This is a genomic window from Leminorella grimontii (assembly GCF_039789245.1).
GTDB classification, from domain to species: Bacteria; Pseudomonadota; Gammaproteobacteria; order Enterobacterales; family Enterobacteriaceae; genus Leminorella; species Leminorella grimontii.
Window position 1 is genome coordinate 3,952,672 of record NZ_CP146357.1, and the last position, 57,671, is coordinate 4,010,342.

Here is a 57,671-nt window from a genome sequence, read left to right on the forward strand (position 1 = left end):
ATTATGCTTCCTTCTCTGGATAAAGGCCCTTCCGACGGGTGCTTATCTTCATCAGCGTTATAGGCGGAAATATAGTCATCTATTAGTCTATCATTAATATCTTTATTGTTTTCAATAGCATTCATTGCCACATAGCTTTTACTATCATTTTTAGAAGGACTATTCTTATGATCCTGATAAAAAGAGTATCCAAACTTTCCTATCATATATAACCCCGCCACCAAAAATAGCACCTTTATTCCATTTGACGGTTGATTTTTATTCCCTGATGAATGCTCTGACATAATAAATCCCTTAAATCCTATAGAGTAATTTTCTTTAGGAGTATAGACAACTATCAAAACATGGAAAAGAAATAGAATTATTATTTTCATCATCCAATTTTCTTCTATTTTAAATAACAAATTACATTTTTTATTATATTTTTATTCTTAAAAAAACGCATTATTGAGAATAATAGCCCTACCAATCAGAATCACTCACCCCTATACGCCATATATCTGGAAGCCGCTTGACAGATGTCACTACATATGTAATGTTATAACATTCCATAACAAAGAGGTCATCATGCAGGTTCTCAGCTCGCTGCGCTCGGCCAAGCTGCGCCATCCGGACTGTAAGATAGTCCGCCGTCACGGAAGAATTTTCGTTATCTGTAAGTCAAATCCCCGCTTTAAGGCGGTTCAAGGGAGGAAAAAGTAGACCAGTAAACTCATTGCGTTATCCACTCCTGTGAGTGCTTACTCACATTTCGTTTTCCCGATCGTATTTATCCCAAGGCGATATTTATCCTCCTGTCCATAAAATATCGCCTTTTAATCAACAAACTGCTTATCGTTTACTCTTTCTTTTTATACGCAAGTTAGTATCTACTAACATACTTCGCTCACGATCCCTCTCTATCGCTGAATTAAACACGTTTCGTGTTTAATTGCTCCACGGTTGGCCGTCTTGTTAATCCCATTACCCCTTCTAGAATGAGGGGTAATCGCTTAATCCAAACTGTGGGAGAAACCTCACCATGCTGGCGACACTCGAAAAACAAAAACGGCACGTGAATCAGGTAGACATCTGCTTTCGCACCGTCGGCCAAGGGCCGGCGCTGCTGATGCTCCACGGCCATCCGCAAAACCACATGATGTGGCATAGGGTTGTACCGGAACTGTCCAAACGCTTTACGCTGGTCATTGCTGACCTGCGCGGCTACGGCGACAGCGATAAGCCCCGTTCGCCGGAAGGCCAAAGCGCCTATTCCAAGCGCATCATGGCGCAGGACATGTATGAGCTGATGGCGCAACTGGGCCACCCTACGTTTTCTATACTGGCGCACGACCGCGGCGCACGCGTGGCCCACCGGCTGGCGCTGGACTACGCCGACGCGGTGCAAAGCATGACGCTGCTCGACATCGCGCCAACGCTCGCCATGTACCGGCAAACCAACGAGGCCTTTGCCCGAGCCTACTGGCACTGGTTCATGCTGATAAGGCCCACGCCGTTCCCGGAAATTCTTATCGAACACGATCCCGCGCTCTATCTGCGCAGCGTTATGGGTGCGCGCAGCGCGGGAATGGCGCCGTTTACCAAGGAAGCCTTAGCGGAATACCAGCGCTGCCTGAGCCTGCCCAATGCGGCCTACGGCATCTGCGAAGACTACCGCGCCAGCGCCGGCATCGACCTTGAGCACGACGAGCAGGACATCCGGCTCGGCAACCACGTCAGCTGCCCGCTGATGGTGCTGTGGGGCAAAAACGGCGCTATTGAACAGTGTTTTGACCCGATCGGCGAGTGGAAGAAAGTAGCTACTCACCTACAGGGTGAAGCGCTGCCTTGCGGCCACTACATCGCGGAAGAAGCCCCGGAGCTGCTGCTTGGCAAGGTTGTCCCCTTCTTTTCATCGGCCTGCGTCTAGGCTTTTCGGAGAACTTTCACCATGACGTTAGCAAAAACCCTTTACCGCAAGCTGATTGACTCCCACACCGTCCGCGAGCTGGACGCTCAGGGCAACGTGCTGCTGTACATCGATCGAACGGTCCTCAACGAATACACCAGCCCGCAGGCCTTCAGCGGCCTGAGGGAAAAAGGGCGCAGGGCCTGGCGGTCGGAAAGCGTGCTGCTCAACGTAGATCACGTCAACCCCACCCGCCCGGTGCGCGATGACAAAATGACCGATCCCGGCGGCCAGCTTCAGGTGGACTACTTCAGGGAGAACAGCCGCGACTTTGACATCGAGCTGTTTGACGTGCTGGACGAACGTCAGGGCATCGAGCACGTGGTCGCCCCGGAGCAGGGCTTCATTCTGCCCGGCATGGTCATCGCCGCCGGCGACAGCCACACCACTACCTACGGGGCGCTGGGCGCTTTTGGCTTCGGCATCGGCACCTCGGAAATCGAACACCTTCTCGCCACGCAGACGCTGGCGTACAAGCGCCTACAAACCATGCGCGTCACGGTTAGCGGTCAACTTGGTCCTTGGGTCACGGCAAAAGACGTCATTATGTCGCTGATTGCCCGCATCGGCGCCGATGGCGCAACCGGCTACGCCATCGAATTTACCGGCCCGGCTATCGACGCCCTGAGCGTGGAAGGACGCATGACCATCTGCAATATGGCGGTTGAGGCGGGCGCGCGCGGCGCGTTCATGGCGCCAGACGAAAAAGTGTTTGAATATCTAAAGGATAAGCCCCGCGCCCCGAAAGGCGCGCTGTGGGAGCAGGCCGTAGCCTACTGGCGCACGCTGAAAACCGATCCCGGCGCGCAGTTTGACCAAGAGATTGCACTCGACTGTTCTCGCCTTGAGCCGATGGTCACCTGGGGCATCAGCCCCGATCAGGCCGGCGGCATCGGCGGCGAGGTGCCCGATCCGATGAACGAACCCAATCAACAGAAGCGGATCGCCGACGAAAAGGCACTGGCCTATATGGACCTGCATCCCGGCACTCGCCTGTGCGAGGTGCGCATTTCCCACGCCTTTATCGGTTCTTGCACCAACGGCCGCATCGAAGACCTTCGTCAAGCGGCGAACGTATTGAAAGGGAAGAAGATCGCCGCCCACGTGCGGGGCATGATTATTCCCGGCTCCACGCTGGTTCGCCAGCAGGCCGAGCGGGAGGGGCTGGCGCAAATCTTTATCGACGCGGGCTTTGAGTGGCGGCAGTCCGGCTGCTCCATGTGCCTGGCGATGAACGAAGACGTGCTGCAGCCCGGCGACCGCTGCGCCTCCAGCACTAACCGCAACTTTGCCGGGCGCCAGGGCGCCGGTTCAAGAACTCACCTGATGAGCCCGGCCATGGTGGCCGCTGCCGCCGTCGCGGGTCATCTGGTCGACGTCCGTTCAGTCAGCGGCCAAGGAGAATAACCATGCAAACCTTTACACAAGTGACCGGAAAAGTCGCGCCGATGCTGGACCCAAACGTCGATACCGACGTCATCATGCCCAAGCAGTTTCTTAAGGGGATCGATCGTAAAAATCTGGATCGCGGCCTGTTCTTCGACCTGCGTCTGAACGCCGACGGCACGCCCAACCCGGACTTCATCCTCAACCGCCCGCAGTGGAAAGGCAGCGCCTTTATGGTGGTCGGCCCTAACTTCGGCTGCGGCTCCAGCCGCGAGCACGCCGTCTGGGGCCTACAGCAGACCGGCATACGCGCGCTTATCGGCACCTCGTTCGCCGGCATTTTTGGCGATAACTGCCAGCGTAACGGCATCCTGCTTATCCGCCTGACGCCTGCGGCGCTCGCCCAAGTGGCCGATGCGGCGCAGGATCCAAAAAGAAATGAAATCACCGTCGACCTACCGGGCAAGGCCATCGTGCTTAAGGGCGGAGAGGTTATTCCCTTTGAGATAGACAGCCGCAATCAGGAAGCGCTGATCAAAGGGCTGGACGCCATCGGCGTGACGCTGGAATACCAGCAGGAAATTCGCGACTTTGAAACAGGCTACCGTCAGCGCTGCCCGTGGGTGGTGATATCGCGTTAAGCTAACGTGAGGAACTAAGAAAGCGCCCTCGCCCTGCCCGCCGTCCCCGACGCGAGCGGGGCTTTTTTCAGGCCAGAGAGGAAAAATAGTTCTCAAGAAACTCGACGCACACCTTCAGCTTGGCCGAGTCGGACAGCCGCTGCGGGTAGACGGCCCAAATGTCCGCCGGCTGAGAATATTCCGGCAGCACCTGCACCAGCCGCCCTTCGTCCAGATAGGGCTTTACGTCCCACAGCGAACGCAAAAAGATGCCGTGCCCGTCCAACCCCCAGCGCAGCACCATCGCACCGCTGTTGGATGAGAGCCGCCCGTCGATGCGGGCGACGTACTCACGCTCGTCCCCCTGCCTATTCAGCCGCCAGCTGCCAAAGGGCGTATCGCGCTCGCGCAGCGCCAGGCAGTCGTGAGAAGCCAGGTCCTCGAGAGTTTGCGGCGCGCCGCGAACGGCAAGATATTCCTTCGACGCACACAGCACGCGCGCGTTGCCCATCAGCTTTCTGGCCAGATACTGGTTGGGCAGGTCGCTGCCGACGCGAATTTCCAAGTCAAACCCTTCCGCAATCAGGTCGGTAGCGCGATCGGAGGTCACGACCTGGATCGCCAGATTAGGATACCGCTTGCCAAGCTGGGATACCGCAGGCGCAACGTGGTTGCGCCCGAAGCCGAAGGAGCAGACAATGCGCAGCGTCCCCTGCGGCTCCCGCCGCGCTTCGGTGACGTCGCTGAGAAAGTCGTCCAGATCGTTTAGGATCCGCTGCGCCCACAGGCGGGCCTTCTCGCCCTCTTCCGTCAGCACGATGCTGCGGGTCGTACGGTGAAACAGCCTGACGTTAAGCGAACTCTCCAGAATGCTCATCCGCTTGCTAACGTAGGCGGGGGAAACGCCAAGTTCGGCCGCGGCGCGAGCGAAGTTCTGCCTGCGGACCACCGTTAAAAAGACGCGAAGATCCTCATTTAGCGGCAGCGAAGGTCGGACTATATTCATTGAGGTCATTCCTGCTTCCGGCGCTCTTACCCTCGCCGGCGACAAAAGGCGAGACACAACGCATTGTAAAAAGAGAAGAATTCCAATCTGGTTTTATTTTTTATTTAAAAACTGCGGACAACGTAACAATAAAACTGGCTAAAAGCGCAGATCTCCCGATAACTCACTATATTTCGCTTCCCGCACCGATGCGGCAGGCGAAACGATTCAATCCGTGATAGATTTCACGCTAACGAATGATAAATTCAGTCAATTCCATGACCTGACAAGCATACCTTCAATGTATTACTCGTGAAGCGATTCAACTCACAGGCTTCACTACCGACAGAAAAACAGCACTATATTTCAGGATCGTTCCATAATGACATTTTATTGGGCTGCCCAAATCGTAGGCGGCATTGCCTTTCTTGTAGGCATTACCATGTTCTTCAACCGCAACGAGCGCGGCTTTAAGTTTCAACTCGCCGGTTACTCAACCATCATGTGCGTTCACTTCTTTATGCTGGGCGCTAACGCGGCGGGCATGAGCGTACTGCTTAGCGCCATTCGCACCATCGTTTCCATCTGGTGGCGCAACGTCTGGATCATGGTGATATTCATCATTCTGCCGCTGATTTTCGCTACCATGAGGATCAAGCACCCGGTCGAAATCCTGCCGATTGCGGGCGCTATCGTCAGCACCTGGGCGATGTTTCGCACCAGTGGCCTGAAGATGCGCAGCCTGATGTGGTGCTCCACCGCCTGCTGGGTTATCCACAACGTTTGGGCCCACTCCATCGGCGGCACGCTCATCGAGTCGAGCTTTTTAGTGATGAACGGCTTTAACATCATTCGCTTCTACCGCATGCAGAAGCGCGGGATTGACCCGTTTGCGGTGGAAAGCAGGGTTGTTAAAGAGAAAGAGCAGAGTGAAGAGGCTGATACAGTGGAATTGAAAAAACCAGAGCGTGCGGAATAGGGTAAAAAATGAAACAGAGGCCGCAGTCGCGGCCTCTCAGACTGCTGACAAACCGACCTAATAAGCTTCAGAGGATATTCCGGCCGAAAATACAACCTACTTATATCACCACTGTGCTCGGCCGGAAGAGCGCCTGTATTAGCTTTGGGAGCGCGGCGGGCCTAGCCCTCCTACGGGCCGTTATGAAGCCTTTCGGCTTCACCCTGGCGGGCCAGCGTAAACGCTGTTCAAACCAGCTTGCGCTGGTTTGTCGTTGGCTTACGCCAAGTCGCCCCCAACGGAGGCCTCTCCCGCCGTTTGATCCCGTAGGTTTTTCCAAAACCTTTGTCAACAATCTCAGAGGTCGCAATCGCGGCCTCTTTCTTTATGGCTTCAGTCCGAAAACAGCCCCTTGTCCCGCAGAATATGGTCGTTTCCCCTACGGCGGGTAAAGCCGCTGCGGTCAAAGAACTCCAGTACCTGAATCGCCAGCTTGCGCCCGACGCCCAAGCGATCGCGGAAGTCGGCGGCGCTGGTGCTACCCTGAACGTCGTGCATCTCGCGAATGAGGTCGGCAAACTGACGCACGCGTTGGCTCAGGTAGTAGCGGTCGCGCACGATGGCGGTCACAAAGCCGAGCTGTGCCGCCTTACGCAACACCGCGCGCGTTTCTTGTTCATCCAGCCCAAGCGCGTTGGCCAAGTCTCTGACCCAGCAGGGGTCATCGCCAAACTGTTCCTCAAGCCGCTGCCACACGGCCTGCTCTTGCGGCGTGAAAGCCAGACGAAACTCCGGCAGGTGAAGCCAACCGCGGTTGTTGCTAATCTTCCCCGCTGACAGCAGATCGTCAATTAAAGAGAACGCCAGCGCCTCGGGTTCGGCGGGCAATGCCATGCGCTTGAGCCGCGCGCGCCCGACGCCTATCTGATCAAGATGCTGTTCGTGAAATACCTTCATCGTTTCCATCAGCCGCAGCTGGAAGCGTTCGACGTTCTCCTGCGACAGCGCCGCGTCGCCGACCGTTTTACAGCCAACGCGGGCCAGCAGCGCGCTCATGCCCTCCTGCGTCAGTTGGCGCGCCCAGGCGAACTCGCTGACGGACAGGCTGCCTTCCTGAAGGCGCAGGCGGAGAATCGCTTCGTCATCGGCTGCCTGGCTCAAGGCCTCAAGCGCAGCCAAATACGCTGGTTGGCGCTTGCCGCGCCGGGGCGGGTTCAGCAGCAGCACGCGAGCGCCCGCCAGCGTCTCTCTGGCGCTGACGTCGCGCACGATCAGGCGATCGTTTTCGGCAAGCAAAAGAGGCTCATCCAGCACCAGCTCCACCAGCCGTTCGCTGCCTACTGTCGCCGGTTCATCCTGCAGCAGGGAAACCCGGCCGGTAATGTGGCTGACCGCATGATGCAGGTGCACCGGCTGCCAGTGGCGAACGGGCTTGTCGCTGTAAAGCAGCGCCAGCACGCGGTCAGACGACGCGGGCGGCGCCTGTTCAAGCAGCCAGTCTCCACGGCTGACGTCCTGCTTGCCCAGATCGCCGGTAATGTTCAGGGCGATGCGCTCGCCGGACCGCGCGCATTCAACGGCGCGATTTTGCGCGTGCATGCTTCTAACGCGCACCGGCTTATCCGTGCCGGTCAGCCAAAGCGTATCGCCTACGCTCACCCGGCCGCTGAACGCGGTACCGGTCACTACCAGGCCGCTGCCCTTAAGGGTAAAGACGCGATCGATAGCCAGACGGAACCGATGAGAATTCAGCGACGCCTCTTCCCCTTCGGCCAGATACAGCGCCAGCAGGTGCTCGCGCAGCGAATCGACGCCAACGCCCTGTTGGACGGAGGTAACAAATATCGGGCTATCTTGCCACTCCTGTGCGCTCAGCTCGTCATCAACCTGAACCTTAACCTCTTCCACCCGTTCGGGAGCCACCCTGTCAGCCTTGGTTAAGGCAACGGTAATCGAAGGGATCGCCAGCAGGCGCAGGATCGCCAGATGTTCGCGGGTTTGCGCCATGATGCCGTCGTCACAGGCCACCACCAGCAGCGCGTGCTGCACGCCGGCGACCCCCGCCAGCATGTTGGATAAAAACTTTTCGTGCCCCGGTACGTCGATAAAACCCAGCACTCGCTCTTCCGACAGCGGCAGGTAGGCATAGCCCAGGTCGATGGTCATTCCCCGACGCTTCTCTTCCGGCAGACGGTCGGTGCTGCCCGCGCCGGTCAGCGCCTGTAGCAACGTAGACTTGCCGTGGTCGACGTGCCCGGCGGTCGCAATAATCATAGCGCCAGCACCTCCAGCAGAGCTTCTTCATCCTCTAGGCAGCGAAGATCCAGCCACAGCTTGCCCTCCTGCAGGCGGCCGATAACCGGCACCGGCAGCGCGCGCCAGCCTTCGGCCAGCGCTTCCAGCGTTCTTCCTCGCCCATCTTTTGGCGCAAACGTCAGGGCGTAGCTCGGCAGCCGGTCGACGGGCAGAGAGCCGCTGCCGATTTGCGACAGGCAGGGTTCGGCGCTGACGAAAAAACGCTCGCCGTAGTATTGACGCAGCGGCGTCAGCAGTTGGGCCGCCATCGACCTCATTTCATCCGCGTCGCGGGTCAACAGACGTAGGGTCGGCAGCGAATAGGCCAGGCGATCGGGCTGTTGATACAGGCGAAGCGTCGCCTCTAGCGCCGCCAACGTTAGCTTACCGGCCCGCAGCGCGCGTTTGAGCGGGTGCCGCTGGATTTTCTCAATCCACGCTTTGGAGCCGAGAATAATGCCCGCCTGCGGGCCGCCCAACAGCTTATCGCCGGAGAAGGTCACCAGATCCACCCCGGCGGCAATCAGGTCCTGCGGCATCGGCTCCGCCGGCAGGCCGTACTGCTGTAAATCAATCAGGGAACCGCTGCCGAGGTCCGTCGCGACCGGCAGACCAAGCTCACGCCCCAGCGCGACCAGGTCCTCTTCGTCGACCGAGGCGGTAAAGCCCTCAATGTGGTAGTTGCTGGTGTGCACTTTCATCAACAGGCCGGTGTGCTCGTTGGCCGCTTCGCGGTAGTCGCGCAGGTGGGTGCGGTTGGTGGTACCCACTTCCACCAGCCGACAGCCGGCCTGGCGCATCACGTCCGGCACGCGAAACGCGCCGCCGATCTCCACCAGCTCGCCGCGAGAAACGACAACGTCGCGGTCGGCCGCCACGGTCGCCAGCATCAGCATTACCGCCGCCGCATTGTTGTTGACGATGCAGGCAGCCTCTGCGCCGGTCAGCTCGCTTAACAAGTCGGAAATAACGCTGTCGCGATGGCCGCGCCCCGCGCCGTCCAGATCGTATTCCAGCGTCACAGCCTGACGCATGACGTTCGCCACCTCGTCGATGGCCTCTTCCGCCAGCAGCGCACGGCCAAGGTTGGTGTGCAGCACGGTGCCGCTTAGGTTAAACACCGGCTGAAGGCCCGGCTTTTGCTTTTGCGTTAAATAGGCACGCGCTTCGTCGGCCCACGCCCAGTCCTGAACCCAGCCCGGCAGCCTGTCGCGATGGCGAATTTCGTCGCGCGCCTGTTCCTGAAGGTAGCGCAGCGTTTCAACGACCAGGTGCTGGCCGTACTCGCTAATCAGCCGCTCCATTTCAGGCTCGTTAAGCAGGCGATCGACAGAGGGCAGTTGGCTGAACAAGGACGGGTTTTGGCTATTCATGGCGGCAGTCCGTTAGGTATTGATGGCGTTACTATATCGGCTGACGGGGGGAAGGTGAAGCATAGAGCGCGTGTACTTTAATTGGCGCGTATTTGTTACTGGTTCATCAGAACCCGTCCAGCAAAAAATCAGAGCCTGTACATCAAATAGACAGGAGTATGCCTTGCTGTTGCAGTTGTTGCGAGAAACCCGATATTGTATTTAAAACGTCCTGTCACCGTCGGATAACAGACCCTGTTCGTCAGTGATGCGATTGAGTTCCTGCAAAGCCGCTTGATTTTCCCGCTCCAATTTTTCAGTTTCTGAGGTATGGGTTTCATGCTCCAGAGCTTTTGCCAACACGACTGAAACCTTACGAATAACCTCTTCCAATTCATCATATTCAAACTGTTCAGAGAAGACTCTCGTCGGATAAGTTGCTAAATCAAGGAGAGCGCCATTATTTTCTCTGAACCGCCACAGAATAACCCCTTTAGTGTCCGTTAACCGATATGAATAGACGTCGAAATAGTCAGTCCACGTCCCCAGATTGACGGCATAATGACGAGCTAAATCATATCGTTCGTTATCCGTGGCGAGGTCTTTCTCTAACAGTTCGAATAGGGTCGTTTCATCGCTAGTTAAATAGCGTTCGTCTAACCTGTTTTTATTCAGAATCTCTGTAAGCCCGCCGATTAAGTAGCCGTCGATATATATCGTATCGTAGAGGCTTCCCAAGAAATGGCCGTTAATCCAAAGGCGCACACAACCAATAGCGTTACATGAATTTTGTATAGCGTATTCAACGGCAAAGGACGATTTATTTCCCAGCGTTTGCATCTTAAAACCCCAATTCTCTGTTCCCTTGCAGTTGGCTACCTTTTGACTAAAACGTCTGTGATATGGAAAATTCACGCTACATCTGAGGGTCGATAATATCGACCAGCTTCATCACAACGTCATCAATAAGGTAGGATTCTGCCTTGGTATAAAATTGGGCCTTTCTTTCTTTTAAATCCAACGCCCTAACCTGATGGCATAAAACAACGCCTTGAACTTCACCATTTTCCGTGCCGTCCGCCGTGACCGCCACCGTTACGCCCGCAGAGCGGGCGCCAGCGGCAACCGTCGATATCGGGCAGCAAAGGCTTACGCCCATAGCGGCGTTGAGCGCAGCTTCCGTCACGATGAGGAAATAATGAGGACCTCTTAATTCACGGCCGCTTGTCGGATCCGGATTAATTAACCAGATTTCGCCTTTCGCTGGAACTGAACGCTTTGCCATCAATAGACTTCCTTACCTACGGCGGTCAGGTTATTAATATCGTCCACAGAGCGATTTAACTGCTCCAGTTCAGCGGCGTCGATTTCGGCAAGAAGCTGACTTACCGATTTGCGCCCGCGAGGAATTCTCTTGGTCGGAACCACACTAATGCCCTCTTTTTCTATCGTAACGTTGACTTCGGTCCCCACTGACCAGCCCGTTTTAGCAATCACGTCGCTTGGAATAGTCAGTATGACGGCACCACCCTGCTGGCGAAGGCGAGTTATAGCCATTCTTTCTTCCCCTTGTTTAACCCTATAGGCAGAGCTTCTATCACAAACTCTACGTTCATCATCTCTCACACTATAGAACAAAGTAGCACCTCATCATCATAATGTCACACATTATCACACATGGTCGTGATAGGTTACTTATGCAAGGATAGAGCCCAAGAAAAATTAACCTAATCCATCTCGCCAGCCAAATGATGATATCCCTCTTTTCCTCCTTGTCTTCACGCTGTTTCCCCTCAATTAACGCTTTTGCCAAAGACGCCCACGTTTTATGAGTAACGCTGCAACGCCGCACGCTATTTTGCGAGTCATCTCGATAACCTCGACGTTTCCTGTTGTCGCTAAAGCTGTATAAACATACTGTGATTTGGCGTCAGGTAACCTATTTAGCTAACGCATAAAAAGCCGAAACCCCGTGGTGTTGAAGCACCAACGGGGTTTCTAACCACAACGTTATGAAAGGTAACATCATGGCTGTTTTGAAGGATATCCAAACTTATTCGTTATTTATACGGGCGTTAAGATCTTTTTCCCGAGCCGTCTCGCATTCTTTTACAGTTTTCGCCGCCGTTGGCGCGTTTTGCAGGGAGGCAGGATTATGATCGACTACATGAACACCGCCACGCGCGATCCGCTGGAGCTGGTCGAACAGTGTTTGGCGTTAGCCTGTGCGGGCATCGCTATGGACAACGCGGCGATCAAAGAGTCGCTTCAGCTTATTCTGCACGAGAAAATCAGCGCGCTGTTTAACGCGCTCTATGAAGAGGAGCCGCCAGCCCCGGCGCTGCCGTAAAAAGGTTGGGCCGACGCCAAGAGGGGACGCGTCGGCCATTTAGGGCTATTTTGGTTCAACGCCATCGCCACATGCAGCTATGGGCACGGCCTAGTATGTCGTCCAACCCTGAACCCTCGACTCGCGGTATACGTTCCTACCCATTTCTATATCCGGCAGCGCAAGCAGAGAATCATCCTGCGACAGGATTTGTTGAACGGAGACGACGACGGTATCGGCTTCTGAGATCGTTTCACCGCCAAAGAGCTGCCAGGCGCCGTCATCGTCGTAAAAAACGTGGGTAATTAGCACGCTGCCTGACATAATTTGCCGCGTCGTAACCACCGGCGTATTTTTTTCTTCATCTACTAGTCTCATTATTGTTTCCTTTCATGTTAATAGTGCGTTTTATCCTTCGCACCTGATACCTCAACGTCTCTTTGCGAAACGTATCTCACATCGTCAACCGCCACCCTACAGGCTTCGGCAAACGTAGCCTCGGCGCCAGTCGGTAGCAGCGTATCCCAAGGGAGCGTTCTCCACGGGCTGTCGCTTTGCTTCAGCAAGCGCTTAAGCGCTCTTTTAAACAAACAGTGGGAAATCATGTGTCGCCTGTCCGTAGCCTTCCAGTACCAGCGGGCCAGCAAAAACTGCTGCGCCACTTCGCGCCAGCTGCGGTAGTGCTTTTGCACCCGAGCCGCCGCCAGCATGGAGAAATCCACCATTTCCCGTTCGCTGATATAACCCACCTGTGCGCCGCTGTTGCACAACATTACAAAGCGCACCATGTCCCAGGCGCAGAAGTCCAACTGGCGGACATTACGCCGATTCTTTCTTGCTACCCGAAGCTGCCACAGGCGCTCTTTCGCATCGCTGCTCGATTTCGCATACTGTTCTAACTGACGGGAAGAGGCGACGAACTTCTCTGCTGACATCTTGCTATCGCTTTTGATTTGTTCTTCGTAAACCGTACGATGCCCCGTCTGAAGCAAATCCAGCAGCCGTTCAAACAGCGTTTCCCGATCGTAGATACCCCACATGTTGGCAAGAGACTCCACCGTGTTCTTACGTTCCCTTTCGGCCTCCTCCGGATCGCTATCGACCACGAGCCTCGCCCAGTGGTAGTCGCCGACGATCGCATAGGGCGCGCCGACGGCCATTGCCCAGCGTTCTGCCGACGGGATTTCCTGTAACGATGCGTCTTTGCAGGCCTTGTTAAAGCGCCCGTATCCGCCAAAAATCACGCCGTAACCTATCCAGAGAATAAACGCCAGAACCAGAGCAAACAGCGCGCCTATCGTATAAAGCGCATACTTGCCGATTGTCATCCACATACTCGATTTTGAAGAGGCGGGTTGTGACGCCGGGTTATGCCTGGCGGAATCAATCTGTGTCCCCGTAGAAGCCGTTGGCTGCCGAGAGGTCGGCGCCGCACGACCGGGATTAGCCGCTCTCTGTACTGCCGCCCAGCGTTCTCTTTGCGCGGCTTTGCGGGCGTCATCGGCCTTCTTGCCGTCGTCGCAGGCGGTGAAAAACAGTAGGGAAACTAACAGGAGAATACTTTTAAACGGAGAAAAGCGGTTCATCTAACCAATCCATTGCAACCTTGACGGCAAGTCCATTAAAAATGCTTCCAGTCGAGCATTATAACGTACCGTACCCAAAAAATGATTAACGGAAAGCACCAAAACATCGGCTAACTGAAAGGATTTTTTAGGGGGAATGGATAAAAAAAGCGGCTAGAACGCCGCTTTTTTAGTTCAGAAGAGAGAAAAGCCGTCGTTAAAAGCTGTACTTCACGCCCAGCATCGCCTGTACGTCATTGTAGGCATGGCTGCCAAACTGATAGCCGGTATTTACCCAGCCGGTCAGATTTTTGTTCAGCTGTCCTTCAACGCCCAGCTTCACTTCGCCCAGGTTTTTCGCGCCGCTCTGCGAGTTTTCATATTGGTTCATTTTTACCGTGTAGTCTTCAGTATTGTGGATCCAGTTAAGCTCAATAAACGGCTCAAACTCGCGATCTTTGCCATCGTCCATCTTGTGATGGCCTTTTGCGTAAGCCCTCACGCCCAGCCGCGTCATAATGTTGTTATCGGTTTCGCTCGACACTCGGGTGCCGTTTTGCTCGACGTGATTGTCCGCATCTACGCCCATCCAGATAACCTGAGCCTTCGGCTGGATCCAGTAGCTTTCGCGTTCGCCGCCGCCCAGCTTAAAGCTGTAGCCGCTCTCGACGGACGCCGTCACGCCGTCTGACTTATAGCTTTCCGTCGCCAGCTGTTCGCCCTTAACTTCGTTATCAAACCAGCTGTACATCACCCAGGTATCGACATAGGCGCCGGTTTTATCGGCGTTGTTAGCGTACCAGGTTCCATACAGGCCCACGCTATAGCCGTCTACGTTACCTTTAGAGGTATAGCCCGTCAGGTTTGAGCGCGTCTGGTTGTGGTTATTGGCATAACCGGCCATCAGGCCGAGGTGCCAGCGGTCCAGATCGTTATTGCTCCACTGGGCCAGATCGCCGCCTATTTGCATCACGTAGCTATTGGAACGCGTTCTTAGCTGCTCGCTCTTGTCAGAGAAAAGCAGGTGTCCGCCGACGTGGCGCATCCACATGCTGGTCACTTTCCTCTCGCCGGTAAGCGCATCGGTATACTGTGTCTCACCCAAGCGATCGTGCAGTCGGGTAATAAACATCGTATTGGCCGCAGCCAGGTTAGCCAGATAGCTGCCGGACTCAGGGCGGTATGGAGTAACGGGATCGTCCGACGGAGTCGGGGTCGGATCGGGCGTTGGGTCAGGGTCTGGCGTCGGATCTATCGGGCTGCTGTAGTCGGAGATCAAATACCAGTTATTAGGATTTGCGCCCGCAATTCGGCTACCTGAACGAACGAAGTAGTCAAACGCGCCGGCGACAATCCGCTGGCTGTTGCCAAACGTACCCGCCGAGTTACCTTCAACTTCAACAATTTCGATACCGCTGGTTGTCAACGCGCCGTTCCCGCCGGCGTTAACGATGCGTACGTCGGTATGGCCCGAGGTGTCACCCTTAACGATAAGCTTATCCGTAGCGGACGAATCGTCTTCCAGTACCGTATTGAGCACCAGCTTTCCGAGAGTCGCAGTGTAGTCGCCGTTAACAATCAGCGTCTTGGGAGACAGCGGGCTGCCGGAGGCCGGCTCAACATATTTAAGCGTGGAACCGCTCAGCGTCAGGTTAGTCAGCTCTGAATCCGCCGTCATGTTCCAAATACTGCTTTCGCCGCTAATGTTTAAATTGATATTTCCTTTTGCGTCAGTCACGGTCGCGCTGCTGGCGTTAGTATAGGAATAAGCGCCGACCTTGGTCATGCCGGTAAACTCGCTGCCGTCCGTCATGTTGAGATCGATAAGGCCAGACTCTGCAAACAGGTTTCCGGTTACGGTATAAATACCCGATGCCGATGCGGTGGTTTTGGCGGCAGCGTTAACGATGCTGCCTGCGCCGTCATACAGCCTGTCGTCCGTACCGATATAGTAGTTGGTTTGGGCTGAGGAAATCACAGACCCCTCGCCCAGCGTGTGCATCGCATAGCCGCCGTTTGCCTCATCGACATAAACGATAGCATCGCCCGTTAGCTCAATCCTGCCGCCCAGCGCATTATAGTTGTTGCCAACCGTCAGCTTCTTCTCCGCCCGGAGGCCATCGGCATTCGCGCCTTCAGCGGAAACGTCAATAGCCCCTGCCGTTCCCCGCAGTTGCACAACGCCGCCCTTGTTTGCGTAAACCGCATGGCCCGCACTGCCCGTCGTCTTAATCGTCGAGCCGGAACCGATAATCGCCACCGCGTTCGTGCCGTAAGCGGTGCCATTGGTTAATACCGAGTCGCGGTTGCCGGCATAAACGGCATATCCCATCGTGTTGCTGCCGTTAGTTCCCGTACCGCCTGCGGTAATCGTGGAATTGTTGCCTACGTAGGCCAGGTTATAATAAGGCGTCTGCGAAGTTAGGTTGACGCGAACGGCAGCACCGCTGGCGACGGTCACCGAGCTGTCGTTGCCCAGATAAACCCTGCCGTATCCCGCCTGCCCGTTAGGGCTCTGCGCGACGTTAATTCCGTTGCTGTTGCTGCCGGTAGCGATAATTTTCGCATGATCGCCCGCAATCACCGTATAAACGCCGTCTCCCGCCTGCTGCCCGTTGGTGCGAATAGCGTCAACGAAGCTGCCCGACGTTCTTACCGTCAGGTATTCGCCAAAGATAAAGGCAGGATGGGGGCCGTTCTGGCCGAAATAAATACCGTTAGTATTGTTGGTTTCATTTCCGCCCGAAATGGTTTTAGAACCCGATGTCGTTATTGTAACGTTGCTTCCGCAGGTATTAGACGCCGTATAGGAACCACCGAATACCGTAACGTTCGTAATCGTCGCACCGTTACCGCAGGGGACGTTGGCATCGGCCATTAAGGAGTTGCTAAAGGGAAGAATGAAGCCTAGAGGAAGGACATGCTTAATAAAGCGCCCATTAGATTTTTTCATGCTAAATCCTTTTAGAACAAACGGTTAATAAAAAATCCACACGCTAATTGGACAATATCGCCAATATGATTCGCTATAAGTTTGATTTTTGAATGTTATAAAACGCTGCAATAATAAAACCACCTCGAATTCATTAGTGATAATAATAAATACTAAAGGGTGGTTGTATTATTTACATTAGTTATTAAATAATTACCTTTAAATTCACCAGCATCCTGCTAACGGGGGGAGGGGAATTGAAGGCAATATATGAAATTTATACGAATTAATTAGATTTATGGGTTCCAATCCTACCAACAAAAATGTTATTTCCATATATAAAATTAATCTAAAATTGGACTTTTAGAATAAATTTAATATTGATGTAAATTTTCATTTAATAATCAACAAATAATCCTAACTCAAAGCAGTGGTTACATTTTTTATGGGAAAGAACGTGGTGTTAAAAAATAGCGCGGATACGCGTATTATTGTCCCCCCTTAAACTAACTTACTCGCTTCATTTTGTTCAACGATACCCCTTCCCTATTGCGCCAGTAGGGCTGAATTTTTCCTCGCTCCCTCATTTTGCACTACCCTTAAAGTCATCCTCGCTAATCATCACAAGGTGAAACTCATGACTATGCGCATACGCAGCTTTGCTGCCGTTTCAGAAACCTCTCCCGTCGCACTCCACCCCATTAGCCGCCGTGAGCTGCGTGAAGATGACGTATCGATTAAAATTCACTATTGCGGCGTCTGTCACTCCGACCTGCATCAGGTAAGGAACGAGTGGCACAACACGATTTACCCGGTTGTACCCGGCCATGAAATCGTAGGAAAGGTAACGGCGGTTGGCGCCAGAGTTAGTAAATTTAAAGCCGGCGACTGGGTCGGCGTCGGCTGTCTGGTAGACTCCTGCCAGGAATGCGCGTCCTGTAAAGAGGGACTGGAGCAGTATTGCGAAAACGGCATGACGCTCACCTACAACGGTCGGGACAGACACGACGGCAGTATCACCTACGGCGGCTATTCGGAGGCTGTCGTAGTGTCCGAAAAGTTCGTACTGCGCCTGCCGAACGCGTTGGATAAGGCCTCCGCCGCGCCGCTGCTGTGCGCCGGCATCACCACCTATTCACCGCTGCGCCACTGGAAGGTCGGACCGGGAGACAAAGTGGCGATCGTAGGCCTGGGCGGCCTGGGGCACATGGCGCTGAAGTTCGCTCATGCCTTTGGGGCGGACGTCACGCTGTTTACCCGCTCGCCGGGAAAAGAGCGGGAAGCACGCCGCCTTGGGGCCAACCACGTGGTGATTTCCACCGACGACGTGCAGATGCAGGCCGTCAGCAACCACTTTGACTTTATTCTCGATACCGTGCCCAATCAGCACGACCTTAATCCCTACCTAACGACCCTCAAACGCGACGGCACGTTCGTACTGGTCGGCCTGCTGGAGCTGGTAGAGCCGCCACTTCACAGCGGCATTTTGGTGATGAGCCGCAAAACGCTGGCCGGCTCGCTGATTGGCGGCATTGCCGAAACGCAGGAAATGCTGGACTTCTGCGCCGAGCGCGGCATCGGTTGCGACATTGAGATGATTAATATTCAAGAGATCAATCAGGCCTATACCCGCATGCTGAAAAGCGACGTGAGGTATCGCTTTGTGATAGACATGAAGTCATTGGAAATAGAGAACCTGTAGGCCTGTAATTCTTACTGCGGCCAGGCGTAGATAAAGAGGCCCGGCCGCAGGCAACCTCATTCTTCTTCGTCGCGCAGAATGTCCTGTAGCGACGAAGTATTGGTGTCTTCATCAAAAATTACGTTATCTATTTGCCAGCACGATCCGGCGCTAGCGCGGCTCAACGCCACCGCATCCCGCCAGGCGATATCATCGCGGTCGTTGCGCATATCGAGCGTCAACGTGACCGCGTTTACCTCTGATGAAATCCGCTTCGCGGGCGCTATCACTTTAGCGCTCGATATGCCGTCAGCGCTGCCGTAAAAAGGCACACCGTCGCCAAAGGAAGAGGGGGAGGAAGATGAGCACGCGGCTAACAAAAACGGCAGCGCGGCGGGCCACAGGGAGGAGACGTTCCATTTCATACAATGACTTCCCTAAAATGCGATCAGTTCACCACCAAGAATCAGTGGCTGCGCTATTAGCTCGGCGCCTAACGGTTTCCTATCTTAGCGTTTGTATAGAATTTAAAAGATCACTTACCTAAACTAATAATTTGAATCAAGTCACAAATAATTAACAATTTATTATCATTTACCTTGCCGCTGTTCAATTACTAACCATACTTAATTGTCCATACACCAATAATTTGAGTCACAGGACAAGCGCCGCTTGCGGCGGTGAGGCCATGGACGGAACGATAAGTTCATAACCACGATAAAATGGGTAATCACTATGGCAAAGCAAGCATATCTGTTCACGGCGGGCCTGCTGGCGCTCAGCGTCAGTACCGCTTTCGCCGCCGTTCCGGCAAACTATCCTGCCGACTACCAGAAAATCATCGATGCGGCCAACAAAGAGGGAAAAGTGGTGATTTACTCCACCACCGACACCGCCACCGCTCAGCCGATCATCAAAGGCTTTCAAAAGCTGTACCCCGACATCACCGTTGAATACAACGACATGAACAGCACCGAGATCTACAACCGCTACGTCAGCGAGCAGGCCTCGTTCAGCGGCAGCGGCGACGTGGTCTGGAGCTCGTCGATGGATACCGCGCTGAAACTGGCGAAAGACTATGCACTCAACTACCGCTCGCCCGAAGCCGACAAGCTGCCCGCCTGGGCCGTCTGGAAAGACACCGCTTACGGCACCACTTTCGAACCTCTGGTGTTTATCTACAACAAGCGCCTGATTAAAGAAGACGAAGCGCCCAAGTCTCACGCGGATCTGGCTAAGCTGGTGAAAGGCCAGCAGGATCGTTTCAAAAACAAAGTCACCACCTATGACATCGAGAAATCAGCTCTGGGCTTTATGCTGTCGGTCGAGGACATGAAGCACGACCCTGACTACTTCGCACACCTGAAGGATACCGCCAGCGCGGGCATGATCGTCCAATCGTCCACCGGCACCATGCTTGAGCGCGTTTCCTCCGGCGAGAACCTGCTGGGGTTCAACATCCTCGAACCCTACGCCAAGACCCGCATGATAAAAGACTCCTCTCTTGGCATGGTCTACCCGTCCGACTACACGCTGGTGCTTTCGCGCGTCAGCTTTATCAGCAAGCAGGCCAAAAACGTTAACGCCGCCAAGCTGTGGCTGGACTACCTGCTCTCTCAACAAGGCCAGGACATCGTCGCCAATCAGGCGAATATCGCCTCCATTCGTAACGATATCTCCGGCGATAACGACGTAGACGGCTTGACTAAAAAGCTCGGCGACGTGCTCAAACCGATCCCGGTCAACGATAGCCTGTTGGAATATCTGGAACAAAACAAGCGGCTGGATTACCTGAAAAAATGGCGCGCCGCAGCCGGTAAATAATTCCCTATGACATCAGGGCGGTAGATGCTGATGCTAAGGCACGCCGCCCCTTTCCCTTTTTCAACAGGGAGTGACTATTTACTGGGAGTAGCTATGAATTCATTGCGCAAATTCAGGCAAAGCCTGCCGCGCGGCGTCGTGGTGGCTTTGACGGCGCTGTTTATCTACGGGCCGCTGGCGCTTATTGTCACCCAGAGCCTGTTCTCAGCGCCCTTCTTCGTTGCCGATAAGACGTTCTCGCTGGACGCCTACCGCTTCGTATTCGACGATCCTGACTTCTACAAGGCGCTGAAAAGCGGCTTTATTCTGGCGCTGGGGCTGGTGGTTATCGTTATCCCGCTCGGCGGCATTCTGGCGTTTCTCATCGTTCGCACCGATCTGCCGGGCCGCCGCTGGATTGAGCCGATGATCCTGGTGCCGGTGTTCGTCTCTCCGATGGTGCTGGGCTTTGGCTATGTGGTGTCCGCCGGGCCGGTCGGCTTCTTCTCGCTGTGGGCGCAGGAGTGGCTGGGCTTCGTGCCGTGGAACATCTACTCGATGACCAGCATCGTGATTATCGCCGGCCTGACTCACGTACCGCACGCCTACCTGTACATCTCATCTGCGCTGCGCAGCATGGGGTCCGACGTGGAAGAGGCGGCGCGCATTTCCGGCGCGTCTCCGCTTCGGGTGATGGTATCGGTCAGCCTGCCGATGGTCAGGCCCGCCATTCTGTTCGCTACCGTGCTGCTGTTCTTCTTGGGCCTTGAAGTGTTCGGCCTGATGCTGGTCTTGGGCGACCCGGAAGGCAACCTGGTGCTGGCGACCTATCTGTACAAGCTGACCAACAAGCTCGGCATCCCCTCCTATCACCTGATGGCGGTGGTAGCGGTGGTGCTTATCTGTATCACCGTGCCGCTGATTATGCTGCAGCGCTGGCTGATGAAAACCTCTAACCGCTTTGTCACCGTTAAGGGCAAGGCGTCTCAGTCCCACGCGCTGCCGCTGGGCAAATGGCGCTGGATAGCGGCGGCCGTCGTCGTTTTGTGGCTGACGGTGACCATCTTCGTACCGCTGGCCGGCATCCTGCTGCGCGCCTTCGTGTCCAACTGGGGCGTCGGCGTGCCGCTTATCGATCAGCTGTCGCTCGATACGTTCCGCACCGTATTCTCGCAGCCTAACCTGATTCGCGCCATCGTTAACTCGGTCGCCATCGGCGTGTTTGGCGGCGCGCTGGCGGTTATCTGTTACACCTTTATCAGCCTGGCGATGCACCGCAAACCGGACCGCATCACCCGCTTCCTTGACTACAGCGTGCTGGTGCCCCGCGCGGTGCCGGGCCTGCTGGCCGGCCTGGCTTTCCTGTGGGTGTTTCTGTTTACGCCGATGTGGATGGACAAGTCCTTAGCCGACGGTTACCTGTCGGTGCTGCCCGGCTCACAGTGGATAAGGGACAACGTCATCGTCTGGATGCGCGCCACGCGCAACACCATCTTCAGCGTTTGGCTGGCCTATACGGTGGTGTGGCTGGCCTACGGCCTGCGGCTGATTTCATCCGCGCTGCTTCAGGTCGGCGCGGAGCTGGAAGAGGCGGCCCGCAGCACCGGGGCGCGGCCGAGCCAGGTGTCCCGCCAGATAACGGTGCCGCTGGCCCGCTACGGCCTCATCGGTTCCTGGCTTTTGATGTTCCTGATTTTCGAACGCGAATATTCAACCGGCGTCTACCTACTCTCACCGGGTACCGAAACTATCGGTTCGATGTTGGTATCACTTTGGGCCACCGGGGCGGTGGACATCGTTGCCGCACTGTCGTTTATCAACATCGTTTTGGTTATGTTCGGGCTAGGGATCGCCCTGCGCTTTGGAGTAAAACTCAATGACTGAACTCACAGTAGACGAGCTGCATTTGAACTACGGCACCAACCCGGTTTTAAAAGGCGTCTCAATGCAGTTAAACAAGGGCGAAGTGGTCACGCTGCTTGGCCCCTCCGGCAGCGGGAAAACCACCCTGCTGCGCGCCGTAGCCGGGCTGGAAGCGCCCTGTCAGGGTCGGATTGTAATTGGCGATCGCGTGATGTACGACGGCCAGAGCGGTCAGGTAACACCGGTCGAGGATCGCAATCTTGGTCTGGTATTTCAGTCCTACGCCCTGTGGCCGCACATGACCATTTTTGACAACATCGCCTATCCGCTTAAGCTGCGTAAAACGCCCTCCGCCGACGTCAAACGGCGCGTTGAGGCGGTGCAAAACCAGCTTGGGCTGGGCCAACTGGGCCAGCGCTACCCGCACCAGCTGTCGGGCGGCCAGCAGCAGCGCGTCGCCATTGGGCGGGCGCTGGTTTATAACCCGCCGGTGCTGTTGCTCGACGAGCCGCTCTCCAACCTCGACGCCAAACTGCGCGAAGAGGCGAGGGTGTTCCTGCGCAGCCTGATTGTCGAACTGGAGCTGTCGGCGCTGATGGTCACCCACGACCAGAGCGAGGCAATGGCGATTTCCGATCGCATCCTGCTGCTCAACAACGGCGTTATTGAGCAGCAGGGCACGCCGCAGCAGATGTACGGCTCGCCGACCACCCTGTTTACCGCCGAATTTATGGGCAGCAACAACCGGCTCAACGGTCGCATCGTGGAGGTGCATGGAGAGCAGGCGCGCATCGAGGGCAAGGGCTGGACCCTATGGGGAAAAGCCGCGCCGGGCCTGAAAGAGGGGCAGGAGGCAATCGCGGTGGTTCGCGTCGAACAGGTTAAGGTTAACGATGATGCCGAGCCAAACGCCATCACCCTGCCGCTTTTGACCAGCATGTATCTGGGCAGCCATTGGGAATACCTGTTCCGAGACGCTGCCGAGGACTCACCGGTGGTGCGCGCCTTCGGCGCTAAGCCGCCGAGCGACGGCGAGTGCCGACTGTCGGTGACGCCGGAGTGCGTGTGGCTATTCCCTAAATCGTAGATTCATCGCGCCAATCGTCCCGGCCGGAGGCTCTGTCCCTCGGTCGGAACGCTCCGCATTTACGGCCTTAAAGCCCGTATCCAATCCGGCTAATTAGCTCCGCCTGCGCCACAAAGCGCTCGCCCGTCGCCTCGTTTTTCAGCTTGGCAAGCATAACCCGGCAGGCGTTTTCCACCAGCCCCTTTTCGTCCTGCCGCATTGACCAGAGATTATTGCCCAGAAAGCTCAGCATCACGTGTTCGTCGAAGGTGCCGATGTTGATACGGCTGGGAATATAGCCGTAGCGCTCGCGCAGCACGCTTAATCCGCCTTCCAGGATCGGCAGGGACGAAGCGATAAAGTTCACCGGCGATTCGCCGTGCAGCTCGATATAGCGATTCATCATCAGCTCGCCGTCCTCTACCCGGTTGTGATCGGCGTAAGAGAGATGGCGCTCGTCCCGCTCCATGCCGCGCTCGGCCATGGCCGCGACGTAGCCGCTCAGGCGCTCGGCGATAGTGGGAAGCCCAACGTCGCCGACGAAGAAATGGATAGGTTGCTGAGTCTTATTCACCATCGGGCTATCCAGCATGGCGGCCGTCAGCCGGTAACCGCCGTCGCGGTTGTCGGTAATAACGCAGGAAGCGTCCGCTACGCCGAAATCCCGGTCAAGAAACACCAGCGGCTTGCTGCGATGCTTGACGTGATGCGCCTGACTTTTCGCGTCGACGGAAACGACGAAAATACCGTCGACGTTGCGCTCTTCCAGCGACTTCACCAGCCGGTTTTCATACTTCGGATCGCCGTAAGTACAGCTTATCATCAGCTGATAGCCCATTGCCCGACAGCGGATCTCCAAAAGCTCCGCCAGCGCGGCGAAAAAGGGGTTGGACAAGCGGGGGATCACCAGACCAAAGGTTTCGGTTTTATTCAGCTTCAGGCTGCGGGCGGTATGGTTAACGGTATAGCCGTGCTCGCTCACGTAGGCGGCTATCTTTTCCTGCGTTTTGACGCTGATTCGATAGCGCTCCGCCTTGCCGTTCAGCACCAGCCGTACGGTGGTAATCGACAGGTTCAGCGCATTAGCTATTTGCTCGATGGTTTTGGCCATGCTTTTTTATCCGTTTAATTCCCTTATGGCGACGTCCGCCCGACCAAACAGGATACGGTAAATACGCTTATTTATGTAGCGGGTAGCCAATAAAGTGAGAGAAGAGCGCCGATTGCCCGAGATTGGGCAATCGGCACGAACGGTTACTGAGATTCCTGTTCGCGCGCCGCCTTACGCGCCCGGAGAAACGACTTAATCTTAGGGCCGACAACCGGCAGCACCAGCGTCAATACCGCAATAATCAGGAAGGTGGCGCAGATGGGGCGCGTTAGCAGCACGGAAGGATCGCCTTCCGACATCATCAGCGCGCGACGCAGGTTGGACTCCGCCATTGGCCCCAAAATAATGCCGATAACGATTGGCGACATGGAAAAGTCCAGCTTGATCATAATGTAGGCCAAAAAGCCTGATCCCATCATCACAAACACGTCGGTCATGCTGTGGTTAACCGCATAGGCGCCCACGCTGCACAGGATGAAAATCACCGGCACCAGCACGCGTCTAGGAACGTCCATCACTCTGGCGAACAGGCGCATGCCCATAAAGCCCATGATGCCCATAAACAGGTTGGCGGCGAACAGGCCGATAAAGATAGCGTTCACCTCGACCGGATGGTCGGTAAACAGCTGTGGCCCCAGCGCCAGCCCCTGCACCATGAAAGCGCCCATGATGATGGCCGTCGCGCCATCGCCGGGAATGCCGAGCGTCATCAACGGCACCATCGCACCGCCCGCAACCGAGTTGGCCCCCGCCTCCGGTGCGGATACGCCCTCCGGCGAACCGTGGCCGAACTCTTCCGGGTGTTTGGACCAGCGTTTGGCTTCGTTATAGGCGATAAACGAGGCAATATCGCCGCCGACGCCCGGCACCGCGCCGATACCGGTACCGATAACGGAAGAGCGGATGTAGGTCGGCAGCACGCGCTTGAAGTCCAGCCAGGTCGGCAAAATGCGCGTGATGTTAGCCTTCAGGATTTTCGCCTGCCCGCTCAGCCGCTCGCGGTTGTCCTCTTCGAAGCTCAAAAGCCCCTGCGAGAAGGCAAACAGCCCGACCAGCACGGGAATGAAGGAGATGCCGCCCATCAGGTAGATGGAGTCAAAGGTAAAGCGCATGCCGCTGGTCATCGGGTCCAGCCCGATGGTGGCGATAAACAGGCCGAGCGCACCACCGATAAGCCCTTTGATTATCGACTGCGACGAGACGCTGGTAATAATGCTGATGCCGAATACCGCCAGCGCAAAGTACTCCGGCGCGGAGAAGCCGGTCGCGACTTTAGCCAGCAGCGGCGCAATCATGACCAGCGCCACGGTGCTGAACAGGCCGCCAAACATGGAAGCCAGCGTAGAAAGCCCGAGCGCCCGCCCCGCCTCGCCCTTTTTCGCCATCGGGTAGCCGTCAAGCACCGTCGCCGCCGACGCGGGCGTACCCGGCGTACTTATCAGGATGGCGGTAATCGAACCGCCGTACACCGCGCCGCAGTAGACGCCGAGCAGCAGTAAAATCCCCGTCATGCCTTGAAACGAATAGGTCAACGGCAGCAGCAGCGCTATCCCCATGTTGACCGTAAGCCCAGGCAGCGCGCCGATGATGATGCCGGCCAGCACGCCGAGCAGGATCATGGAGACGGTTTCCAGGCTGAATACGATAAAAAGGGCTTCCAGAATTTCATTCATCTCGTTATTCCTTCGTCCTTTATTCTAAAAATTCGGAGATCGGCAGGGGCGAGTTGAAGATCATGGTGAACGATACGTAAATCACGGCCACGATCGCTACCGTCATCACCGCGATAAAAGCGGGCCGCCGTTCACCCATCATCCACATCAACACTGGGATAAGCACCACGGAGGCGATGATAAAGCCCGCGTAGTTAAGCAATACGCCGTACAGCGCCAATACCACCGCGACCAAATAGGCCCTGCGCACGGAGATTGAGCCGAGGTCTACCGTCGCATCCACCAGGCTCAGCCGCCGAACCGCCACTTCGATCCACTGCAATACGCCGAGACCGATAAACAGCCACGCCAGCCCGTAGGGCCAGAACCGCTCACCCGGCACGCCATATTCGTCAAACATGCTCATATCTTTAGAAAGATAGAGGATGAGCAGGCCAAACAGCACCGAAAATGCGCCGACCAGAATGTTCATTTTCCGCATGAGAATGTCTCCCTCCCGCGGGCAAACGCCCGCGGGAGTTATTGCCGTTGATTACTTTTTCATGGTGTCAGCAATCAGCGCTTTGTACATCTCGTCGTCTTCTTTCATCATGTTGTAAGCGTCGTCACCGGCAATCACCACCGGCATGATGCCCTGCTTCTTCAGCGCTTCCTGATAGGCCGGCGTTTTCACCACTTCGGTAAAGGCGCCCACCAGCTGCTTCTTCACGTCGTCAGGCACTTTAGCCGTGGTGGCCAGCACTGCCCAGGCGCGCATTTTCACGTTCACGTCCAGTCCCAGCGCCTCTTTAAAGGTCGGGACGTCCGGGAACAGCTCGAAGCGCTTCTCATCCATCACGCCCAACACTTTGAGCATGCCCGCATCCACCTGCGACTTCACCGAGCCCGGCGTAGTCAACACGGCATCGATGTGCCCGCCCACCAGCGCGGCGATAGACGGTCCGGTGCCTTCGTTATAGGGGATGTGGTTAAACTTGACGCCCAGTTGCTTCTCCATGTTGACCGCCGCCAGGTGGTAAATAGCGCCCATGCCGGAGTTGCCGACCTTCAGCTTGCCCGGCTCGGCCTTGGCCGCGTCGACAAAGGACTGCAACGAGGTATAGGGAGACTTGGCGTTCACAACGACCGCCACCGGGTCAGCGATGGTGGTGACCAGCGGCGTAAAGTCTTTGTAGGTCACCGGCGACTTGTTCTGGTGCGGGAACATCGCCAGTTCCACCGTGGTCATCACCAGCTTGTAGCCGTCCGGCTTAGCCTTGGCGACTTCGATAAGCCCGGTCAGACCGTTGCCGGCAGGCTTGTTGACCGGTACGAACATGGTGCCCTGCGGCATCCGGTCGCGGGCAAATTCAATCACGGTACGGGCCGAGGTGTCGGTGCCGCCGCCGGGGTTTTTCGGAATAACGACTTCAATGTTTTTGGTAGGGTAAGTTAAGACCTGCTCCGCCTGCGCCATGCCGAGCGGCGCCAGCAGGGTCATCGCGGTAGCTAATGTGGTAAATAAGCCTTTCTTCATGAGGGTTCTCCACAGTTTTTATTATGTAAAACAGAGTTAAGCGTTATGCGTTGGTACACGATGTTCTTACGGTTCCACGTGTAGGTCACGTGAAGATTACTGCCAACGGCGACAATCGCCGGATAGGAAAATTCGCCTTCGCCGCTTTCTAAATCAAGCCGCGACGACCAGCTCGCTCCGTTATCGTTTGAGAAACTAACGGAAACAGGATACCGACGGCCCCAGTTGCCGGCAATCGGGTTATAGGCCAGCGCCAGTAGCCCGCTTTTCATAGCGACAACGTCAATGCCGCTGTTGTTGTTGGGAAGCGGCGTCGCATAGGCCGGGCTCCAGCTGCGCCCGTAGTCCTTTGAGTCGCTGCGGTAAACGTGGCCGCGGGTGCTGCGCATCATCGCATGCACGCATCCCGGCTCGGATTCCCACAGGGTCGGCTGAATTACGCCGTCCCACTGGAATACCCGCTCAAGATCGGTCTCCCACAGAGCGTCGTTCTTAAGCCCCTGCCAGACGCCGCCTTCCTTCGCCGATGCGGGCTGGACGTGTTCAATAGGGATATCCACCCTGCGCCAGCCTGCGCCGCGATCGGCGGAAATATCGACAAAGGCATCCCAATAGCGGTCGTCCTCGACCGAACCGGGGGCCAGCCACTCGCCGTTGGACATCACCAGCAGCTTGTTTTTAACCGGCCCGCGCGGCGTTCGATCGCCTGAAACCAGCTCGCGCGGTTCACTCCAGCGTTCGCCGCCGTCGTCGGAGGTGGCTACGCGCGTCGTCCAATGATGTACGTCCGGGCCAACCTTATAAAACAGCCACAGCCTGCCGCCTTCGGCGTGTAACACCGGGTTCCAGTGGGCCAGCCCCGCTTCGGCCATGATGCGCCGGGCGGGCCGCCACTTCTCCCCGTCATTGATGGACAGCCAGATGGCGGTGTCGTCGCTGCCCTCTTTTTGACCGGCAAAATAGGCGACCAGAATGCGGTCGCGCTCGGGCAAAACGGCGAGGGTCGACGCATGGCAGTTGTTGAACGGCAAGTCGTTCTTATCCAACAGGAACTGAGCTTGTGATTTAACAAAATCCATAACACGACCCCTTTTAACGATTTTTATAGTTTTAACGCGCTCTTGACGTCCTGCCCCAGCCTCACCATGGCGTCCGTCGCCTGCGGGAAGAACGTCTGGTTAAAGCCGCTGCTGTTGCGCACGCGGCAGGCTATGGTACGGAAATTCCCAATCGATTGCTGGAAATATTTCGCGCATACCGGGTAGTCCACGTGCTCAATCAGCGCCGCCGTCGACAGATAGTCGGACAGCTTTTGCGCTTTTTCCGGCTCGCTTTGCCAGTGCTCATACAGCCAGACGTACAGCTCTGGGTGGAAGTTTGCCATCACGCCGCTGAACGCCTTGCAGCCGGCCTGGAACGACGCAAGCAGCGTCTGGCTGTTGGCGTTCGCCAGATGCAGGCGACTGCCTTCGCACAGGGCTAGCCGACGCCTGATGATGTTGATATCGCAACAGGTATCCTTGATGAAGGCGTAGCGCCCGCTCTGGGCGCACCAGGCGACGGTATTGTCCGACAGCAGCCGCTTATAGGGATACGGGCATTCGTAAATCCCCAGGTCGACGCGCTCGGGTACCGCCGCGGTCAAAAGCTTAAGCGCCTCCAGCGCCGCTTCGTCGCTTTCACCGGCCAGCGCCAGACGGTTGCTGATAAAGATAACGCCGTCAACGCCGGTTTCCGCCATGCCAGCAACCTGTTCGCGCTGATGGTCAAACGCGGTGGCAGTATGGCCGGAGGCGACGACCGGCACGCGTCCGTCAACCTTTTCGACGATAAAGCGCACCAGTTTACGGGCCTCATCGTCGCTTAAGAAAAACATCTCGCTCGACTGGCAGTCGGCAAACAGCCCGTGAACGCCCGCCGCCAAATACCACTCCACCAACTTTTCCAGCGATGCCCAGTCTATCTCTTTGCGTTCATCGAACGGCGTCAGCATCACTGGCCACACGCCAACGTATTTTTGGTTGCTCATGTTACACGCCCTCTCCAAGCGCTTTATACGCCTCACCGGCGACCTTAACCTGAATGCCCTGCGTCAAACACTGCGCCACAAAGGCCTTCAGCACGCCGTTTAGGTGGGCTTCGTCCACGTAGGCGATGGTAATGTGGTTACTCTGGTGGCCCGCCATCAGGTCGTCGCGGCTCACGCCGTCCAGTACGCCGTTAAGCAGCGGCCACTCGTAGTTGGTCGCGCGGCGACGGCGCTCAAACTCTTCTTTCGGCAGCTCCACTGCATGGCCGGTGCCGATGTGCATCACGACGCTCGTTCCCTCATAGTGGGCTCGCGCCCAAACAAAGCGCCCGGCTTTGCCCTGGCCGCAGATGGTCGCACCACCGTAGGGGAAGAACATCGGCGGCTGGCGATAGCCGGTCGCGCCGGCGATACCGCCCTTGAGGTGCTCAAACGGCACCGCGCCGGAAATCTCAAAGTCCCAATAGAATACGCCCTGATACTCGCTGCCCCAGCGGATGTCGTGCAGCGTGGTTTCTGACGGCAGCCCCAGCCCGGAAAGCAGGCGCCAGAGCATAGTCTGTGGGATTGCCGTGCCCATATCCACTTCGTTGATGCAGGGGATGGGCTGCCCGGGGCAAATAATATCGCCGTTTTCGTCCGGGATCGGGAAACGCTCGGTTGAGCCGATAGCGCCTTCCGCGAAGTCCGAGGCCGCGCAGCTGTCCTTCAGGCCCTGCTGATACTGCACGCCGACCGCAGACAGGCCAAAGCGCTTGGTGAAGCGCGCCATAGCGATCATCATCGCACACTGTTCCTTCACCTGCTCGCGGGTCAGTTCGGTTTTGCTATCCGTGCCGAACATAAACGTCATGCCGCGATCCTCATACCACTTCACGCAGGCTTCGCGCAGCGCGTCCGGCACTTTCGCCATCTCCACCAGCAGGGCGGACTGCGACAGCGACTCCAGCGGCATGCCGATGTCCACCAGCGCCTTTTGTGGAAATACGCCGTTGATCATCCCCATACAGAAGGTGTCGAACAGGCCTAAGATCGCCTTGTGACGCAGGATATATTCGCCCACTTCGCGGCCGATCGCCCCTTCTTTGGTCGCCATCACCGGATGGCTGGCCGCCACGTCGTGCAGGTAGTCGGTTTTGTGGGAGAGCGCGCCATAGCGCAGCCAGGTTTGCAGCCCGTTGATAAACAGGTCGTCGTCAAAGTTCTCCGACCACAGGCGGGAATAGGGCTTACCGAGGCTGGTCAACGTGCCCGCTAGGCACAGCATCCCCACCAATCCCGGCCAAGTGCCGTCAAAGTTGGCCAGAAGCAGCACCGGGCCGCGATGCTTCGCCAGCGACGGCGCAACGTGGTGCGAGTACTGCCATGCGGTCAGCAGTACGATCACCGGCGCATCGGGGTCGATCGCTGCGAACAGGTCGCTGCCCTCTTTCTGGCTGCTGATAAAGCCGTGGCCTCTGGCCTGGCTGACCGGGTGAGCGCGCTTCATTTCATAGCCCTGTGCGGAAAGCGCCTGCGCCAGCTTTTGTTCAAACTTTTCCTGTACCGGCCAGCAGGTCACGTTGGCCGGTTCGCGCAAATCGGCGTTGGTCACCATCAGAACCTGACGGCCCTTGACGCCGAGCGTTGCCGGTGAAGGCGGAAGTGAGAGTTTAAGCATGTTAATCGTCCTGTTGTTCATCAATGGTTTTATCGTTTGAAAGAGAGCAGGCGCGATACATCACGTCGGCATAGCGCTGCTGGTCCTGATACATTTGGAGATAGACGCGGTACTTCGCGTCGTGGAAAGCGTAGCTAGAGGCGTCCGGTTCGATTCGCCTGCCTTCGCGCACCATGGCGCGGGCCGCATCGGCAAAGCCGTCAAACGCGCCGCAGGCTACCGCTCCCAGCAGGGCGGCCCCCAGGGTGACGGCATCCTCTTCTTCCGCCAGGTGAATGGCGTGCCCGGTGGCGTTGGCGTATTCGCGCAGCCACAGCGGGTTCTTCGTCGCGCCGCCGCACATCACGATGCGCTCGATGCGGTGGCCGGCTTCCACCAGTGATTCAATAATGTGTCGGGTGCCGTAGGCGATGGCCTGCAGCGTCGCCAGATAGCGCCGCGCCAGCTCGCTGACACCCGTCTCCAGCGACAGCCCCGAGGCCATGCCGCGCGCGTCAGGGTTGGCGCGCGGGGAGCGGTTGCCGTGGTGGTCGGCTAAAACGTGGTAGTGGCTGGTGGGGTAATGCTCTTGGCGCTCCAGCAGCTCGACCTGACGATTCAGTAACGCATAGGGACTTTCTCCCCGCGCTTTCGCCTCAGAAACCAGCCCGGCCCACGCCGCGCTCTGATTTAGCGTCCAGTCTACCAGCGCGCCGGCGGCGCTTTGCCCGCCTTCGTTAAGCCAAAGCTTCGGCAGCATCGCGCCAAAGTACGGCCCCCAGACGCCCGGCACCATCACCGGATCGGCGCTTGCGACCATATGACAGTTCGAGGTGCCGCTGATAATCGTCAGGCTGCCCGCAGGGTTAGCCGCCGCCAGCGCCAGCCCGCCCGCGTGGGCGTCAATAATGCCGCCGGCCACGACTACGCGCGTCGTCAGGCCAAACTGATGGGCAGCGCTTTCGCACAGCGTTCCGGCCCGTTCGCCAAGCTCGAGCACCTTTGGCGGCACCTTGCTCAGTACGTCTTTCAGGCCGACGTCCGCCAGCAGGCTATCGCTAAAGCGCCCCTCGTGGGCAAGGTAGTTCCACTTGCAGGTCAGCGTACACACGCTGGCGGCGTCGGCGCCGCTGGCGCGCCAAACCAGATAGTCCGCCAGATCGAAAAAGCGCCACACCTGCCGATAGCGTTCAGGGTAGTGGCGCTTTATCCATAAAATTTTGGGGAGTTCCATCTCAACGCTGACTTCGCCGCCGACGTACTGTAGCGCCGGGTCGTTGGTCAGGTTGATGGCGGTGGCTTCCTCCGTCGCGCGATGGTCCATCCACATGACAATGTCTCTTTCGGGAGATCCGCTTTCCGATACGGAAACAGGGCTGCCGCCTTCGCCCACGGCGACCAGCGAGCAGGTGGCGTCAAAGCCGATGGAGCTGACGGTGCCAGCGCTAACGCCACTGAGAGCAACCGCCTCTTTCACCGTCTCGCACACGCGCAGCCAGATATCCGCCGAGGACTGCTCTACCTGACTTTCACCCGAGTGAAATTGCGCAATAGGCCGAACGGCAAAGGCCAGCCGCTCTCCCTTTGGCGTGAATATTCCGGCCCTGACGCTGGCGGAACCCACGTCGACACCGATGAAAAAGTTCTTTTCCATACCTGCCTCAATTCAATGCTGCGTCGAGGTAGCAAATTATGAAATGCAAAAAGGAAAGGCAATGGCCGGATGTGGAAACTGTGAAATGGATCGAATTGGAAATAGTAATGCGATGAAATATATAAGAATAAAAAATAGACGTTTAGACGGTAGAAAAGAAAACCGCCGGATGTGGCATCAACCCTTAGGTAATAGCCTCCGCTCCGGCGGTTTGCTGAAATAAGCTGAAGCTGAACTTCAGCCGATAGGAAGGTTAGTCTTTCAATACGTCACGCGCGTTGATCGACTGTACGGGGCGGCTGTTCGGATGCCCCATCGTCTTCTCAAAAGAGGCGATCTGCGCTTTACTTGCCGCAATCGGGTCCTTCAGCACCAGCCAGCGAACGCCTTCTGTACACGGCGGGGTCGTCAGCGAGCCGTTAAAACGATAGTAGTGACGCCCCTTGGGCAGCAGCGCCTGCGCGTTAACGCTTTGCTGATAGTCAATCTGAGCGCCCTCTTTCGGCATCTCTTTCCACAGCGCGGCTAGCGTTGGGTTCTCTTTTCCCTCTTTCACCATCACGGCAAGAACGGTAATTTCACCTTTCTCACTGGCGTGAACGAAGTGGATCTCCATCGGGAACGACTGCCCTTCGATCAGGTTTTCGCTCGGCGTATGGAAGTGAAACTGCTTAAGCTCGAAGCGGATACCGTCAATCTCCAGGAAGCTTCCCGGCGCATAGTCGACCTGTAGGGTATGCCCGTTGTTAACCATGTCCTTTGCGCCCGCTTTGTAGCTGAGCTTAAACGGCGCCATGCTCGCCTTGATGGCGCCGGTTAAATTCACCGGGGACTGGTTTTGCGCGTGGCAGGCGGAAAACTCCGGCGACAGTTCAGCCCAGTGTTCCGGCCCTTCTTCGCCGCTGTACCCCCAGTGGCCGGAAGCAAAGGCGTTAAAAGAGAGCGCAAGTCCACAGGCGATAACGAGCTTTTTCATATGATAAGTCCTACTCAAGACAAGAAATGGTTATGAATGGAACCTTCAGAGAGATACGGGGTGCGTAAAGGGTTAGAACCGAGCTATCGTCCCTGATAGGAGCAGCACAATAAACGCGTTGCTGCTCGGCTATTTTGCGCCTTGGAAAATCAGAGCGTAAGCGGTTAAAAGGTAACAAAATATATCAAAATAAAATAATATCGAAATGAAATAAAACACTTACATTTACTGCGAACAATCGAAAACGCCTCGACAGAAATTAATCCATCGAGACGTATAACGAGATAAAAAACTGATTGGAACTAGCGTGGAAAATCGTAATTTAAAATAGTTAAAGTATCGACGAGCTCCACTTTTCATTGCCGTAGCGCCGATTCTTATAGCTGTCGAACCGCCATTCTCCGGCCTTTTTCAACATGATGAACAGATACTCGTCCTTAAACTGGCTCTGCGTCTTAACGTACACTTCGGCACGGCTTTTGGTTTTTATCTCTACGTTGACTTCCAGTGGATCTTCAATGCCGTTGAATTTGGACGGAAAGCCGAAACTCTTCGGGTTCTTACCACCGTACACCCTGCGTTTGTCCGTGCAGAACTCGTCAAACAGTGGCGAAGTGCGCTCGCCGAAGGGCGCAAACCAGTTGGTCCTTGGGGCATAGTGATATTCGATGCCGGGATACTGTTCACGCAGGGCGCTATCTTCTTCTCGGCTTTGAGTGTGAATATCGTTTTCAATCAGGTTCCACTTTTCACCGAATGCCCTGACGCGCTCGGCCAGATACGTTTTTAACACGGCTTCATCCATGATTTATCACCTTATTTTTTCTGATTTCACCAATAAAATCTCGGCCAGAATACGCTGATAGGGAGACGAAAAAAAGCCCGCAATCTTCATCGCGGGCCTTGATTCAATTACAACAAGGGTTAGAACTTGTACTTAAACCCGACCGTCAACGCCGTGTCGCTGTAGCCGTCGTCGCCCAGCTGTTGCGCCACGTTGGTCCAGACGTTGGCGTGCTGACTCAGCTGGCCTTCCATACCCAGCTTCAGCTCGCCGACGTTGGTGCTGCCCGCCTGACGCGTCGTTACGCCGTCCAGCGTTGCCCCCGCACGCTCGGTGTTGTGCAGCCAGTTCGCTTCGGTGTAGACGGTAAACAGCTTATCGCTACCCTTGTCCATGTTGCTCACACCGTCGCGGGACAGCTTCACGCCAAGGCGCGTCTGCACGTTGTTGTCGCCGTCGGACGTCACTTTTGTGCCGTTGGCTTCGCGGTGATCGTCAGCTTTCACGCCGTTCCAGATCACCTGCGCCTGCGGCGTCACGTATACCCGGCTGTTTTCACCCTGATACACCGGCATGCGGTAGCCGCCTTCCACTGACGCGCTAAAGCCCTTCATGTCGTAGCTTTCGCTCGCCAGCTGCTCGCCGTTCACACTGGCGTCAAGCAGGCTGTACTGCACCCAGCTGTCGACGTACAGGCCGTCCAGCGTTTTGGCGTCCTGATACCAGGTGGCGTATACGCCGCCGCTGTAGCCGTCGACCTTGCCCTTAGAACTGTAGTCGCTGTGGCCGTTAACGCTCTTGCTGCTCGACTGGCCGTAGCCCAGCATCAGGCCGAGGCCCAAGCGATCGTCCGCGCCGAACTGCATGTGCGCCACTTCGCCGCCGCCCTGAATAACGTAGGTGTTGGTGGAAGTTTTGACCTGACCGCTGCCGTCTCGGAACGTAGTGCGATCGCCCTGCTGACGCAGCCACATGCTGGAGTTCTCCGCACGCCCTTCGCGGTCTTCCAGACGCAGGTTGAACATCTTGCTGGCCGCCGCCATGTTGGCCACGTAGCTGCCCGTTTCTGCGCGAGGCGCCAGCTGTGAGCGCAGGTACCAGTTACCGTTGTCGGCATTCTCACCGACGCCGCCCTGATACAGGTCATATTCGTATGCGCCGGCAACCACACGGTTGCTCAGCTTAAACACGTCGGCCGCTGACTGGCTGGCGTCCAAGACGCGGACGATTTCAATGCCGTCATCAACGGTTTGCAGCCCCTGGCCGCCAAGGTTATTCACCTTAATACCGGTCGCGGCGCTGCCCAGACGGGTACCGTCAACGACCAGCATATCGCTGGCGCTGTTGGCGCCGCCGTCGTTCAGCACGGTATCAACCGTGATTTGGCCGCCGTTGGCGACAAACACGCCGTTGCCGGAAGCGCCGGGAGTCTGACCGCCGCTGATGACTAACACGTCGCCCACTGCGCCGTTGCCCATATTAATAGCGCCGCTGTTGCTGAAGGTCTGCACGCCAAGAAGCTGAGCCTGCGCCGCGCCGCCGATAGCCATGCTGTTAGCCGCATAGCCAGTGCGGTATTCGCCGCTGTTATTCAGGGTAGTCGCCAGACCGCCATCGCCCAACAGGGTCATTGTGCCGCTGTTAGTAATGGCATTGCCGCCGCTTACGCCAAAGTCATTGACTGCAACGGCCAACGTATCGCGAGTACCGTCGCCGGTCGTGTCAGCTACGTTGCGCAGGTTCCACTCGCCGATGTTATCAAAATCGGTAGACGTATTGACGGCCTGAATGCCACCCGTAATTCGCCCGCTGTTTTTCAGATTCAGGGTTCCAGCCGCCGAGTTATTAACCATAATGGCCAACTCGCTGAGCGTATCTATGCTGCCACTATGATCGATGCTAACATTACCGCCAGCGGTCTCGGCTTGAATACCACCAGCAGCCAAGCCTGATGTGCTGAGCACGCCGCTATTGGTGATATCAACCTGACCAACATTTCCTACCGTGTAAATAGCATGTGATTGGCTGCCAGTCGTTGTGATAGCCCCCGCGTTATTTACTGCAACATTGCCGGCCCCCAGATTTCGCGCCCGAATACCTGAAGCATTCTGGCTGCCGGTTGAGGTTAACGCCGCATCATTAGTGATAAAGATGCTGCCAGTGCCTCCGGCGCGAACCAACGTAGCGATGGCGATTGCGCCATCGTCAGATACAGGATCATAGCCATTTACGCCGATCGCGCCATGGTTTTCAATGGTGATGTTACCGCCTCCACGCGAAATGCCGACAATGCCGCTGTTAAAACCTTCGTTGGTGATGGAGCCCTGATTGGTAATGAATACATTACCTACACCGCTTGATTCACCACTAATGCCGCGACCAGAAACGCCATTTGCTCGTAAATTCGCCGTATTGACGATATTAACCGTACCGCTAACAGTCGAGCCGCTGATAAGATGCCCCATTGCACCGCCAGAGGTGATGGTTCCGGCATTGTTAATGAAGACAGGCCCATCGGCAGAGTACGCCGAAATCCCGAAAGCGCTGTCTCCAGCTGTCGTCAATTCGGCATAGTTATCGACCTTAACCTGTCCAATGCCTTGGGCGACTATAGCGCTTGAACTTGCACCAGCGGTCTGGATCCGTCCCCTGTTTTCTACAATAACATCGCCGGCATTCTCTCCCAGCACATAAATACCTAACGCCGCATCTCCTGCTGTGGCAATATCGCCATAGTTGGTAATATCAACCTTGCCGACATTGGTGATCCGCATACCGTTAGCTTTTGCCCCTGCGGTCGCGATGTTTGCATGGTTGTTGATTGTAGTGACACCAGTCGTACTCGCAGTCTGATAACGAGCGGCAATACCGTTTGCTCCCGTACCGAATGTTTGCAACTGCCCGCCTAAAATTTGCGCGTTGATATCTCCAGCCGCATCGCTGATAAGAGAAACCGCATTTGAGTTATTCGGGTTAGTCGTAATCTTGCCGGAATTAATCGTTATCGAAGCATTGCCCCCGTTGTAGGCTAATATGTTAACCCCGCCGCCAGCAGCACCGCTGTTTAGTGTAATGTCTGTGTCGGTCAACGTAACTGATGCGTTGCCTGTCCCCGTACCGCGAATTTCAGCCACCACGCCTTGCGTGGTAGTCTCAGCAGTAAGATTCGAATTGCTGACGTTAATTGAGACATCGCCAGCTCCCGTAGAGGACAACATGGAAATCATGCCGTTATAGCTACTGGTACCATTAGTGATTGTAACGCCGTTCGCAGTGACGGTTCCGCCCTCAAGTGAACTAAGAACCAACGCGCCGCCGTTCATCGCCCAGTCAGTTAACTGAGCAGTCGTCTGGCCGGAGCCATAAGATGACACAGTAGCAGGGTAGGCCGGATCGCTGCCAGTACAGACCACCGATGCTGTATTTAATCCGACACAGGAGGCAAACGCCATCCCCGGAGTCAAAATCATAGCAATGGCTACGGCTGCGGGAGTTTTTAAAAAATGACGCAGGGTCTGTCTGGTCAAACCGTGATAATCGGTAACTGAAGAGGTTACGCATTGATTTGCTTTATTGCTCGCCATAAATATCTATTTAATTCCCTTAAAAAAATGTATTACAAAAATTGAAATAACTAAAATATTTCGTGATATAGATAAAAGAATTATCTATAGGGCTCGTTAGCGGGCGCTAAAATGGTGAATTGATTGCATATGCTATCGATATAAATTATATAAAAAATAATTTAATATATATTTCAATCAATTAAATAAAACTAAGGGCTTGAGCCAGCCACCAATATTCCTAAAGAAATCCTATCCCTATATGCATGGTGGGCCGCTCTGACACAGCAGAAAGCATAGAAATCCCTATCCAAGCCTTTATCAATATAATAGATCGATTAAAGTAATTCAAACAACCATTTAGTCTAAACATGGACATAATTACCAATCAAACAGCACAATATTTCATTTAACTGTAAGATTTTATGAAAAAGATCGAAGATAAGATAAAATATAGGTAATAACATTGCAGCACATTAATAGAGATACAAATAAAGATTAATAAAGGAAATAAAAGAGATAAAAATAGCAACAATGAATTATCATTTTTTATTTTGAAAAATGTTGTTTTCAAAAATGAGAAAATAGATAACATCAAATTTCAGTCGCATTTCTTCTTTGAAAAAATCCGGACCGTCGTTTTGCATCTCACGGCGCAGGAATGCTCGTACGGCGTCACCTGGCCCGCATTTTTTATGAGCAAAAGAGGTAAGCACGGTAAATCGGCCATAAAATTCTGAGAGATATTCAAATAGCCCGAACGGGCTTATCATCCTCTGAAGTAGCAAGTAAAAAGGCCCGTAACTCATCATTACGGGCCTTCTATTTAACAACGGCAGGAATTAGAACTTATACTTAAACCCGACCGTCAACGCCGTATCGCTGTAGCCGTCGTCGCCCAGCTGCTGCGCCACGTTGGTCCACAGGTTAGCATGCTTATTAAGCTGGCCTTCAAAGCCCACCTTCAGCTCGCCCACGTTAGTGCTACCCGCCTGACGAGTAGTTACGCCGTCCAGCGTCGCACCCGCCTGCTCGGTATTGTGCAGCCAGTTGGCTTCGGTGTAGACGGTAAACAGCTTATCGCCGCCCTTGTCCATGTCGCTTACGCCGTCGCGAGACAGCTTCACGCCCAGGCGCGTCTGCACGTTGTTGTCGCCGTCGGACGTCACTTTTGTGCCGTTGGCTTCGCGGTGGTCATCGGCTTTTACGCCGTTCCAGATAACCTGCGCCTGCGGCGTCACGTACACGCGACTGTTTTCCCCCTGATACACCGGCATGCGGTAGCCGCCTTCCACCGACGCGCTAAAGCCCTTCATGTCGTAGCTTTCGCTCGCCAGCTGCTCGCCGTTCACGCTGGCATCAAGCAGGCTGTACTGCACCCAGCTGTCGACATACAGGCCGTCCAGCGTTTTGGCGTCCTGATACCAGGTGGCATACACGCCGCCGCTGTAGCCGTCGACCTTTCCCTTGGAGCTGTAGTCACTGTGGCCGTTAACGCTCTTGCTGCTCGACTGGCCGTAGCCCAGCATCAGGCCCAGCCCCAGGCGGTCATCCGCGCCGAACTGCACGCTCGCCACTTCGCCGCCGCCCTGAATCACGTAGGTGTTGGTGGTGGTCTTAACATGCCCGCTGGTGTCTCTGGATTCAGTATGGTTGCCCTGCTGGCGCAGCCACATGCTGGAGTTCTCCGCGCGCCCTTCGCGGTCTTCCAGACGCAGGTTGAACATCTTGCTGGCCGCCGCCATGTTGGCCACGTAGCTGCCCGTTTCTGCGCGCGGAGCGAGCTGCGAACGCAGGTACCAGTTGCCGTTGTCAGCATTCTCGCCGACGCCGCCCTGATACAGGTCATATTCATACGCGCCCGCAACTACGCGGTTGCTCAGCTTGAACACGTCGGCCGCTGACTGGCTGGCGTCCAGCACGCGGACGAGTTCAATACCGTCGTCAACGGTTTGCAGTCCCTGGCCGCCAAGGTTGTTCACCTTAATGCCGGTCGCCGCGCTGCCCAGACGGGTGCCGTCTACCACCAGCATATCGCTGGCGCTGTTGGCGCCGCCTTCATTCAACACTGTGTCAACCGTGATTTGGCCGCCGTTGGCGACAAACACGCCGTTGCCGGAAGCGCCGGGAGTCTGACCGCCGCTGATAACTAACACGTCGCCCACTGCGCCGTTGCCCATATTAATAGCGCCGCTGTTGCTGAAGGTCTGCACGCCAAGAAGCTGAGCCTGCGCCGCACCGCCGATAGCCATGCTGTTAGCCGCATAGCCGGTGCTATATTCACTACTGTTATTCAGGGTGGTGGCCAGGCCGCCGTCGCCCAACAGGGTCATTGTGCCGCTGTTAGTCACCGTACCGTTGCCGCTCAGTCCCATATTGGATACCGATACGCCGAACGTATCGCGCACGCCGTCGCCGGTGGTGTCGGTCACGCTGCGCAAGTTCCACTCGCCCGCGTTCTGGATGTCTGCGCCGTCAACGGTATCGTAGAGGTCGACGCTGCCGGTCATCACGCCTGCGTTGGTCAGGCTGAAGGAGGCCATGGCCGTGCTGTTCGCCCGGTTGCCCTGCGCATTGACGATGCTGTCAGACATCGCGCCCAGCGTACCCTTATTAGTAATAATGGAATTGCCAGCGGTACCAAGATTAATTGCAGTAGCGGTATTGTTGATCTGGCTAGGCGCTGAGTCATCAGTCCAGCCGCCGATCGCATTGACGCCTGCGCCAATCTTGATATCTGTATCACCGCTCAGTCGACGTAAACCACCGGAGATATATTCACCTGCGACAAAAATGGCTGAACCATGTACGGAGGTCGATGCATCGATCGTGCTATTTGAACCGGCAGCCAGTTCGAACTGACCATCAGTAATCGCTTCGATAGCTTTACCTGATTCGCCCTGAACCTTGATGCTGGAATTGTTAATCAGCATTGTGGTATTGCCGACGGCCTGCCCATTACCTCCCTCTACAACGGGCTTGTAATCCGTGGTGCGGCCGATAACACCGCCTTGCAGCGTGCGCGTATCCTTCCCACCGTTGACTGAAAGTGCTGAGTTATTAATTTCGATATAAGAAGTGCCTGCGTCAGATGCCAGAACACCAATCGCTCGGGTATTTGTTGAACTCGCTGCAGCAGTCAGGGAAACATCAATATCGTTGGCAACTATGCTGGCATCGCCGTTGCCGCCAGTGGTTGAGACATAAGCGCCATAGACATCTGTCGCTGAACCGGTAATTGTCGTACCCGTAAGTTTCAGTATGCCGTTACCGCCGGACTGAGGGCGAAGAAAAATTGCGCGACCCTGCCCCTGTGGCGCATTAAAGCTAAATACGCTGCCGGTGTCTTCAATAATGACATCAGTGGCATATCGCGTATTGCTTTCAAGGCCAGAAACGACGCCAACGGATGCGTCCAGCGACAGATTAAACTGATTGTTCTTTGACACAATACTGGAAATACCGCTACCAGATTCAAGGAAGTTTGTCACCGCGCCGCCGGTGCCTCCTGACGTTCCAGTGTAGGCATAGTTGAACGTTGAGCCTTCTATTTGCGTTAACGCATCACCATCCTTAACGTGATTATAAATACCCCATTTTTGCGTGACGGAAGGCGCCACGGTAAGAGTAGAGTCCGTCATACTCGTGGTTGTTTTACCGACGCCAAACGTATTGATCGCTTGAGCTTCCTGTGAGGAAATCGTGCTGCCGATAATATTAACGGCAACCGTGCCGGTTGAGCTGACCGTATTGATAGCAATGATGCCAGCAGTCGAATTTATAACGCTGCCTGCACCTATCGAGGTGAAAAGGTCACCTGTGCTATTCATATTAACGAATGGCGTAACGGTACCATCAGCGATATTCAGCGTAATGTCCGAAGTTGAGTAGGCAATACCGGTCGAATAACTGCCCGCCGCACAGGAAACCGTCGAGCCCGCAGCAGGCGCGACGCCGCCGCTACATTCGTTCGCCGCATAAGCGCCGTTTACGCTAAGCAGCGCAATCCCGGCCAACACGGCTAAAGAAACAGGGGTGCGTTTTTTGGAATAATGCGTAACTGAAGAGGTTACGCATTGATTTGCTTTATTGCTCGCCATAAATATCTATTTAATTCCCTTAAAAAAATCTATTACAAAAATTGAAATAACTAAAATGTTTCGTGATATAGGTAAAAGAATTATCTATAGGGCTCGTTGGCGGACGCTAGAATGGTGAATTGATTGCATATGCTACCGACATAAATTATATAAAAATAATTTAATATATATTTCAATCAATTAAATAAAACTAAGGGCTTGAGCCAGCCACCAATATTCCTAAAGAAATCCTACCGTTATATGCATGGTGGGCCGCTCTGACAAAGCAGAAAGCATAGAAATCCCTATCCAAGCCATGAGCAATATAATAGATCGATTAAAATGATTCAAACAACCATTTAGTCTAAACATGGACATAATTACCAATCAAACAGCACAATATTTCATTTAAGTGTAAGATTTTATGAAAAAGATCGAAGATAAGATAAAATATAGGTAATAACATTGCAGCGCATTAATAAAGATACAAATAAAGATTAATAAGAGAAATAAAAGAGATAAAAATAGCAACAATAAATTATCATTTTTTATTTTGAAAAATGTTGTTTTCAAAAATGAGAAATAGATAACATCAAATTTCAGATGCATTCCCTCTTTGAAACAATACGGACCGTCGTTTTGCATCTCACGGCGCAGGAATGCCCGTACGGCGTCACCTGGCCCGCATTTTTATGAGTAAAAGAGGTAAGAACGGTAAATCGGCAATGAAATTCTGAGAGATATTCAAATAGCCCGAACGGGCTTATCATCCTCTGAAGCAGCAAGTAAAAAGGCCCGTAACTCATCATTACGGGCCTTCTATTTAACAACGGCAGGAATTAGAACTTGTACTTAAACCCGACCGTCAACGCCGTGTCGCTGTAGCCGTCGTCGCCCAGCTGCTGCGCCACGTTGGTCCAGACGTTGGCGTGCTGACTCAGTTGGCCTTCCATACCCAGCTTCAGCTCACCGACGTTGGTGCTGCCCGCCTGACGAGTCGTGACGCCATTCATCGTTACCCCTGCGCGTTCAGTGTTATGCAGCCAGTTCGCTTCGGTGTAGACGGTAAACAGCTTGTCGCTACCCTTGTCCATGTCGCTTACGCCATCTCGGGACAGCTTCACGCCAAGGCGCGTCTGCACGTTGTTGTCGCCGTCGGACGTCACCTTGGTGCCGTTGGCTTCGCGGTGATCGTCGGCCTTCACGCCGTTCCAGATAACCTGCGCCTGCGGCGTCACGTACACGCGACTGTTTTCCCCCTGATACACCGGCATGCGGTAGCCGCCTTCCACCGACGCGCTAAAGCCCTTCATGTCGTAGCTTTCGCTCGCCAGCTGCTCGCCGTTCACGCTGGCATCAAGCCAGCTGTACTGCGCCCAGCTGTCGACGTACAGGCCGTCGAGAGACTTCGAGTCCTGATACCAGGTGGCGTACACGCCGCCGCTGTAGCCGTCAACCTTGCCCTTGGAGCTGTAGTCGCTGTGGCCGTTAACGCTCTTGCTGCTCGACTGGCCGTAGCCCAGCATCAGGCCGAGGCCCAAGCGGTCATCCTCACCGAACTGCACGCTCGCCAGTTCGCCGCCGCCCTGAATCACGTAGGTGTTGGTGGAGGTTTTGACCTGACCGCTGCCGTCTCGGAACGTGGTGCGATCGCCCTGCTGACGCAGCCACATGCTGGAGTTCTCCGCGCGCCCTTCGCGGTCTTCCAGACGCAGGTTGAACATCTTGCTGGCCGCCGCCATGTTGGCCACGTAGCTGCCCGCTTCAGGGCGGATGACGCTTTCCGGCGTAGGGCTTGGCGACAAGAATTGAGAACGTAGATACCAATTGCCGTTGTCGGCATTCGCGTCGACGCCGCCCTGATACAGTTCGTATTCGTAAGCTCCGGCAACGGCGCGGCCTCTCAGAGTGAACACGCCTGCCGCTGACTGACTGATGTCCAGTACGCGTACGACTTCAATGCCGTCATCCGTGGTCTGCGCGCCCAGGCCGCCAAGATTGTTCACCTTGATGCCAGTGGCCGAGCTGCCCAGACGGGTGCCGTCTACCACCAGCATATCGCTGGCGCTGTTGGCGCCGCCTTCATTCAACACTGTGTCAACCGTGATTTGGCCGCCGTTGGCGACAAACACGCCGCCACCGGAAGCGCCGGGAGTCTGACCGCCGCTGATGATAAGCACATCGCCCACCGCGCCGTTGCTCATGTTAATGACGCCGCTGTTGCTGAAGGTCTGCACGTTCAGGATCTGGCCCTGCACCATACTGTTGATGAGGTAACCGGTGCTGTAAGCGCCGGTACCGTCCAGAGTACTGGCCTGGCCGCTGTCGCCCAGCAGTGTAATCACGCCGCTGTTGGTAATGTGGTTGTCGCCACTGCTGCCGAAGTCTGATACCGCTACCGTCAAAGCGTCGCGAATGCGGTCACCGTCCGTGTCGGCAAATTTACGCAGGTTCCATTGTCCGGCATTGTCAACCGTGACACGAGCGTTGTCGGCGGTCATGACGCCCGTCATTTGGCCGTTAGCCTGGTTGTTAAAATGAATAGAGGCATTGGAAGCAGTAAATGAGGTAGCCAGTATCCGATCGCTATCGGACGTGATAGAACCGCTGTTGTTGACGGTATCCTGCGGCGTAGCGCTGTCATCGCTTCTGAGCATCAGGGCAACCTGTCGACCATTAACCCGTCCCCCGTTCAGGATGTTGAATGTGTTGCTGTCACTCATGTCGGCGGTAAGGCCAAACAGGGAGTCGACGTAGCCGCTGCTGCCGATAGTGATAGCTGACGTACCGCCGGTATGAGCGACGCCGCCGGACCAAGCAACGATGCCAAACGAGCTGCCGACTATGTTTCCGTTATTTTCAATGGTGATATGGTTGTTGTTTCCGGTGAGCGGTTTGGCTTCGATACCGTATTGGCCGACGCCGCGCATGGTGTCATGCAGGATATCGCCGTTATTAACGATGTTGATGGCCGCACCGTCACCACCTCGTATCTGGATGCCGCGCGTGCCAGAGCCAAGTACGTGGACTGTACCACTATTGGTGACGTCGATGACTGAGGCTCCGGCGCTGCTGGCCAGAATGCCGTAGCTGGTGTTGCCGCCGATGGTAAGATTGCCACTATTGACAATACTAATATCCGCAGCCCCATCTGCTTCAGCAAGGATAGCGGCCCCGTTAGCGCCTAACGTCTCGATCGCGCCGGCATTATCAACGGTAATCGCGCCGGTCGTTGAGAAAGCCTGAATGCCGCTGCCGTTTTCGCCGCGAGCAACAAGCTTACCCGTGTTGATTAGACTGACTGTTCCTACACCAGTGCCAAGCGTACCGTACTTACTGTCACCATAAAATGCCGCCGAGTCCAACCCATTAACGTCTATCAGATCCCCGGTGAAAGCCGCTTCTACGTCGCCCTGTGAGCTAAGAGCAGCAATACCGAATGCCGCATGCCCTGTACCATCATCCGCTCCGGACAGCTTAGCGTGAGTTATGATAGTGCCCGTGGCGCTCACTTTTGTTGAGCCGACTCTTGCCGATGCGTGAATGCCGTCAGAGTTATCGCTAAAGACTTCAATACGTGGGCCAGTATAGGCTACCTCGACATCACCGGTTCCCGTAGCCGCTGCGCGAATACCGCTGGAGTTAACCGCGTGAGTTATGATATCGCCGGAATACATCACCTTGTTAGAGCCATTCAGCGAGCTGGAAAAAATGCCATAGCTCCGGTCAGTCGCGCTGTCTGACGCCGTCGTAATTGCGCCGTTGCCGATTATAGTGATGGAGCCACTGCCCGAAGCGCGAGCATAAACGCCGTGGCTATTAGCGCCATTAGTCTGAATAGCGCCACCGTTGTGAATGAAGGTATCCGCTCCTCTACTGCTTAAATAGGCCTCGATACCGTGGGCATTATCGCCTAATGTGTCAATCCGGGCGGCAGAATCAATTTCAATCTGAAGCTCACTGTTTACCCGAATGCCAGAGTTCACGTTCGCCGCGTTTGCGCCCGAAACCGTGTTATCGACAATCAGGCGCACGCCAGAACCTATCTCTACCTTGGAGTTTCCGGTTCCGGTACTGTTAGAAAGGATTGCATTACCGCCATGTACGGTAATCGTGCCGCTGCCGGTATGAACGATGCTGGACGTGCCGTTGATAGCATTTGCCTCTATGCCGTCAGCATAGTTGGTATTATCCACATTATTGGTCAACGTCAGCTCGCCGCCGATCGTAATGATTGAATTACCGTCGGAGTTACCGCCATTAGAAACAATGCCGGTATCGCCCACCCCGTTAACAACCACTACGTTAGTTCCGGTCAGGTTAATGGCGCTGTCGCCCGCAGTTGTCTCCGCCCAAGCGCGGATACCGTGATTGCCAATCCCACCGCTGGGGTTCGTATTAACCGTGGAGTCGTTAATATTGAGCGTTGCGTTACCAGCAAGCGCCGAGACGTCAATCGCCGTGCCTATACCGGTAACATTAATATTCAGGCCATTTGCGTTCACTTCCGCATTGCCCGACGCAGCTTGACATTCCACATTGGTGGTCATTGTACCGGTCGCATCGCCGCACGCAGCGAATGCAGCCTGTGGCGTCAAAACTAGAGCAATTGCCGCAGCGACCGGGGTTCTCAAAAGCTGGCGAATGACCTGCTGGGGTAAATCGCAGCGGGAAGCTGATAAAAGATGAATAATCATATGCTTGATTTCCTTGAGGTAATTAAAAGAAATTGCTGCGAAAAACTGGGGCGGATACTTTCTTGTTATTTTCGATTTGCTGGATGGTATAGTCTTCCCTACTGAGCGTTATAAAAGCTCTGGTAGGATTTAAGCTGGAGGAAAGAAGGGGTCATGAGGCAAACTCCTTCTTACCGTTTCAAAGCTTGCTTTTGCGTTAAGGTTAATCTGAAAAATGAAGTTGTCGGTCAGGCCGCTGACGATAACTTTCTATCAGCCTCCGGCCGACAGGCGGGGTAGATATACTTAGTCTGAAAGGTTCGGTTACAGCTTTCACAGCGATAACGCTGAAACCCGGTTTTTCCTCGCCCATATTTACGAACGCCTTCCTTCTTTTCGCAGTATCTGCATATTGGAGTTATCGCTAATTTGTATGCACTCCATGCCATATATCACCTCAAAATACGATAAACGAGCATTCTTTTTACCTAGAGCTGAATGATGAAGACATGAAATAACAACAAATAGAGAATAAAATCAACATGAATAACACGCCATTTAGCCTACTCTAAATGCTATCTTTTGTATCAATCAGCAATCGTTATGGAGAAAAATAAGAAATTTCCGCCCAACGCAGCGACAAAATAATAGATCGACTTATGGCAATCAAACAATAATTTAATCTAAAAATGGACTCATAAAACCACAAAACAGATTAACATTCTAACCCAATGATAAAACCAATAAAAAAGATCGAATATAATATAAAAATCAGCCAATAACGTTAAAACTCTATTGGTATGTAAAAAAATAAGCATTTGTCAAAAAGAAAAAACAAGCTCATAAAATATCATCTACTCATTAACAATAATTCAATCCACAGAGATCGCGCACAGAAACAATGAAATAGGAGAGCCACACGAAGGCGAAAATATTAGTAGAAAGATCTTTCAAGCCCCCTCGTCACCTATTAAGGCAAACAAAATGGAAAACAGTTTTCCTCTATCGCCAATATAATACGGCGTCAGCCCATAAACAAAACACCCTGTGAACCATACGCTCACAGGGTGGAAGTGGCTATCTTATTGCCCTACGGATCCGAGATCCGTAGGGCAATAGGCATCGTACGCTCATTAAATCTTGGGAATGCGCAGCACCTGCCCCGGGTAGATCTTGTCCGGATGGCTCAGCATCGGCTTATTGGCCTCAAAGATAACCATGTACTTATTGGCGTTGCCGTACTGAGACTTGGCGATGGCGCTCAGCGTGTCGCCCTTCTTCACGGTATAGAAGTTACCCTCTTCTGAAGGCTGCTCGACGTTCAGCCTGTTTTCAACCTGGCCAATGCTTGCTACGTTGCCAAGGATCACCATCAGCTTTTCTTTAAGCTCTTGATCCGCGGCTTCACCGCCGACGACCACGGTGTCGTCTTTAACGTCGAGTTCTATCTTATCCATGCCCGGCAGGCCCACCTTGTTCAGGTGTTCCTTGAGCTTAGCGACCTTATCTTCCGGTTTGCTAGAGACGTTATCCCAAAGCTTCTCGCCCGCTTCCTTTACAAAATTGAATAAAATTCCCATTCTCTTCTCCAACAAGGACATAAGTGAAAACGCATCGGCGGAAAGGGAGAGAAAATGCTCCCTTTCGCCAAGTGCAGTCCCGTACATTATAGACCGCTATACAACGCATTCACCAGTTTCCCAACGTTCTATCTCCGTACCGGTGATAAATAGTTGAGTAAAACCATCAACTTCGCGCATATAGGCGATGTATTTCCCATTGGGTGAGAACACGACCGCATCGGGACAAGGGTGGTTTTCCGCCCGCTTTTCCGTCAGGCGCGTAACCACGCCGCTGTTGACGTCGCACAGCACCACGCTGCCGTCCATCACGAACGCCAGGCTGCGCCCGTCCGGGCTCCAGGTAAAGGCTGACTGTACGCCGAACTCACCGTCCGTGACCTGCTTAAGCTCGCCGCCCTGCGGAGAAACCAGCCAAACTTGCACCACGCCGGAGTCGTCCTTCATCAAAAAGGCGATTTTGCTGCCGTCGGGCGAACTGCGCAGCCAGTGGCGGGGCACGGTCGCCACGCCGGGAAAGCGCCTGTCCACCGTGTGGGTTAAACGGCGCTGCGTAACGGACGCCGGCGGCGACGGCATGGCGTCCGGCGTTCCCGCCAGCGGGCCAATACTGGGCTTGGCGTAGTCATCCAGCGCCGGCGGCAAATCGACGATAAACACTTCCGGCACCTTCTCGCCGCCCTCATCGCGGGTATCGCCAATAAAGGCCAGCGCCCAGCGCTGTCGGCTTCCGTCGGCCTTTACGTAACCCTCACTGCCAATCCAGCCCTCCTCGTAGGCGCAGCTGATTTCATCGCTGCCGGGTTCCGGATGCGCCGTCGTTTGGCTCACCAGCACGCAAAAGTGGCTGCCGTCGTACTCTCTGGGGTGCTGCTTATCTACCGAAACGGGATGCAGCGGGACGGCGACGCCGACGTTGCGCTGATCAAATTCCGCGCCGCGCTCATGCATCAAGCGATCGTTATAGGTAAAGCTCAGGCGGCTGCCGTCCGGGCTGAAAACGTGAACGTGAGAACCGCCGCGCAGCGCGCCCGGCGTAAACGGCGGCGTGATGTCCATGGCGTCCAGCGTGACGGCGCGCTTTCGGTCCGGTTCGGAGACAATAACCCCGCGTCGGCAGTGAAAGTCATAATGCCACTGCGCGTCCGGCTTTTCCGGGCTATGAATAAACGCATAGCGAACGGGCTCGGCAGGGCTAACCGTCACTACGCCGACAAAGCTTTCAGGCTCAGCCTGATACACCACTTCTACTTCACAAGTTTCAACGTTCACCCTCTCAATGGTTTCTCCGGTAAACGACGCGCCGCTGGGACGAACGTCGTAAACCAGCCATTGGCTGTCCGGCGTCCAGACGTTAACGTTAGTTAACTGGTGGTTGCAGGGCGTATAGGTCACCTGTTTATCAGTCTCTTTCATGGTTGCTCCTGCTTGTCGCCTTTGGATATTTTCATGTTGCAAGATAAATACAGCCCTGTCACGGGCGGGTGATAAAAAATTCGGTGCGATACCGCAAAAGGCGTCGAAAAAGGCCATTTTTCTCGACACCTATTGAGCAACAAGATAAAACTAGCCCATTACGTCAAAAATTTCAGGAGGCCCGATGGATTCGCTTATTCGCCAAATTGTTGACGCCCACACCGCCATTCGCCCCCAGGTTAGAGTCACGCCGCTGGAGCTCAGCGCTCCGCTCTCCTTAATAAACGGCTGCGAAATATTCCTCAAGTGCGAACACATACAGCGCACCGGCTCGTTCAAGTTTCGCGGCGCGGTGAACAAGATCCGCCTGTTGAACGATAGTGAGAGAAAAAGCGGCGTGATTACCGCTTCGACCGGCAACCACGGGCAGGCGCTGGCGCTCGCGGCGCGCTCCTCCGGCGTACCCGTCACCGTTTACGCGCCCGCGACGGCGGCAAAGGTCAAACTGGAGGCTATGCGCACCTTCGGCGCACGGGTTGAACTGGTAGAAGGCGACGCGCTGGCGGCGGAAAAGGCTGCGGCCGAACAGGCCGCCGAGCAGGGCAAGCTGTTCGTCTCACCCTATAACGATATCGACATTATCGCAGGCCAAGGAACAGTGGGCGCCGAGCTGTACGACCGGGCGCCGGATCTTGACGCCGTATTCGTCTCCGTCGGCGGAGGCGGGCTCATCTCCGGCGTTGGCAGCATAATGAAAAAGCTGTCGCCCAAAACGCAGATTATCGGCTGCTGGCCGGAAAATGCGACCGCCATGTACTCAAGCCTTCAGGCGGGGAAAATCATCGACGTTCCTGAGCGCGACACGCTGTCCGACGGCACGGCGGGCGGCGTTGAGCCCGGCTCAGTCACCTTCCCGCTCTGCCAGCGGGTTATCGACCGCTGCGAACTGGTTAGCGAACAGGAAATTCGCCGCGCTATGCGGCTGCTGGCAAGCACCGATCGCTGGATGATAGAGGGCGCAGCCGGCGTTGCGCTGGCGGCGGCCCTGCGCCTGACGCCGGAGTTTAAAGGAAGAAAGATTGCGGTCGTGCTGTGCGGAAGAAACATCGTTTTGGAAAAGTATCTTCAGGCTATTGCTGAACAATAGCGACTCGGCCCACTTACAGCTCCATATACATCGCAATACGCGGAACGCGGCTCCACGTTTGTTCCTGTACCAGCGCGCCTTGCAGAAACGTCGGCATTGCGCGCTGTTCGAATTCGTTAAAGCCGATGCGGCGGTAAAAGGGCCCGTTCCACACCACGTCGCGAAAGGTAGTCAGCCCCACGTAGCGGCTTCCCTGCATGCGCGACCAGACGATGGCGGTTTCTATCAGGCGGCGGCCAATTCCACGACGGCCAAACTCAGGGTGAACGCCCACCTCTTTTACCCATCCCCAGTCGCCGACGGCGTCCATCAGGATAAAGCCCATGGGCTCATCATGTGCGCTCACTGCCACCCACAGCCGCTTTTGTGCCTGCGCCTGCTCCAGCGTCGACATCGGCAGCGTCTGCTGCTGTTCCTCTTCGGGCAAAATATCATAAGAAAACAGCGAGGCCGCCGCCCTCTCAATGCCTGCGATAGCAAAAAGATCGTCAACCTGACTCAGGCGAATGGGGTAATGTCCATACTCGACCATCATAGGCACTCCTTTTGTCAGTGATAAAAATCAACGGCACAGCATCTGACGTGATGTCGATACGGCTTTCGCACCGTATAATATTACTTAGTTTATTCTAAGCTGACGCAGTTTGCCGCGCCGCACGTTCATCAATCGGGCAACTCTATGACAATGTCTAACTCCGCTTCTCTCGCCGAGTCCCCTGTTCTTCGGCAAAAGATCGGCCTGCTTCGCCGCCTGCGCAATCAGGACAAAACGCCGGTCGCCGTACTGATACTGGCCGCCGTCGTCGGCTCTCTGGCAGGGCTTTTGGGCGTGCTGTTCGAACACGCCGTTAACTGGGTTAACCACCAGCGGCTGTTTGGCGTCGGCCACGCGGCCGGAAACCCCCTGTTGATTTGGCCGGCGGTATTTATCAGCTCCGCGCTGTTGGCCATGTTCGGCTACTATCTGGTGCGCCGCTTCGCCCCGGAGGCGGGAGGCTCAGGCATCCCGGAAATCGAAGGCGCGCTGCAGGAACTTCGCCCCGTACGCTGGTGGCGGGTGCTGCCGGTGAAGTTTTTCGGCGGGCTCGGCACGCTGGGTGCAGGCATGGTGCTTGGACGTGAAGGGCCGACGGTGCAAATGGGCGGCAACGTGGGCCGAATGGTGGTGGATATCTTTCGCGTTAAGGCCACCGAGGCGCGGCACACTTTGCTGGCGACCGGCGCGGCGGCAGGTATGTCGGCGGCGTTCAACGCGCCGCTGGCGGGCATTTTGTTTATCATCGAAGAGATGCGCCCGCAGTTTCGCTACAGCCTGATTTCCATCAAGGCGGTGTTTATCGGCGTGATTATGTCCAGCATCGTATTTCAGCTGTTTAACGGCAGCCGGCCGGTGATTGAAGTGGCGCGCCTTTCCTCCGCGCCCATTAACACGCTGTGGCTTTATCTGGTGCTAGGCATGATTTTCGGCGTCGTCGGCGTGCTGTTCAACCGCCTGCTCATCGCCATGCAGGACGTCTTCGCCCGCGTCTACCGCAACGACTGGCGCAGGTTTGTCCTGACCGGCGGGCTTTTAGGCGGGCTGTGCGGCATTATCGGCATTATCCAGCCGGAAGCGGCGGGCGGCGGATTTTCCCTTATCCCCATCGCGGCGGCGGGTAACTACTCGCTCGGCGTGCTGATGTTCATCTTTATCGCCCGCATTATCACTACCGTACTGTGCTTTAGCTCCGGCGCGCCGGGCGGCATCTTTGCGCCTACGCTCGCCCTCGGCACCCTGTTCGGCACCGCGTTCGGTACCGCGGCCATCTGGCTGTTCCCCCAGTACGGGCTGGAAGTAGGCACCTTCGCCATCGCCGGCATGGGGGCGCTGTTCGCCGCCACGGTGCGCGCACCGCTGACGGGCATTGTCCTTGTGCTGGAAATGACCGACAACTATCAGCTGATCCTGCCGATGATCGTCACCTGCCTGGGCGCAACCCTGCTGGCGCAAGCGCTGGGCGGCAGGCCGCTCTATTCGGTGCTGTTGGAGAGAACGCTGGAAAAGCAGGAGCGGGAGAAACAGTCACCGCCCGCGGCGTCCCACTAAACGTTCAACGTTGAGGTCACTGACGGATGAAAAGACGAGTCATAGCTATCGCTGCCATCGTGCTGTCTAGCGGCGCTCTTTTCGCTCAGGCGGATACGCTCATCGCCCCCGCGCCGACGGCAAAAATGGACGGTCAGAATAAGACCGTCGCCTTTTACGGCAACTCCTACACACACTACAACAATAATTTAAACACCCGCCTGCGGGATCTCGCCCGCTCGCTGCTGCCCGAGCGCGCCAAGGGGTATAGCTATCGGGGTATTACCATCTCCAGCGGCAGGCTGGGGTGGCACATACCCAACGTTCAGTTCCAGAATACGCTACAAAAATGGGACGTGGTGGTGCTACAAGGAAACTCCAACGAGCCGATCGCCAAAGAAGAGAGTACTCGCAGGTATTTCACCGAGTCGGCGACTCAAATGGCCAAAATCGCCCACGAGGCGGGCTCGAAGGTCGTTTATTTCATGACCTGGGCAAAGCTTAAAAAGCCGGAAGAAACGCAGAAACTGGCCGAAGCCTATATCGATATCGCGCGGAAAACGGGCGGATACGTCGCTCCCGTCGGCCTGGCCTTCGAGAAGGCGATGAAAACGCACCCGGAAATTCGCCTCTACCACAGCGACAATATGCACCCGTCACTGGCCGGAACCTATCTGGCCGCCTGCGTATTCTTCGCTACGCTTTATAATCAGTCGCCGGTCGGCGGAGATGCCCCCGTAGACGGCGACATGTCAAAAGAAACGACGACGATATTACAGCACATCGCGTGGGACACCGTTAACGAATTTCACGCCCCGGCCAACTAGGCCGCAGGCGCTGTTCGCATTAGGCCTTACGGCATCAAGTCCGTCTGGCGCGTCTCTTTCCCCAGCCAAATCACCGCCAGCACGCCGACAAAAATCGATGCGCAGAACAGGGCGAAAATCAGCGAAATCGAGGCGTTCATCGCCACCATGTAACCCACCATCAGCGGCCCGAGAATACCGCCGACGCGGCCAACCGAGGCCGCCATGCCCGCGCCGGTGGCGCGAATAGCGGTCGGATACTGCTCCGGCGTATAGGCGTACAGCGCTCCCCACGCGCCGAGGTTAAAGAACGACAGCAGCATGCCGAACGTCAGCAGTTGAGCGATAGAGTCGGATGCGCCAAAGAAGTAAGCGCAGACGGCGGTGCCGGTCAGGTAGCTCGCCAGGACAAACTTGCGGCCGTAGCGCTCAATCAGCCAGGCGGCGGTGAAGTAACCGGGCAGCTGGGCCAGCGTCATGATCAGCACGTACTGGAAGCTTTTCACCAAACTAAAGCCTTTTAGCATCACCACGCTAGGCAACCACAGGAACATGCCGTAGTAAGAGAACACCACGCAGAACCAGAGGATCCACAGCATCACCGTCGCGCGGCGGTAGTCCGCCGACCACACCGCCCGTACGTTCTCCATAATGGAGGGACGTCGCTTTTGCGCCGCCATTTCGGTATAGCGCGGCGAATCGGGCAGGTGCAGGCGCAGATAGATGGCGTAAAACGCGGGTAGCGCACTTAGCAGCATCGCCGCGCGCCAGCCGTAGTCGGGAATGACGAAATAGGCGATAAGCGCCGCCGCCAGCCAGCCAAAGGCCCAGAAGCTTTCAAGCAGGACGACGATCCGCCCCCGCTCGTGGGATTCAACGCTTTCAGACACCAGCGTCGACGCCACCGGCAGCTCGCCGCCCAGCCCCATACCGATGACAAAACGCAGCGCCAGCAGCGCTGCCAGCGTGGAGACCAGCGCCGTCAGGCCGCTGCCGACGGAGAACAGCAGCAGCGTAACGATAAAGGCCGACTTGCGCCCGGTTCTGTCCGCCATGACGCCGAAGACGAACGCGCCGACCGCCATGCCGATAGAGTTTATGCTGCCAATCCACCCCAGCTGCTGCGCGGTCAGGCCCCAGTCCTGCTTTAGCGCCGCCAATAAAAACGACAGCAGTCCGACGTCCAGCGCGTCGAACATCCAGCCCAGCCCGGCGATCGTCAGCAGCCGACGCTTAGTGACGGTTTTTTGCAACCCAGCCTTCTGCGAGGTCGTTGTCTGTAGCACCCGGAGAGTCCTCATCGTTGGTAAAAAAGAAGAAAATCGAACGACTTTCTTTAGACAAAACGCCCCCAGAAAGCGCGCCGCCTATGTGATAACAGCATACGCAATCGTTTACAACACATTTTTTTGCCTCACTTTGTTCACTCTCCGTTCTATAGTAGTATCTCAAAAATATTATCTTCATTCGTTACGCTACCCGTTGAGTTAATTGATGGACCAACTACACCAACACTGGCTGTTTGCGCTCTCCGCCCCCACGGCGGCGATGAACCTTGACTATGGCGCATCCTACACCGCCCCCAATTTCTACCCTAACGACTCTGAACTGGATTTAACCAACAGTTGGGATATCGACTCCAAATCCAGCCTGATCGAAACCGTTACCCGCATGGTGGACGACGGCCATGCGGAAAACTTGGCGTCTCCCTACTACCTGTGGCACCGCCTGACGCCAAGCCGCTGGAAAGACTACTGCGCCTCTCAGGAAGCGTACCGGCTGCCGGCATTAGAGTTTGTCGCCGGCACCGCCATGGTGTGCGGCGACGGCGGCATTCGAGCCTGGGACCTGAGCCGAATGGGCTTTTTATGCCGCATCGGCGTGCTCAACGGCTGGCTGACGGAAGAAGAAAGCCTGTGGTTTCAAAGCCGCATCGCCCGGCGCGCCCGCCACTATTACGCCAACTGGCACACCTACACGGCGGGATTCGTTACCGGCAGAACCTACTGGCTTGCGCTACAGGAGGAAGACCCCGACTTAAAGCGCTGCGCCCTCAACAATCAGGGCCTGCAGGACGGCAACGTCACGCTGTGCAATCGGCTGCTGGGCGGCGAAGACAGCCCCTATATGCACCTCCCCTGGGATATCGATATGGAGCAGGTAGACATGGACAAGCCCGACTCTCTGGCGGAGGTTGACTGGCAATGAGCTTGAACTGCTGGGAAATTCTGGGCATCGAGCCCACTGATGACAAAAACGCTATTCGCGACGCCTACCGTAAAAAGCTGCCTCAGCACCATCCGGAAAAGGATCCGGACGGCTTTAAAAATCTTCGTCTGGCCTATGAAGAGGCCAACAAGAGCGCGCAGGCAGCCTTTAAGCCCGTCTCTGCGCTCGTCGATGCGCCGCTGTCGCTAAAAGACCTGCCCGCAAACGAAGACGAAGGAGAAACTCGGGAAGAGGTTCAAGGTGATGCGCTGCCTTCAGACGTCACCGAGGTCCTCAACGCGCTGCACCAACTGCTGGATACGCCGGAAAAACGCTATGAGCCGTTGGCCTGGCACGAGTTTATCCAACGGCTGGATATGCACTCTATCAGCACCGTTAACCAACTGTGCTGGCCGCTGCTGGACGTTTTAGAAGACGCCAATAATCTGTCAAAAAACTGCGCTCGCCTGCTGTCTGAACGCCTGCGTTGGAAACAGCGCTTAAGCGAGCTGTCGGGAGAACGGTTCCAGTTCGTCGAACGCTTTCTCCACTTTCTGGAAAAAGACGACTTTTTCGATATGACGCAGCTGTCTGCGCTGCCGCTGCCGGCTCAAAACGCCATCGTCGATCATATCGAGACCATTCACTACCTGTTCTGGGAGCGTCCGACGTGGATGCTCAGCGCCTATCTGGAACAGCATCACGTCACGTATTGGCCCGATTCGCCGGAGCTGATGGCCCTGCGCTGCCGCTGGTACGCCCATGCGGGGATCGGCGATGAAGGACTGCTGGCCTACTGCTTAGAGCAGATGACCGACAACCCGGACGACGTCGACTGGCTATGGCTGTACGCGTCGCACTGTTCGCTGTGCGGGCACAACGAGCGCGCGCTGCCGTTCTGGATCCGCCTGCACGATCGGGAGCTCCACGCCGGCGCCGAAGCCTGGCTGCTCTCCTGGTGTCAGGAGTTCTCGCCGCAGAAGCTGCCGCTGCTGATACAGGCGCTGGACAGGCCTCAGTACCCCGACGCAGAGGGCATCGCGCCGGACGCGCCGACGCAAAGCTACCTGACGCGCACGCAGACCAGCAAAACCCTGCTGCGCTGGAGCGAGTCCTCCCTGTTGGAGCTGCCGCCGCTCGCCGCCGACTACGCCGTCTGGCGGGCCGCCAAAGGGCCGCAAACGTCGGTGCTGCGCCACCTGATTGCGGAAAACGGTTACGACCCGCTGCTGCGCCTGTACCGCCACGCGGCTATGCTGCACCTGGGCGACGAAACTCTGCTGCAGCAGATTATCGATGAGCCCCTGCCGGACAGCGCGCTGGACGCCTTTATCCTGCGCGGCCTTCAGCGTCAGGCGCAGGAGAACCTGCGCTGGCTGCAAACCTCTTCGGTGATAAAGGCGTTTGTCGAGTGGCTGACGCCTGAAACGTCCGCGCCGCTTCCCGATGCGTTCGCCAATAAGGATTCCGACGCCAGCCAGCAGGCGATGAACTGGATACGCCGCAGCCGCTGGTTGGAGACGCACCAGCTTCAAAAGCTGGTGGACAGCGAGCAGTTCGGCGGCAGTCTGGATATCGTCACCGACTGGATAAGCTTTATCACGCTCAACAACAGCATGCCGCTGCCCGCGCCCAAGCAGGATGAAGACTACTGGGACTGGTGCCGCAAGCGCTATGCGCTGGCGCTGCTGCTGGAAACGCCGGCCGAGGCGCTGCCGATGCTGCATCAGGTTCGCGGCCTGACCGTGGAGGCCGACCACCCGCTGTATACGCTGTGGGAGCGGGTGCAGGGGCTTCAGGGCGATGGGGATCTGGTCGCTCAGTATCGCGACAGCCTGACGCTGTCCTACATTCTGCAATACCACTCATGGACGCGCCTGCCCATCACGCCGGAGCAGTATCTTGAGAACAACCAGACGACGACCTCCTATTCCGCCGATCACTTCTACCTCAGCAGCCAAACGTG

44 protein-coding genes (2 of these 44 only partly in view) are annotated in these 57,671 nt (G+C 55.7%); 15 read left to right on the forward strand and 29 right to left on the reverse strand.

Translation table 11 applies throughout. The annotated features are described in order from the left end of the window. Window positions 1-377 carry the 5' portion of a hypothetical protein gene (locus V8L73_RS18115; RefSeq protein WP_027275098.1) on the reverse strand. 232 nt of this gene lie to the left of the window's left edge, so only the first 377 of its 609 coding nucleotides appear in the window; it begins with the start codon at window positions 375-377; its stop codon lies off the left edge, out of view. 190 nt (window positions 378-567) lie between these two features. On the opposite strand from V8L73_RS18115, the gene ykgO reads away from it, so the two are divergent. The 4 genes from ykgO (at window position 568) to leuD (ending at window position 3,975) form a co-directional block, all read left to right on the forward strand. After that, on the forward strand, window positions 568-702 hold the full coding sequence (gene ykgO / locus V8L73_RS18120; RefSeq protein WP_027275099.1) for a type B 50S ribosomal protein L36: 135 nt from the start codon (window positions 568-570) through the stop codon (window positions 700-702). 319 nt (window positions 703-1,021) lie between these two features. After that, window positions 1,022-1,909 carry an alpha/beta hydrolase gene (locus tag V8L73_RS18125; RefSeq protein ID WP_347253652.1) on the forward strand — a complete coding sequence of 296 codons (888 nt, stop codon included), beginning with the start codon at window positions 1,022-1,024 and terminating at the stop codon, window positions 1,907-1,909. A 21-nt stretch (window positions 1,910-1,930) separates the two neighbouring features. Continuing rightward, on the forward strand, window positions 1,931-3,355 hold the full coding sequence (gene leuC, locus V8L73_RS18130) for a 3-isopropylmalate dehydratase large subunit (RefSeq protein WP_347253653.1): 1,425 nt from the start codon (window positions 1,931-1,933) through the stop codon (window positions 3,353-3,355). A 2-nt stretch (window positions 3,356-3,357) separates the two neighbouring features. Further along, complete coding sequence (leuD, locus tag V8L73_RS18135; protein ID WP_347253654.1) at window positions 3,358-3,975, forward strand: 3-isopropylmalate dehydratase small subunit; 618 nt, start codon at window positions 3,358-3,360, stop codon at window positions 3,973-3,975. 67 nt (window positions 3,976-4,042) lie between these two features. Here the strand turns inward: leuD and V8L73_RS18140 are convergent, their stop codons facing one another. Further along, on the reverse strand, window positions 4,043-4,960 hold the full coding sequence (locus V8L73_RS18140) for a LysR substrate-binding domain-containing protein (RefSeq protein ID WP_347253655.1): 918 nt from the start codon (window positions 4,958-4,960) through the stop codon (window positions 4,043-4,045). Window positions 4,961-5,321: 361 nt separating this feature from the next. Between V8L73_RS18140 and V8L73_RS18145 the strand changes: the two genes are divergently transcribed. Beyond that, the gene (locus V8L73_RS18145; RefSeq protein WP_027275103.1) at window positions 5,322-5,918 is read left to right on the forward strand and encodes a YgjV family protein; all 597 of its coding nucleotides are present in this window, start codon (window positions 5,322-5,324) and stop codon (window positions 5,916-5,918) included. Window positions 5,919-6,290: 372 nt separating this feature from the next. Here V8L73_RS18145 and selB read toward each other — a convergent pair whose 3' ends face one another. From selB to V8L73_RS18170, 5 genes are all read right to left on the reverse strand, one after another. Then, a complete protein-coding gene (gene selB / locus V8L73_RS18150) occupies window positions 6,291-8,171 on the reverse strand; it encodes a selenocysteine-specific translation elongation factor (RefSeq protein ID WP_347253656.1) in 1,881 nt (626 codons plus the stop codon). Further along, window positions 8,168-9,565, reverse strand: coding sequence for an L-seryl-tRNA(Sec) selenium transferase (gene selA / locus V8L73_RS18155; protein WP_261832144.1), 1,398 nt, complete (start codon window positions 9,563-9,565; stop codon window positions 8,168-8,170). The genes selB and selA overlap by 4 nt, the downstream gene beginning before the upstream one ends. Before the next feature lie 201 nt (window positions 9,566-9,766). Next, window positions 9,767-10,384, reverse strand: coding sequence for a type II toxin-antitoxin system CcdA family antitoxin (locus V8L73_RS18160; RefSeq protein WP_347253657.1), 618 nt, complete (start codon window positions 10,382-10,384; stop codon window positions 9,767-9,769). A 76-nt stretch (window positions 10,385-10,460) separates the two neighbouring features. Further along, window positions 10,461-10,829, reverse strand: coding sequence for a type II toxin-antitoxin system PemK/MazF family toxin (locus V8L73_RS18165; protein WP_027275106.1), 369 nt, complete (start codon window positions 10,827-10,829; stop codon window positions 10,461-10,463). Next, window positions 10,829-11,101, reverse strand: coding sequence for an AbrB/MazE/SpoVT family DNA-binding domain-containing protein (locus V8L73_RS18170; RefSeq protein WP_027275107.1), 273 nt, complete (start codon window positions 11,099-11,101; stop codon window positions 10,829-10,831). The genes V8L73_RS18165 and V8L73_RS18170 overlap by 1 nt, the downstream gene beginning before the upstream one ends. Before the next feature lie 598 nt (window positions 11,102-11,699). Here V8L73_RS18170 and V8L73_RS18175 point away from each other — a divergent pair. Continuing rightward, the gene (locus tag V8L73_RS18175; RefSeq protein ID WP_261832138.1) at window positions 11,700-11,894 is read left to right on the forward strand and encodes a hypothetical protein; all 195 of its coding nucleotides are present in this window, start codon (window positions 11,700-11,702) and stop codon (window positions 11,892-11,894) included. A 90-nt stretch (window positions 11,895-11,984) separates the two neighbouring features. Here V8L73_RS18175 and V8L73_RS18180 read toward each other — a convergent pair whose 3' ends face one another. From V8L73_RS18180 to V8L73_RS18190, 3 genes are all read right to left on the reverse strand, one after another. Next, window positions 11,985-12,251: a hypothetical protein gene (locus V8L73_RS18180; RefSeq protein WP_027275109.1), complete on the reverse strand. Its 267-nt coding sequence runs from the start codon at window positions 12,249-12,251 to the stop codon at window positions 11,985-11,987. Between the two features lie 17 nt (window positions 12,252-12,268). Continuing rightward, window positions 12,269-13,459, reverse strand: coding sequence for a DUF1266 domain-containing protein (locus V8L73_RS18185; protein WP_051155758.1), 1,191 nt, complete (start codon window positions 13,457-13,459; stop codon window positions 12,269-12,271). 196 nt (window positions 13,460-13,655) lie between these two features. After that, window positions 13,656-16,391 (reverse strand): autotransporter outer membrane beta-barrel domain-containing protein, encoded by a 2,736-nt coding sequence (locus tag V8L73_RS18190; protein WP_347253658.1) that lies wholly within the window; start codon window positions 16,389-16,391, stop codon window positions 13,656-13,658. Window positions 16,392-17,007: 616 nt separating this feature from the next. On the opposite strand from V8L73_RS18190, the gene V8L73_RS18195 reads away from it, so the two are divergent. Further along, window positions 17,008-18,072 carry an NAD(P)-dependent alcohol dehydrogenase gene (locus V8L73_RS18195; RefSeq protein WP_309297016.1) on the forward strand — a complete coding sequence of 355 codons (1,065 nt, stop codon included), beginning with the start codon at window positions 17,008-17,010 and terminating at the stop codon, window positions 18,070-18,072. Between the two features lie 56 nt (window positions 18,073-18,128). Here V8L73_RS18195 and V8L73_RS18200 read toward each other — a convergent pair whose 3' ends face one another. Beyond that, entirely contained in the window at window positions 18,129-18,476 is a 348-nt protein-coding gene (locus tag V8L73_RS18200) for a hypothetical protein (RefSeq protein WP_347253659.1), read from the reverse strand. Window positions 18,477-18,786: 310 nt separating this feature from the next. Between V8L73_RS18200 and V8L73_RS18205 the strand changes: the two genes are divergently transcribed. The 3 genes from V8L73_RS18205 (at window position 18,787) to V8L73_RS18215 (ending at window position 22,804) form a co-directional block, all read left to right on the forward strand. After that, window positions 18,787-19,875 (forward strand): ABC transporter substrate-binding protein, encoded by a 1,089-nt coding sequence (locus V8L73_RS18205; protein WP_036024112.1) that lies wholly within the window; start codon window positions 18,787-18,789, stop codon window positions 19,873-19,875. Window positions 19,876-19,968: 93 nt separating this feature from the next. Then, window positions 19,969-21,738, forward strand: coding sequence for an ABC transporter permease (locus tag V8L73_RS18210; protein ID WP_027275113.1), 1,770 nt, complete (start codon window positions 19,969-19,971; stop codon window positions 21,736-21,738). Next, the gene (locus tag V8L73_RS18215) at window positions 21,731-22,804 is read left to right on the forward strand and encodes an ABC transporter ATP-binding protein (protein WP_347253660.1); all 1,074 of its coding nucleotides are present in this window, start codon (window positions 21,731-21,733) and stop codon (window positions 22,802-22,804) included. The genes V8L73_RS18210 and V8L73_RS18215 overlap by 8 nt, the downstream gene beginning before the upstream one ends. A gap of 67 nt (window positions 22,805-22,871) precedes the next feature. Here V8L73_RS18215 and V8L73_RS18220 read toward each other — a convergent pair whose 3' ends face one another. The 16 genes from V8L73_RS18220 to V8L73_RS18295 form a co-directional block, all read right to left on the reverse strand. Beyond that, the gene (locus V8L73_RS18220; protein WP_347253661.1) at window positions 22,872-23,894 is read right to left on the reverse strand and encodes a LacI family DNA-binding transcriptional regulator; all 1,023 of its coding nucleotides are present in this window, start codon (window positions 23,892-23,894) and stop codon (window positions 22,872-22,874) included. Between the two features lie 143 nt (window positions 23,895-24,037). After that, on the reverse strand, window positions 24,038-25,567 hold the full coding sequence (locus V8L73_RS18225) for a tripartite tricarboxylate transporter permease (RefSeq protein ID WP_261832132.1): 1,530 nt from the start codon (window positions 25,565-25,567) through the stop codon (window positions 24,038-24,040). Between the two features lie 19 nt (window positions 25,568-25,586). Beyond that, window positions 25,587-26,048: a tripartite tricarboxylate transporter TctB family protein gene (locus V8L73_RS18230; RefSeq protein WP_027275117.1), complete on the reverse strand. Its 462-nt coding sequence runs from the start codon at window positions 26,046-26,048 to the stop codon at window positions 25,587-25,589. 51 nt (window positions 26,049-26,099) lie between these two features. Beyond that, on the reverse strand, window positions 26,100-27,083 hold the full coding sequence (locus V8L73_RS18235; protein WP_081650796.1) for a tripartite tricarboxylate transporter substrate binding protein: 984 nt from the start codon (window positions 27,081-27,083) through the stop codon (window positions 26,100-26,102). Beyond that, window positions 27,080-28,162: a sialidase family protein gene (locus tag V8L73_RS18240; RefSeq protein ID WP_347253662.1), complete on the reverse strand. Its 1,083-nt coding sequence runs from the start codon at window positions 28,160-28,162 to the stop codon at window positions 27,080-27,082. The genes V8L73_RS18235 and V8L73_RS18240 overlap by 4 nt, the downstream gene beginning before the upstream one ends. Window positions 28,163-28,185: 23 nt before the next feature. After that, complete coding sequence (locus tag V8L73_RS18245; protein WP_347253663.1) at window positions 28,186-29,112, reverse strand: dihydrodipicolinate synthase family protein; 927 nt, start codon at window positions 29,110-29,112, stop codon at window positions 28,186-28,188. A 1-nt stretch (window position 29,113) separates the two neighbouring features. After that, a complete protein-coding gene (locus tag V8L73_RS18250; RefSeq protein ID WP_347253664.1) occupies window positions 29,114-30,772 on the reverse strand; it encodes a signal transduction protein in 1,659 nt (552 codons plus the stop codon). Window position 30,773: 1 nt separating this feature from the next. After that, the gene (locus V8L73_RS18255; protein WP_347253665.1) at window positions 30,774-32,405 is read right to left on the reverse strand and encodes an FGGY-family carbohydrate kinase; all 1,632 of its coding nucleotides are present in this window, start codon (window positions 32,403-32,405) and stop codon (window positions 30,774-30,776) included. A 253-nt stretch (window positions 32,406-32,658) separates the two neighbouring features. Further along, window positions 32,659-33,381 (reverse strand): carbonic anhydrase, encoded by a 723-nt coding sequence (locus tag V8L73_RS18260; protein WP_347253666.1) that lies wholly within the window; start codon window positions 33,379-33,381, stop codon window positions 32,659-32,661. A gap of 331 nt (window positions 33,382-33,712) precedes the next feature. Continuing rightward, on the reverse strand, window positions 33,713-34,186 hold the full coding sequence (locus V8L73_RS18265) for an NTF2 fold immunity protein (protein WP_347253667.1): 474 nt from the start codon (window positions 34,184-34,186) through the stop codon (window positions 33,713-33,715). Window positions 34,187-34,305: 119 nt separating this feature from the next. Continuing rightward, window positions 34,306-37,635: an autotransporter outer membrane beta-barrel domain-containing protein gene (locus V8L73_RS18270; RefSeq protein WP_347253668.1), complete on the reverse strand. Its 3,330-nt coding sequence runs from the start codon at window positions 37,633-37,635 to the stop codon at window positions 34,306-34,308. A gap of 635 nt (window positions 37,636-38,270) precedes the next feature. Beyond that, on the reverse strand, window positions 38,271-38,540 hold the full coding sequence (locus tag V8L73_RS18275; RefSeq protein WP_347253669.1) for a hypothetical protein: 270 nt from the start codon (window positions 38,538-38,540) through the stop codon (window positions 38,271-38,273). A 30-nt stretch (window positions 38,541-38,570) separates the two neighbouring features. After that, entirely contained in the window at window positions 38,571-41,828 is a 3,258-nt protein-coding gene (locus V8L73_RS18280) for an autotransporter outer membrane beta-barrel domain-containing protein (RefSeq protein WP_347253670.1), read from the reverse strand. Window positions 41,829-42,646: 818 nt separating this feature from the next. Further along, complete coding sequence (locus V8L73_RS18285) at window positions 42,647-46,504, reverse strand: autotransporter outer membrane beta-barrel domain-containing protein (RefSeq protein WP_347253671.1); 3,858 nt, start codon at window positions 46,502-46,504, stop codon at window positions 42,647-42,649. Between the two features lie 1,112 nt (window positions 46,505-47,616). Beyond that, the gene (gene lysM / locus V8L73_RS18290) at window positions 47,617-48,063 is read right to left on the reverse strand and encodes a peptidoglycan-binding protein LysM (protein ID WP_027275125.1); all 447 of its coding nucleotides are present in this window, start codon (window positions 48,061-48,063) and stop codon (window positions 47,617-47,619) included. 96 nt (window positions 48,064-48,159) lie between these two features. Then, window positions 48,160-49,479: a DUF3748 domain-containing protein gene (locus V8L73_RS18295; RefSeq protein WP_347253672.1), complete on the reverse strand. Its 1,320-nt coding sequence runs from the start codon at window positions 49,477-49,479 to the stop codon at window positions 48,160-48,162. 184 nt (window positions 49,480-49,663) lie between these two features. Here V8L73_RS18295 and V8L73_RS18300 point away from each other — a divergent pair, with 184 nt between their 5' ends. Further along, window positions 49,664-50,626, forward strand: coding sequence for a threonine/serine dehydratase (locus V8L73_RS18300; protein ID WP_347253673.1), 963 nt, complete (start codon window positions 49,664-49,666; stop codon window positions 50,624-50,626). A gap of 13 nt (window positions 50,627-50,639) precedes the next feature. Here V8L73_RS18300 and V8L73_RS18305 read toward each other — a convergent pair whose 3' ends face one another. Continuing rightward, window positions 50,640-51,161, reverse strand: a complete 522-nt coding sequence (locus tag V8L73_RS18305; RefSeq protein WP_347253674.1) for a GNAT family N-acetyltransferase — start codon at window positions 51,159-51,161, stop codon at window positions 50,640-50,642. 144 nt (window positions 51,162-51,305) lie between these two features. On the opposite strand from V8L73_RS18305, the gene clcA reads away from it, so the two are divergent. Together clcA and V8L73_RS18315 are read left to right on the forward strand one after the other, a co-directional pair. After that, window positions 51,306-52,712 carry a H(+)/Cl(-) exchange transporter ClcA gene (gene clcA / locus V8L73_RS18310; RefSeq protein ID WP_027275127.1) on the forward strand — a complete coding sequence of 469 codons (1,407 nt, stop codon included), beginning with the start codon at window positions 51,306-51,308 and terminating at the stop codon, window positions 52,710-52,712. A gap of 26 nt (window positions 52,713-52,738) precedes the next feature. Further along, entirely contained in the window at window positions 52,739-53,518 is a 780-nt protein-coding gene (locus V8L73_RS18315; protein ID WP_347253675.1) for a DUF4886 domain-containing protein, read from the forward strand. A gap of 26 nt (window positions 53,519-53,544) precedes the next feature. Here V8L73_RS18315 and V8L73_RS18320 read toward each other — a convergent pair whose 3' ends face one another. Further along, on the reverse strand, window positions 53,545-54,798 hold the full coding sequence (locus V8L73_RS18320; protein ID WP_051155765.1) for an MFS transporter: 1,254 nt from the start codon (window positions 54,796-54,798) through the stop codon (window positions 53,545-53,547). Window positions 54,799-54,991: 193 nt separating this feature from the next. On the opposite strand from V8L73_RS18320, the gene V8L73_RS18325 reads away from it, so the two are divergent. Beyond that, window positions 54,992-55,705: a DUF1266 domain-containing protein gene (locus V8L73_RS18325; RefSeq protein WP_347253676.1), complete on the forward strand. Its 714-nt coding sequence runs from the start codon at window positions 54,992-54,994 to the stop codon at window positions 55,703-55,705. Beyond that, on the forward strand, window positions 55,702-57,671 hold the 5' portion of the coding sequence (locus V8L73_RS18330) for a DUF805 domain-containing protein (protein ID WP_347253677.1). 742 nt of this gene lie beyond the right edge of the window; 1,970 of the gene's 2,712 nt are visible here — the first part of the coding sequence; its start codon is at window positions 55,702-55,704; its stop codon lies beyond the right edge, outside the window. The genes V8L73_RS18325 and V8L73_RS18330 overlap by 4 nt, the downstream gene beginning before the upstream one ends.

Bases quoted from the DNA above. Each gene is read 5' to 3' on its own strand.
- V8L73_RS18295 (WP_347253672.1), bottom strand. From the start codon at position 49,479: ATGAAAGAGACTGATAAACAGGTGACCTATACGCCCTGCAACCACCAG.
- V8L73_RS18270 (WP_347253668.1), bottom strand. From the start codon at position 37,635: ATGATTTTGACTCCGGGGATGGCGTTTGCCTCCTGTGTCGGATTAAAT.
- V8L73_RS18165 (WP_027275106.1), bottom strand. From the start codon at position 10,829: ATGGCAAAGCGTTCAGTTCCAGCGAAAGGCGAAATCTGGTTAATTAAT.
- V8L73_RS18160 (WP_347253657.1), bottom strand. From the start codon at position 10,384: ATGCAAACGCTGGGAAATAAATCGTCCTTTGCCGTTGAATACGCTATA.
- V8L73_RS18180 (WP_027275109.1), bottom strand. From the start codon at position 12,251: ATGAGACTAGTAGATGAAGAAAAAAATACGCCGGTGGTTACGACGCGG.
- V8L73_RS18275 (WP_347253669.1), bottom strand. From the start codon at position 38,540: ATGATGAGTTACGGGCCTTTTTACTTGCTACTTCAGAGGATGATAAGC.
- V8L73_RS18205 (WP_036024112.1), top strand. From the start codon at position 18,787: ATGGCAAAGCAAGCATATCTGTTCACGGCGGGCCTGCTGGCGCTCAGC.
- V8L73_RS18325 (WP_347253676.1), top strand. From the start codon at position 54,992: ATGGACCAACTACACCAACACTGGCTGTTTGCGCTCTCCGCCCCCACG.
- V8L73_RS18260 (WP_347253666.1), bottom strand. From the start codon at position 33,381: ATGAAAAAGCTCGTTATCGCCTGTGGACTTGCGCTCTCTTTTAACGCC.
- V8L73_RS18265 (WP_347253667.1), bottom strand. From the start codon at position 34,186: ATGGATGAAGCCGTGTTAAAAACGTATCTGGCCGAGCGCGTCAGGGCA.
- V8L73_RS18175 (WP_261832138.1), top strand. From the start codon at position 11,700: ATGATCGACTACATGAACACCGCCACGCGCGATCCGCTGGAGCTGGTC.
- V8L73_RS18190 (WP_347253658.1), bottom strand. From the start codon at position 16,391: ATGAAAAAATCTAATGGGCGCTTTATTAAGCATGTCCTTCCTCTAGGC.
- selA (WP_261832144.1), bottom strand. From the start codon at position 9,565: ATGAATAGCCAAAACCCGTCCTTGTTCAGCCAACTGCCCTCTGTCGAT.
- V8L73_RS18305 (WP_347253674.1), bottom strand. From the start codon at position 51,161: ATGATGGTCGAGTATGGACATTACCCCATTCGCCTGAGTCAGGTTGAC.
- V8L73_RS18225 (WP_261832132.1), bottom strand. From the start codon at position 25,567: ATGAATGAAATTCTGGAAGCCCTTTTTATCGTATTCAGCCTGGAAACC.
- leuD (WP_347253654.1), top strand. From the start codon at position 3,358: ATGCAAACCTTTACACAAGTGACCGGAAAAGTCGCGCCGATGCTGGAC.
- lysM (WP_027275125.1), bottom strand. From the start codon at position 48,063: ATGGGAATTTTATTCAATTTTGTAAAGGAAGCGGGCGAGAAGCTTTGG.
- V8L73_RS18125 (WP_347253652.1), top strand. From the start codon at position 1,022: ATGCTGGCGACACTCGAAAAACAAAAACGGCACGTGAATCAGGTAGAC.
- V8L73_RS18240 (WP_347253662.1), bottom strand. From the start codon at position 28,162: ATGGATTTTGTTAAATCACAAGCTCAGTTCCTGTTGGATAAGAACGAC.
- V8L73_RS18185 (WP_051155758.1), bottom strand. From the start codon at position 13,459: ATGAACCGCTTTTCTCCGTTTAAAAGTATTCTCCTGTTAGTTTCCCTA.
- V8L73_RS18230 (WP_027275117.1), bottom strand. From the start codon at position 26,048: ATGCGGAAAATGAACATTCTGGTCGGCGCATTTTCGGTGCTGTTTGGC.
- selB (WP_347253656.1), bottom strand. From the start codon at position 8,171: ATGATTATTGCGACCGCCGGGCACGTCGACCACGGCAAGTCTACGTTG.
- V8L73_RS18285 (WP_347253671.1), bottom strand. From the start codon at position 46,504: ATGATTATTCATCTTTTATCAGCTTCCCGCTGCGATTTACCCCAGCAG.
- V8L73_RS18300 (WP_347253673.1), top strand. From the start codon at position 49,664: ATGGATTCGCTTATTCGCCAAATTGTTGACGCCCACACCGCCATTCGC.
- V8L73_RS18170 (WP_027275107.1), bottom strand. From the start codon at position 11,101: ATGGCTATAACTCGCCTTCGCCAGCAGGGTGGTGCCGTCATACTGACT.
- V8L73_RS18140 (WP_347253655.1), bottom strand. From the start codon at position 4,960: ATGAATATAGTCCGACCTTCGCTGCCGCTAAATGAGGATCTTCGCGTC.
- V8L73_RS18255 (WP_347253665.1), bottom strand. From the start codon at position 32,405: ATGGAAAAGAACTTTTTCATCGGTGTCGACGTGGGTTCCGCCAGCGTC.
- V8L73_RS18315 (WP_347253675.1), top strand. From the start codon at position 52,739: ATGAAAAGACGAGTCATAGCTATCGCTGCCATCGTGCTGTCTAGCGGC.
- V8L73_RS18235 (WP_081650796.1), bottom strand. From the start codon at position 27,083: ATGAAGAAAGGCTTATTTACCACATTAGCTACCGCGATGACCCTGCTG.
- ykgO (WP_027275099.1), top strand. From the start codon at position 568: ATGCAGGTTCTCAGCTCGCTGCGCTCGGCCAAGCTGCGCCATCCGGAC.
- V8L73_RS18200 (WP_347253659.1), bottom strand. From the start codon at position 18,476: ATGAAATGGAACGTCTCCTCCCTGTGGCCCGCCGCGCTGCCGTTTTTG.
- V8L73_RS18280 (WP_347253670.1), bottom strand. From the start codon at position 41,828: ATGGCGAGCAATAAAGCAAATCAATGCGTAACCTCTTCAGTTACGCAT.
- V8L73_RS18215 (WP_347253660.1), top strand. From the start codon at position 21,731: ATGACTGAACTCACAGTAGACGAGCTGCATTTGAACTACGGCACCAAC.
- leuC (WP_347253653.1), top strand. From the start codon at position 1,931: ATGACGTTAGCAAAAACCCTTTACCGCAAGCTGATTGACTCCCACACC.
- V8L73_RS18220 (WP_347253661.1), bottom strand. From the start codon at position 23,894: ATGGCCAAAACCATCGAGCAAATAGCTAATGCGCTGAACCTGTCGATT.
- V8L73_RS18195 (WP_309297016.1), top strand. From the start codon at position 17,008: ATGACTATGCGCATACGCAGCTTTGCTGCCGTTTCAGAAACCTCTCCC.
- V8L73_RS18210 (WP_027275113.1), top strand. From the start codon at position 19,969: ATGAATTCATTGCGCAAATTCAGGCAAAGCCTGCCGCGCGGCGTCGTG.
- V8L73_RS18145 (WP_027275103.1), top strand. From the start codon at position 5,322: ATGACATTTTATTGGGCTGCCCAAATCGTAGGCGGCATTGCCTTTCTT.
- V8L73_RS18245 (WP_347253663.1), bottom strand. From the start codon at position 29,112: ATGAGCAACCAAAAATACGTTGGCGTGTGGCCAGTGATGCTGACGCCG.
- clcA (WP_027275127.1), top strand. From the start codon at position 51,306: ATGACAATGTCTAACTCCGCTTCTCTCGCCGAGTCCCCTGTTCTTCGG.
- V8L73_RS18250 (WP_347253664.1), bottom strand. From the start codon at position 30,772: ATGCTTAAACTCTCACTTCCGCCTTCACCGGCAACGCTCGGCGTCAAG.
- V8L73_RS18320 (WP_051155765.1), bottom strand. From the start codon at position 54,798: ATGAGGACTCTCCGGGTGCTACAGACAACGACCTCGCAGAAGGCTGGG.